Annotated in this window: 54 protein-coding genes and 1 tRNA gene (2 of these 55 cut by a window edge); 31 read left to right on the forward strand and 24 right to left on the reverse strand. The window is 58.8% G+C overall.

Annotated features, from left to right (window positions below; translation table 11 throughout):
• The 3 genes in view from D1820_RS12570 to D1820_RS12580 are tightly spaced (each overlapping or abutting the next) and all read left to right on the forward strand, a layout consistent with a single transcriptional unit that may run on beyond the window.
• Nucleotides 1-459, forward strand: partial view of a Tim44/TimA family putative adaptor protein gene (locus D1820_RS12570; protein ID WP_040175100.1) — the 3' portion only. The gene continues 198 nt to the left of window position 1, outside the view; only the last 459 of its 657 coding nucleotides appear in the window; its start codon lies beyond the left edge, outside the window; its stop codon occupies nt 457-459.
• On the forward strand, nt 456-1,511 hold the full coding sequence (locus D1820_RS12575; protein WP_096790141.1) for a murein transglycosylase A: 1,056 nt from the start codon (nt 456-458) through the stop codon (nt 1,509-1,511). Before D1820_RS12570 ends, D1820_RS12575 begins: the two co-directional genes overlap by 4 nt.
• Nucleotides 1,511-2,113, forward strand: a complete 603-nt coding sequence (locus D1820_RS12580) for a Smr/MutS family protein (protein WP_040175098.1) — start codon at nt 1,511-1,513, stop codon at nt 2,111-2,113. Before D1820_RS12575 ends, D1820_RS12580 begins: the two co-directional genes overlap by 1 nt.
• Before the next feature lie 21 nt (nt 2,114-2,134).
• On the opposite strand, the gene D1820_RS12585 is transcribed toward D1820_RS12580, so the two are convergent.
• The 4 genes from D1820_RS12585 to hslV form a co-directional block, all read right to left on the reverse strand.
• The gene (locus D1820_RS12585) at nt 2,135-3,280 is read right to left on the reverse strand and encodes an alpha/beta hydrolase (protein WP_118069306.1); all 1,146 of its coding nucleotides are present in this window, start codon (nt 3,278-3,280) and stop codon (nt 2,135-2,137) included.
• 85 nt (nt 3,281-3,365) lie between these two features.
• A complete protein-coding gene (gene hslU, locus D1820_RS12590; RefSeq protein WP_118069307.1) occupies nt 3,366-4,676 on the reverse strand; it encodes an ATP-dependent protease ATPase subunit HslU in 1,311 nt (436 codons plus the stop codon).
• A gap of 12 nt (nt 4,677-4,688) precedes the next feature.
• Nucleotides 4,689-5,759: a hypothetical protein gene (locus D1820_RS12595; protein WP_118069308.1), complete on the reverse strand. Its 1,071-nt coding sequence runs from the start codon at nt 5,757-5,759 to the stop codon at nt 4,689-4,691.
• Nucleotide 5,760: 1 nt separating this feature from the next.
• Nucleotides 5,761-6,324 (reverse strand): ATP-dependent protease subunit HslV, encoded by a 564-nt coding sequence (gene hslV / locus D1820_RS12600; protein WP_024098902.1) that lies wholly within the window; start codon nt 6,322-6,324, stop codon nt 5,761-5,763.
• A gap of 336 nt (nt 6,325-6,660) precedes the next feature.
• Here hslV and D1820_RS12605 point away from each other — a divergent pair, with 336 nt between their 5' ends.
• Complete coding sequence (locus tag D1820_RS12605) at nt 6,661-6,855, forward strand: DUF1127 domain-containing protein (protein WP_118069309.1); 195 nt, start codon at nt 6,661-6,663, stop codon at nt 6,853-6,855.
• 82 nt (nt 6,856-6,937) lie between these two features.
• On the opposite strand, the gene D1820_RS12610 is transcribed toward D1820_RS12605, so the two are convergent.
• The 10 genes from D1820_RS12610 to regB all read right to left on the reverse strand — a co-directional run bounded on the left by D1820_RS12610 (nt 6,938) and on the right by regB (nt 19,724).
• The gene (locus D1820_RS12610) at nt 6,938-7,303 is read right to left on the reverse strand and encodes a Lin0512 family protein (protein ID WP_014881548.1); all 366 of its coding nucleotides are present in this window, start codon (nt 7,301-7,303) and stop codon (nt 6,938-6,940) included.
• Entirely contained in the window at nt 7,300-7,647 is a 348-nt protein-coding gene (locus D1820_RS12615; RefSeq protein WP_118069310.1) for a Lin0512 family protein, read from the reverse strand. The genes D1820_RS12610 and D1820_RS12615 overlap by 4 nt, the downstream gene beginning before the upstream one ends.
• A gap of 92 nt (nt 7,648-7,739) precedes the next feature.
• A complete protein-coding gene (trxA, locus tag D1820_RS12620; RefSeq protein ID WP_014876414.1) occupies nt 7,740-8,060 on the reverse strand; it encodes a thioredoxin in 321 nt (106 codons plus the stop codon).
• A gap of 62 nt (nt 8,061-8,122) precedes the next feature.
• Nucleotides 8,123-11,491 (reverse strand): double-strand break repair helicase AddA, encoded by a 3,369-nt coding sequence (gene addA, locus D1820_RS12625; protein ID WP_118069311.1) that lies wholly within the window; start codon nt 11,489-11,491, stop codon nt 8,123-8,125.
• A complete protein-coding gene (gene addB / locus D1820_RS12630; RefSeq protein ID WP_118069312.1) occupies nt 11,488-14,421 on the reverse strand; it encodes a double-strand break repair protein AddB in 2,934 nt (977 codons plus the stop codon). The genes addA and addB overlap by 4 nt, the downstream gene beginning before the upstream one ends.
• A complete protein-coding gene (locus D1820_RS12635) occupies nt 14,411-15,085 on the reverse strand; it encodes a nucleotidyltransferase family protein (protein ID WP_118070188.1) in 675 nt (224 codons plus the stop codon). Before D1820_RS12635 ends, addB begins: the two co-directional genes overlap by 11 nt.
• Nucleotides 15,086-15,108: 23 nt before the next feature.
• Complete coding sequence (locus tag D1820_RS12640; RefSeq protein WP_118069313.1) at nt 15,109-16,107, reverse strand: aminoglycoside phosphotransferase family protein; 999 nt, start codon at nt 16,105-16,107, stop codon at nt 15,109-15,111.
• Nucleotides 16,104-16,583 carry a tRNA (adenosine(37)-N6)-threonylcarbamoyltransferase complex ATPase subunit type 1 TsaE gene (gene tsaE / locus D1820_RS12645; protein ID WP_118069314.1) on the reverse strand — a complete coding sequence of 160 codons (480 nt, stop codon included), beginning with the start codon at nt 16,581-16,583 and terminating at the stop codon, nt 16,104-16,106. The genes D1820_RS12640 and tsaE overlap by 4 nt, the downstream gene beginning before the upstream one ends.
• A 100-nt stretch (nt 16,584-16,683) precedes the next feature.
• Nucleotides 16,684-18,234 (reverse strand): PAS-domain containing protein, encoded by a 1,551-nt coding sequence (locus D1820_RS12650; protein WP_118069315.1) that lies wholly within the window; start codon nt 18,232-18,234, stop codon nt 16,684-16,686.
• Between the two features lie 92 nt (nt 18,235-18,326).
• The gene (gene regB, locus D1820_RS12655) at nt 18,327-19,724 is read right to left on the reverse strand and encodes a sensor histidine kinase RegB (protein WP_118070190.1); all 1,398 of its coding nucleotides are present in this window, start codon (nt 19,722-19,724) and stop codon (nt 18,327-18,329) included.
• A 388-nt stretch (nt 19,725-20,112) separates the two neighbouring features.
• Here regB and D1820_RS12660 point away from each other — a divergent pair, with 388 nt between their 5' ends.
• Entirely contained in the window at nt 20,113-20,733 is a 621-nt protein-coding gene (locus D1820_RS12660; RefSeq protein ID WP_096790147.1) for an SCO family protein, read from the forward strand.
• A gap of 81 nt (nt 20,734-20,814) precedes the next feature.
• Entirely contained in the window at nt 20,815-21,369 is a 555-nt protein-coding gene (locus D1820_RS12665; protein WP_014876423.1) for an ActR/PrrA/RegA family redox response regulator transcription factor, read from the forward strand.
• Nucleotides 21,370-21,411: 42 nt separating this feature from the next.
• Here D1820_RS12665 and D1820_RS12670 read toward each other — a convergent pair whose 3' ends face one another.
• Complete coding sequence (locus tag D1820_RS12670; RefSeq protein WP_118069316.1) at nt 21,412-22,008, reverse strand: HD family hydrolase; 597 nt, start codon at nt 22,006-22,008, stop codon at nt 21,412-21,414.
• Between the two features lie 272 nt (nt 22,009-22,280).
• On the opposite strand from D1820_RS12670, the gene D1820_RS12675 reads away from it, so the two are divergent.
• The 4 genes from D1820_RS12675 (at nt 22,281) to D1820_RS12690 (ending at nt 25,638) form a co-directional block, all read left to right on the forward strand.
• Complete coding sequence (locus D1820_RS12675) at nt 22,281-22,595, forward strand: hypothetical protein (RefSeq protein ID WP_096869706.1); 315 nt, start codon at nt 22,281-22,283, stop codon at nt 22,593-22,595.
• A 145-nt stretch (nt 22,596-22,740) separates the two neighbouring features.
• The gene (ahcY, locus tag D1820_RS12680) at nt 22,741-24,132 is read left to right on the forward strand and encodes an adenosylhomocysteinase (protein ID WP_040179021.1); all 1,392 of its coding nucleotides are present in this window, start codon (nt 22,741-22,743) and stop codon (nt 24,130-24,132) included.
• 254 nt (nt 24,133-24,386) lie between these two features.
• Nucleotides 24,387-25,046 (forward strand): PRC-barrel domain-containing protein, encoded by a 660-nt coding sequence (locus tag D1820_RS12685; protein WP_118069317.1) that lies wholly within the window; start codon nt 24,387-24,389, stop codon nt 25,044-25,046.
• Nucleotides 25,047-25,296: 250 nt separating this feature from the next.
• Entirely contained in the window at nt 25,297-25,638 is a 342-nt protein-coding gene (locus D1820_RS12690; RefSeq protein ID WP_014881561.1) for a DUF2853 family protein, read from the forward strand.
• A 351-nt stretch (nt 25,639-25,989) separates the two neighbouring features.
• Here the strand turns inward: D1820_RS12690 and D1820_RS12695 are convergent, their stop codons facing one another.
• From D1820_RS12695 to tsaD, 5 genes are read right to left on the reverse strand one after another with little or no spacing between them, the layout of a single operon-like run.
• Nucleotides 25,990-26,385 carry a DUF1761 domain-containing protein gene (locus D1820_RS12695; protein ID WP_118069318.1) on the reverse strand — a complete coding sequence of 132 codons (396 nt, stop codon included), beginning with the start codon at nt 26,383-26,385 and terminating at the stop codon, nt 25,990-25,992.
• 44 nt (nt 26,386-26,429) lie between these two features.
• Nucleotides 26,430-26,852, reverse strand: a complete 423-nt coding sequence (locus D1820_RS12700; RefSeq protein WP_096790149.1) for an EVE domain-containing protein — start codon at nt 26,850-26,852, stop codon at nt 26,430-26,432.
• Complete coding sequence (locus tag D1820_RS12705; protein WP_118069319.1) at nt 26,852-27,124, reverse strand: YciI family protein; 273 nt, start codon at nt 27,122-27,124, stop codon at nt 26,852-26,854. Before D1820_RS12705 ends, D1820_RS12700 begins: the two co-directional genes overlap by 1 nt.
• A gap of 1 nt (nt 27,125) precedes the next feature.
• Nucleotides 27,126-28,088: an NAD(P)H-dependent glycerol-3-phosphate dehydrogenase gene (locus D1820_RS12710; RefSeq protein ID WP_118069320.1), complete on the reverse strand. Its 963-nt coding sequence runs from the start codon at nt 28,086-28,088 to the stop codon at nt 27,126-27,128.
• Complete coding sequence (tsaD, locus tag D1820_RS12715) at nt 28,085-29,182, reverse strand: tRNA (adenosine(37)-N6)-threonylcarbamoyltransferase complex transferase subunit TsaD (RefSeq protein ID WP_118069321.1); 1,098 nt, start codon at nt 29,180-29,182, stop codon at nt 28,085-28,087. Before tsaD ends, D1820_RS12710 begins: the two co-directional genes overlap by 4 nt.
• Before the next feature lie 41 nt (nt 29,183-29,223).
• Here tsaD and D1820_RS12720 point away from each other — a divergent pair, with 41 nt between their 5' ends.
• From D1820_RS12720 to D1820_RS12770, 11 genes are all read left to right on the forward strand, one after another.
• On the forward strand, nt 29,224-29,991 hold the full coding sequence (locus tag D1820_RS12720) for a uroporphyrinogen-III synthase (protein ID WP_118069322.1): 768 nt from the start codon (nt 29,224-29,226) through the stop codon (nt 29,989-29,991).
• Between the two features lie 29 nt (nt 29,992-30,020).
• Complete coding sequence (locus tag D1820_RS12725) at nt 30,021-31,403, forward strand: COG4223 family protein (RefSeq protein WP_118069323.1); 1,383 nt, start codon at nt 30,021-30,023, stop codon at nt 31,401-31,403.
• A 10-nt stretch (nt 31,404-31,413) separates the two neighbouring features.
• Nucleotides 31,414-32,937 (forward strand): heme biosynthesis protein HemY, encoded by a 1,524-nt coding sequence (locus D1820_RS12730; protein WP_118069324.1) that lies wholly within the window; start codon nt 31,414-31,416, stop codon nt 32,935-32,937.
• Between the two features lie 71 nt (nt 32,938-33,008).
• Nucleotides 33,009-33,084 (forward strand) — tRNA-Thr (locus tag D1820_RS12735).
• Nucleotides 33,085-33,301: 217 nt separating this feature from the next.
• Nucleotides 33,302-34,918: a GMC family oxidoreductase gene (locus D1820_RS12740; protein WP_118070192.1), complete on the forward strand. Its 1,617-nt coding sequence runs from the start codon at nt 33,302-33,304 to the stop codon at nt 34,916-34,918.
• A gap of 25 nt (nt 34,919-34,943) precedes the next feature.
• Nucleotides 34,944-36,563 (forward strand): long-chain-fatty-acid--CoA ligase, encoded by a 1,620-nt coding sequence (locus tag D1820_RS12745; protein ID WP_118069325.1) that lies wholly within the window; start codon nt 34,944-34,946, stop codon nt 36,561-36,563.
• Between the two features lie 189 nt (nt 36,564-36,752).
• Nucleotides 36,753-37,589, forward strand: coding sequence for a flagellar motor protein MotB (locus D1820_RS12750; protein WP_096872997.1), 837 nt, complete (start codon nt 36,753-36,755; stop codon nt 37,587-37,589).
• A gap of 102 nt (nt 37,590-37,691) precedes the next feature.
• Nucleotides 37,692-39,014, forward strand: coding sequence for a flagellar hook protein FlgE (locus D1820_RS12755; RefSeq protein WP_082035087.1), 1,323 nt, complete (start codon nt 37,692-37,694; stop codon nt 39,012-39,014).
• Nucleotides 39,015-39,062: 48 nt separating this feature from the next.
• Nucleotides 39,063-40,511: a flagellar hook-associated protein FlgK gene (gene flgK, locus D1820_RS12760; RefSeq protein WP_096872998.1), complete on the forward strand. Its 1,449-nt coding sequence runs from the start codon at nt 39,063-39,065 to the stop codon at nt 40,509-40,511.
• 3 nt (nt 40,512-40,514) lie between these two features.
• Nucleotides 40,515-41,522: a flagellin gene (locus D1820_RS12765; protein WP_102898090.1), complete on the forward strand. Its 1,008-nt coding sequence runs from the start codon at nt 40,515-40,517 to the stop codon at nt 41,520-41,522.
• On the forward strand, nt 41,519-42,622 hold the full coding sequence (locus tag D1820_RS12770) for a flagellar basal body P-ring protein FlgI (RefSeq protein WP_096707764.1): 1,104 nt from the start codon (nt 41,519-41,521) through the stop codon (nt 42,620-42,622). The genes D1820_RS12765 and D1820_RS12770 overlap by 4 nt, the downstream gene beginning before the upstream one ends.
• Before the next feature lie 436 nt (nt 42,623-43,058).
• Here the strand turns inward: D1820_RS12770 and fliP are convergent, their stop codons facing one another.
• From fliP to fliF, 4 genes are read right to left on the reverse strand one after another with little or no spacing between them, the layout of a single operon-like run.
• Nucleotides 43,059-43,802: a flagellar type III secretion system pore protein FliP gene (fliP, locus tag D1820_RS12775; RefSeq protein WP_096707765.1), complete on the reverse strand. Its 744-nt coding sequence runs from the start codon at nt 43,800-43,802 to the stop codon at nt 43,059-43,061.
• Nucleotides 43,799-44,095, reverse strand: a complete 297-nt coding sequence (locus tag D1820_RS12780; protein WP_014876445.1) for a FliM/FliN family flagellar motor C-terminal domain-containing protein — start codon at nt 44,093-44,095, stop codon at nt 43,799-43,801. Before D1820_RS12780 ends, fliP begins: the two co-directional genes overlap by 4 nt.
• Nucleotides 44,088-44,684, reverse strand: a complete 597-nt coding sequence (locus tag D1820_RS12785; RefSeq protein WP_118069326.1) for an ABC transporter ATP-binding protein — start codon at nt 44,682-44,684, stop codon at nt 44,088-44,090. The genes D1820_RS12780 and D1820_RS12785 overlap by 8 nt, the downstream gene beginning before the upstream one ends.
• Nucleotides 44,684-46,369 carry a flagellar basal-body MS-ring/collar protein FliF gene (gene fliF, locus D1820_RS12790; RefSeq protein ID WP_102898092.1) on the reverse strand — a complete coding sequence of 562 codons (1,686 nt, stop codon included), beginning with the start codon at nt 46,367-46,369 and terminating at the stop codon, nt 44,684-44,686. Before fliF ends, D1820_RS12785 begins: the two co-directional genes overlap by 1 nt.
• Before the next feature lie 118 nt (nt 46,370-46,487).
• Between fliF and fliL the strand changes: the two genes are divergently transcribed.
• The 10 genes from fliL to D1820_RS12840 form a co-directional block, all read left to right on the forward strand.
• Complete coding sequence (fliL, locus tag D1820_RS12795) at nt 46,488-47,012, forward strand: flagellar basal body-associated protein FliL (RefSeq protein WP_040175042.1); 525 nt, start codon at nt 46,488-46,490, stop codon at nt 47,010-47,012.
• A 9-nt stretch (nt 47,013-47,021) separates the two neighbouring features.
• Nucleotides 47,022-47,486 carry a hypothetical protein gene (locus tag D1820_RS12800; protein WP_118069327.1) on the forward strand — a complete coding sequence of 155 codons (465 nt, stop codon included), beginning with the start codon at nt 47,022-47,024 and terminating at the stop codon, nt 47,484-47,486.
• Nucleotides 47,486-48,133, forward strand: a complete 648-nt coding sequence (locus D1820_RS12805) for a MotE family protein (RefSeq protein ID WP_118069328.1) — start codon at nt 47,486-47,488, stop codon at nt 48,131-48,133. Before D1820_RS12800 ends, D1820_RS12805 begins: the two co-directional genes overlap by 1 nt.
• 77 nt (nt 48,134-48,210) lie before the next feature.
• Entirely contained in the window at nt 48,211-49,080 is an 870-nt protein-coding gene (gene motA, locus D1820_RS12810) for a flagellar motor stator protein MotA (RefSeq protein ID WP_024098942.1), read from the forward strand.
• Nucleotides 49,080-51,536: a hypothetical protein gene (locus D1820_RS12815; RefSeq protein ID WP_118069329.1), complete on the forward strand. Its 2,457-nt coding sequence runs from the start codon at nt 49,080-49,082 to the stop codon at nt 51,534-51,536. The genes motA and D1820_RS12815 overlap by 1 nt, the downstream gene beginning before the upstream one ends.
• A gap of 352 nt (nt 51,537-51,888) precedes the next feature.
• Complete coding sequence (locus D1820_RS12820) at nt 51,889-52,479, forward strand: transglycosylase SLT domain-containing protein (RefSeq protein ID WP_371311704.1); 591 nt, start codon at nt 51,889-51,891, stop codon at nt 52,477-52,479.
• Between the two features lie 27 nt (nt 52,480-52,506).
• Nucleotides 52,507-54,585: a flagellar biosynthesis protein FlhA gene (flhA, locus tag D1820_RS12825; protein ID WP_371311716.1), complete on the forward strand. Its 2,079-nt coding sequence runs from the start codon at nt 52,507-52,509 to the stop codon at nt 54,583-54,585.
• Entirely contained in the window at nt 54,582-55,361 is a 780-nt protein-coding gene (locus tag D1820_RS12830; protein WP_118069331.1) for a flagellar biosynthetic protein FliR, read from the forward strand. Before flhA ends, D1820_RS12830 begins: the two co-directional genes overlap by 4 nt.
• Nucleotides 55,358-56,437, forward strand: a complete 1,080-nt coding sequence (flhB, locus tag D1820_RS12835) for a flagellar type III secretion system protein FlhB (protein WP_118069332.1) — start codon at nt 55,358-55,360, stop codon at nt 56,435-56,437. The genes D1820_RS12830 and flhB overlap by 4 nt, the downstream gene beginning before the upstream one ends.
• Nucleotides 56,437-56,441, forward strand: the 5' portion of a protein-coding gene (locus tag D1820_RS12840) for a hypothetical protein (RefSeq protein ID WP_096873007.1). 397 nt of this gene lie beyond the right edge of the window; 5 of the gene's 402 nt are visible here — the first part of the coding sequence; the start codon lies at nt 56,437-56,439; its stop codon lies off the right edge, out of view. The genes flhB and D1820_RS12840 overlap by 1 nt, the downstream gene beginning before the upstream one ends.

The following is a 56,441-nucleotide window of genomic DNA, read 5'->3' on the forward strand; positions in this document are numbered from 1 at the left end:
GACAGCCCCCAGGCCAGCGACCTTGCTGCGATGAAAAAGGCCGAACCATCCTTCGAGGTGCGCGAGTTCGTGCAGGGCGCTCGTGGCGCATATGAGATGATCCTCATGGCTTTTGAACGCGGCGAGCTGGATGATATTGAAGCTTTCCTCGCGCCCGACGTCTTTGACAGCTTTGTCACTGCGGTGGCTCATCGCGAAGATCAGGGGCTGACGATTGAGGCGGAATTTATCGGTGTCCGCGAGACCACATTGACCGACACCAGCTTTGATCCGGCGACTGGCGATGCACAGATCACGATGCGGTTTGTTGCTGAGTTGACTTCGGTTGTACGTGATCGTGGCGGGGATATTGTTGAGGGTGATCCCAAGGCCGTGAAACGCCAAAAAGATACTTGGGTCTTTGGCCGCACCATGGGCAGCGCGGACCCGAACTGGCATCTGGTCGCTACGGACGCATGATGCGTGGGCTCCGGCGGGCACTCTGTGCGCTGGCTCTTGGAGCTGGCGCATATTTGTTTCCGCAGGGCGGACAGGCGGAAACCAGCTACACCATGCTGTCCTTCGCTCAGCTGGAGGGCTGGGCAGAGGATGATCACAAAGCGGCGCTGGGTGCATTTCTACAGACCTGCCGGGATCTGAATGATCCCGACTGGCGTGCGCTCTGTGCGTTGGCCAACGAACAAGACCCTAAGGCCGCGCGCGGCTTCTTCCAGCTGTTCTTCCGCCCCGTCCTGATTGAAGACGGCGCGCCAGCGCTGTTCACCGGCTATTTTGAACCCGAACTCTCGGGTGCGCGCCGGCCCAGCTCGCGTTACCGGTACCCGGTTTATCGCCAGCCACCGGAGGCGCGCAAGATCAGCCAATGGCTGACACGACGTGAGATGCTGACAAGCGGCGTGATGGAGGGGCGCGGATTGGAAATCGCCTGGGTCGACGATCCGGTAGAGCTGTTTTTTCTGCAAATTCAGGGATCTGGGCGAATTCGCCTGCCCGATGGGTCGTCGATCCGTGTCGGCTACGGTGGTGCAAACGGCCATGAATACCGGTCCATCGGCACGGAATTGGTCCGTCGCGGTATCTACAATATTCATCAGGTCAGCGCCGCAGTGATCAAACGCTGGGTGCGGCGCAACCCTCTCGCCGGCGAGGATCTCCTGATGCATAACCCCTCGTATGTGTTTTTCCGAGAGGTAAGTCGCATCCCCGCCTCTGCCGGCCCGCTGGGGGCAATGAACCGTTCTGTGACCACCCTACGCAGTCTGGCAGTTGATCCACGTTTCACACCGCTGGGTGCGCCGGTCTGGTTGGAAAAAGACGGAGCGAAGCCGATGCGCCGGCTGATGATTGCGCAGGATACCGGATCAGCGATCAAGGGCGCGCAGCGGGCCGATGTGTTTTTTGGTAGCGGTGACGAAGCCGGGATTGAGGCCGGCAAGCTGCGAGATCCCGGCCGCATGGTGGTTCTGTTGCCTATTCAGCGTGCCTATGCGTTGCTACCGGGAGACGATTGATGACCCGCCGCAAACTGACATCCGAGGAAATCGACCTCTGGCACCGCGTCGCCAAACAGGCGGAGCGGCTACATCCAAAAACACGCACCGCTCCTGCCACTGCCCATTTGCCAAAACCAAAGCCGACAAAATCGCCGCTTCCGCCGCAAGAGCGGTTCACGCCAGAGCTGTTCGAGTTGGGGTCCAAGGCGGGATCAAAGCCGGCCAGGCATGATCTGAAGCCCAGTGTCACCAGTGGTCTGATCGCTGCGCCGATGCAGATGGACGGCAAGGCTTACCGTAAGATGAAACGCGGCAAACTGAAGCCTGAGGGTAAGCTGGATCTGCATGGAATGCGGGTTGATTCTGCCCATCCGGCGCTGGTTGGTTTTGTCCTGTCAGCGCATTCTGCCGGCAAGCGGCTGGTGCTGGTGATCACCGGCAAGGGGAAGGATCGCGACGAACCCGGCCCGATGCCGGTTCCCCGTGGCGTGTTGCGGCATCAGGTGCCGCAGTGGTTGTCCCTGCCGCCACTGTCGCAGGTGGTGCTTCAGGTGACGCCGGCCCATGTCAGCCATGGTGGCGGTGGGGCGTATTACGTCTATCTGCGCCGCCACCGCTGAGACCGGTTCAAGGCGCTTGGCTCAGCGATCTTCGCCGCGATAGACATTTGCTTGATAGTTTTCTGACAGTGTAATCTCGACGGCGTTGTCCTCCTTGTCGACGACCAGTCGACCGGGGAACAGGCGCTGGATCGAGAGTGCCTCTTGGTCGAAGGCCGCAGCAGTCTGGCGGGCTGAATTGAGGATGGACAACACCGCCGGTGAGGTTGCAGCCACGAAATGCCCGGATTCCGCGGTATCGGCATAGGCCGTTGTATCGACCACTTCGATGGGCAACTCAGACACGTCATCCAGCGATTTCAGATTGCCAAGCCGGCCCCGGTTGTGGGTTCCACGCAGGCGTTGTGACAGGTTCAGCACATTGTCCTTGCGCGAGACCATTACGACAAATGGCTGCGGTACCGGATCGATCCTGCGCATCTGACTGCGGAAGACTTCGACATCCAGATCCGGTGACATCAGGATCACCGCACCAAGGTTTTTGCTGCTCCAGCCGGGTGTCTTGATCTCCATTTGGCGCATGGTTTCCATCACCAGCTGCGATCCCATGGAATGTGCCACCAGAACCACGCGGTTGGACACACCGGGTTTCAGATTGCGTAGCAATTGTTCCAGGCCATCGCGTGCAAATAGCACGCTGTCGCCGTCGTAGGCATAGCCCAGAGGATTGCCCTGACTGGGCCAGGAATAAATGATCGTGGCGCCGGGGATATCGATGTCATTGGTCAGCTGCGCGGCCCGGAAAGCAGTCTCTGCCTGGGTTGAGTTGAACCCATGTACAAAAACAGTGATGTCACGCTCCCCGACAGGATAGGCTGACAGGTCCTGAGCGATCCGGCGGTTCAGCTCAGCCATCCCATCCAGTCGTTGTCGGCCTGCCATGGTGAACTGGGTTTCGGGGTTAGGTTCGGCATAGGCAAAATCCAACTGTCCCGGCGAATGACTGGGCGGGATCGACACCGTTAGCTCCAGCAGGCGCAGGGTATCAGATCGTTCTGGGCCAAAGGTGCCGTTGGGCAGCGGCTCACGAGTGGTTGCGCCGAATATGGTTTTTGCTTTGCCAACCTCCAACGCGCCGGGAACGGTTGGGGTAAAGGATCTGTCAGTGCAGCCAGCTGCAACAATCAACACGATGCAAAGACGGGAAAGGACTCGTGAAAAACGCATGTTTCGGACCACCAATTGACAATGGCGGCAGGCTACTGGGCGCCCACCGCCATGTCCACTGATTGCGCAGATGCCCTAGCGACGATTAGAGCACATATCGGCTGACATCTGCGGATTTGGTCAGCTCACCCAGGTTCTTGCGGACAAATGCGGCATCCACAGTGACCGTTTCACCTGAACGATCCGGTGCGCTGAAGGACAGTTCCTCGAACACACGTTCAATCACCGTATAAAGACGCCGTGCGCCGATGTTCTCAACGGTCTGATTGACCTCAGCTGCAATCTTTGCCAGCGATGCGATCCCGTCATCGGTGAAGCTGACATTGACCTCCTCAGTACCCAGCAGAGCGGTATATTGCAGTGTCAGCGCATTGTCCGTCTCGGTGAGGATACGTACAAAATCCTCCTCGCTGAGCGCGCGCAGATTGACGCGGATCGGCAGGCGGCCCTGCAGTTCGGGCAGCAGATCTGACGGTTTTGCAATATGAAACGCACCCGAAGCGATAAACAGGATATGGTCGGTTTTGACCGGACCGTGCTTGGTCGACACGGTGGTGCCTTCAATCAGGGGCAGCAGATCGCGCTGCACCCCCTCGCGGCTGACGTCGCCGCCACGCGCGTCTTGACGGGTGCAGACCTTGTCGATTTCATCGAGAAACACGATGCCATTCTGTTCAACTGACTCAAGCGCCGCCTTGGTCACGGTCTCATCGTCCAAGAGCTTGTCTGCCTCTTCGCCGATCAGCACATCATAGCTGTCAGCAACAGTCATCTTCTTGCGCGTGGTGCGTCCGCCCATCGCTTTCCCGAAGAGGTCACCGAGATTCATCATCCCCATGTTACCACCCGGCTGACCGGGGATTTCGAACATGCCCCCCATCGGGTTGGAGCTGTCAGAAACATCCAGTTCGATGATCGTATCATCCAGCTCGCCGGCTTTCAGCTTCTTGCGGAACATATCGCGGGTGGCATCACGTGCGTCGGTGCCGGCGATGGCATCAATCACCCGTTCTTCAGCAGCCTGGCGGGCCTTTGTCTTCACATCGTCGCGCATGTGTTCGCGCGTTTGAACAATGGCGATATCCACCAGATCCCGGATGATCTGCTCCACGTCGCGACCGACATAGCCAACCTCGGTGAATTTGGTGGCTTCCACCTTGATAAAGGGCGCGCGGGCTAGTTTTGCCAGCCGGCGAGAGATCTCTGTCTTGCCGACACCGGTGGGCCCGATCATGAGAATATTCTTGGGGTAGACTTCGTCGCGCAGGTCATCGCCCAGCTGCTTGCGGCGCCAGCGGTTGCGCAGTGCGACAGCAACCGCGCGTTTGGCATCAGTCTGGCCGATAATGAAGCGATCCAGTTCAGAGACGATTTCGCGAGGGGTGAGGTCAGTCATGAGAGGTCCGTTTCAGTGAGCGGGCGGCAGCCGGTCCAGCGGCAACACCCGTGAGAGAGGGGAGATCAGCAAGGCCCGGATCCGTGCCCAGAAGGCACCAAGGATCACCAGGAACAGGCCCAGCACAAGAATGGTTGTCGCGGCGCCGTCGCCGTCGAAGACTGTGGCCGCCAAGGTAACGCTGTAACCGATCGCAGCAATCAGAAATGACCGCCGGTCAATGATGATCGCAACCAGCGCGAAAGCGAAGAGCACAGCCATCAGCGCCAGATTTGCGCTGGACGTGCCGCTGTCCAGCAGGCTGAGAGCGATGGTGTTGACCAAGGCGGGGGCGGCGACCACGTGCAGCCAGAAACCTTGCGCAGAGCGCCGGGTCACCCGATGCGGATCGCTCAGATCAAACAGCATCGCCACCGCGAAGACGCCGACGCCAACCAGCAGGGTTACCCAGGCAAAGGGGCCGGAGGCTGACAGCAGGAACAGATCACTCATGCCGGTCAGGCTACCGGATTGGTTTGCAGCCAGCATCAGCGCCAGCGTGAACACGCCAAGCGCGATCAGGGCCATCGCAAAGGGAACGCGAAACCGCAGCCAGTAGATCGCAATTGAAATGGAGGTCAGCGCAACAGCCAGCGGCAGGCTGGAATAGTCGCCCTGCGCGACCATGAACACCTGCGAATATTCCGCCGAAAGTCCGACGCCGGCATTCAGGGTCCAAAGGATCGAAAGCGCAATCGCCGGCGCGACCATACGGCGGCGGCGGATGAAATACTCACTCAGCACCCATAATACCACGGCCCCAACCAGGGAGGACATGGTCGCCTTTTGAACCAGACCACCCAACCCTTCGACCATGGAAATGCCGGTGACGGCGGCCCATCCGGTGGCCAGGATGATCAAACCGATGACAATGAAGATCTCGTTGAACCCTTTGAACAGCTCAAAAGGTTCATCACCGGGAGCGAGATTTTCACGCGCCCCCCGTCGGCTATGCGCCAAGGCCATGAGAGAGGCCGCCTGTGCCTCGCTCAACAGACCTGAGCCAACCGCTGCGCGAATATCGTTTTGATCGATATGGCTCATGTCAGTCCTTTTGGCTGATGCTTTCAACTGTCAGACGACCGTTGGTATAGACGCAGATATCAGCGGCAATCGCCATGGCATCCCGGGCCACAGCCTCGGCGTTGCGGTCACTGTCCATCATGCCGCGTGCGGCCGCCAGCGCGAAGTTGCCGCCTGATCCGATGGCGGCCACGTCATGTTCGGGTTCCAGCACATCGCCGGCGCCGGTGATCACGAACATATCCGCCCCGTCGGTCACGATCAGCATGGCTTCCAGTTTTTGCAGGTATTTGTCAGTGCGCCAGTCCTTGGCCAGTTCAACACTGGCGCGGGCGAGCTGCCCCGGAGTGGCTTCCAGTTTCGCCTCCAGCCGTTCCAGCAGAGTGAAGGCATCGGCGGTGGAGCCAGCAAACCCTGCCACGACATCAAATCCACCAGGCGACAGGCGGCGCACCTTGCGGGCAGAGCCCTTGATCACGGTTTGGCCCAGGGACACCTGCCCGTCGCCGGCGATGACGACTTCGCCGTCTTTTTTCACGCCAATGATCGTGGTGCCGTGCCAGCCCGGAAATTGATCGTCTGCCATCATGTTCTCCTCGTTTCCAGGCCTATATGGGCACTGGTCATTTATACCTCAACCGGGTGCTATCCGGTGCGGGGGCCGGGGATCAAGTGAATAGCCACCTCCGGCGCCTTACGCCGGCCCATCTGACAAGGTCTTGTGGAGTGGACAACGACCGCGCGCCGACGATGGCTGAGAAGAGCCTTTGTGCCCGGTATGCGGGCAGGCTGCCTAAAAAACATGCTATGCAAAAACTGCAATTCGGGGCTGTCGAACCGGCAATTGTGAGACTCGGCAGCCCACCCTACATGAGGCTCACAACCGACACGGTGTCGGCTGGTTCTCATAAGGAATGCGCAAATGGCTACCACAGCAAACATCCATGCGCCGATCGGTGCAGTGACCGTACTCCGCCTGGTGGACGCAGTCTTCAACGCCAAGTCTTCGATCCTGGCGTGGAAAGAAGCACGCGACACCCGCAACGCCCTGTCCGAGCTGACCGATACCCAGCTGGAAGACATCGGCCTGACACGCGCGGATATCGCAAACATCTGAGGACAGGTTCCTCAGCACCAAGATGATTTGGCCGCTCCTTTCAGGGCGGCTTTTTCTTTTGTTAGAGCCTGTTTTTTTTCGATCAGGTGCGCAATTGATAGCGCCCTGCCTGATCCGGTAACCAGGCTTCTACCGCAGCTGTGGCGACCACATGTTTGCCTCCGTCCGCAGGATCATCCACATTCAACCCGCCGAAAACCGCCCGCACAGTGGCGCGTCCACGTGGCAGATCGGCGGCGACCAGATCGCAGTCTACCTTGTCAGGTTCCTGAACACCGATTGTGACCTCAACCCGCATTTCGGTATGGTCTATACCCAGTTTCGCAAAAAGCGTGATCGAGGAGTGGTGCAGCGCATCCTGCACCGCGCGGCGGGCCGCCTTGGTGTAATCCTGCCCATAAAGATCGTTGCCGGTGCCCATTTCCAGAATAATGCGTTTTTCGGTCATTCTGTCGGCTCCATGTCAAATGAGACGATGATGGCTGCATTGGCGATCACCGTGTGGCCAGTGCCGGGTTTGTCGATATCAAGGCCGCCCTTGGCCACATGAATCTCCGCTGTTCCATAGGGAAAGACAGCGTTGAGCGCGTCGCGGTCGATGGCGTCGGGGTTTTGCACGCCGATTTCAGCACGGATGCGCATGGCGGATTTTGGGAAATCGAACAGTTCTGCAACATTGACCGAGTTGTGCCAGAGCGCGTCCTTGATCGCCCGTTTTGCGGCCTCGGTATAGTCCTGTCGCCGCAGCGATGTCCCCATCCCGAACTCTACCAACACCCGCGTTTCAGCCATGATCCCTCCTCCAATTCTGTCGCTTTGAAAGCCAGTTATGAAAAAGGCGCCCCAATGGGACGCCTTCCGATATTTCTGATCGTCTGTCTGGCTCAGATCGACTCGTCGATCCAGCTTTGCAGCGCAGCCTTGGGTGCGGCACCAGAGCGGTTGGAGACAACCTCGCCGTTCTTGAAAATGAACAGCGCAGGAATGCCGCGTACGCCCATAGCCGAAGCTGCGTTGGGGTTGCTGTCGACATCGACCTTGGCGATCTTGACCTTATCGCCGTATTCAGCCGCCAGCTCTTCCAGAGCGGGGCCAATCTGTTTGCAGGGACCGCACCATTCGGCCCAGAAATCCACCACGACGGGGACTTCGGAATTCTTCACTTCGGCATCGAAAGTGGCATCGGTTACGGCGACGGTGGACATTGGAATGTCTCCCTAAGAGTGTGGCAGTTCGGCTGTGAACCTATGAACGCCTTAACGGATCGTCAAGGTATCTGGCGGCGCTTAAGGGCGGATGACACAATATCGTGTGGCAGGTCCATCAGCGTCGCGGTACGGGTCCAAAGCAACGCCGTGTCAATCCGCCGATCAGGGTAGAGGGCTGCCAGCGCATGGGCATAAGCCCCCATTTGCCGCAACAGCCCCTCAGGACAGGCCTCCACGCTGGTGGGAACGGTGGCGTTCGATTTGAAATCAATCGCCTGAACCCGGTCCGGCGTCACGATCAGCCGGTCAATCACGCCGTGAATGCGACGGCCATCCAGATCTGCGGTTATCGCAACCTCCGCCAAAGTGTCAGGAGCGAAGATCGCACCCAGGTCCGGATTGGTCAGAACACGTGTCGCCTCAACCAGAAGATCTGCGGTGTCTTCATGCCCCGCGAGCAAAGCCTCCGCCAGTTGGGGCCAGCTATCCTGATCTGCGCTGGGTAGATGTTCCAGCAGGCTGTGCAGCCGACTGCCGCGCGCCTTGGCGATATCTTCGTCCTGTCCCAGATCCCCCGGCAAGGCCTTGGCCCCGCCCAATTCCGACGGGCTGAGTGTTGAGGTTGGTGGCTGATAGGGCGGTGGCAACTGTTTGAACACCTCCGGCAGTTGCGGCGTGGACGTGACCACCGGGGGATCTGCGTGAAACGGCAGCCCGTCCCAATTCCCATGCTGCAGCCGCAGGCCCTCGCCATTGCCGGTATCATAGGGGTTGGCACCGGCCTCTTGCAGCGCGCGCTCAACCATCTGGTACCAACTGTCCCCATCCTTGGACAGCTCACCCGCAGCGGCAACAATCAGCCATTTTTCAGCACGTGTCAGCGCCACGTAGAGCAGCCGCAGACGTTCATTCCGTGCCTTCTCCTGCGCGGTCTCGCGGGCGGCTTGCATCACATCGGGCATCTGGGCGCTGGGCAGTTTCCACATCGGCCCAGCCTCGGCGCGCATGATTTCATCATCGCGTGGAGGTCTGCGTTTTGCGGTGTCGGGCAGGATCACAATCGGTGCTTCCAGGCCTTTTGATCCATGCACCGACATCACCCGGATCATATTGCCCGCCGCGCCCATCTGGCGTTTGATTTCCAGATCGTCGGCCTGCATCCAGACAAGAAATCCGGTCAGGCTGGGAATATCCGTGCGCTCATAGGCCAGTGCCTGACTGAGCAGGGCGTTGATGCCATCCTCCGCCTCCGGTCCCAACCGGCCAAGCAGGCGCCGACGTCCGCCGTGACGTGTCAGGATCCGCTCAATCAGGTCATAGGGACGCAGGAAATCGGTCTGACTGCGCAGATCATCTATGATGGCCATCGTGTCAGGGTATTCCGCTGCGCGATCCCGCAGCGCGGTCCAGAGATAACTGCCGCCCTCGCGCCGGTGGGCCAGATCAAACAGGGTCTGTTCGTCCCAGCCAAACAGCGGCGATTTCAGCGCTGCAGCCAGCGACAGGGAATCCTCAGGCGTGGCGAGAAAGGACAGCAGCGCCGCCAGATCCTTCACCGCCAGTTCTGCGCCGATCTTCAACCGGTCCGCGCCGGCGATGGGCAGCCTTGCAGCCTTGCAGGCGCGGATGATTTCCGAGAACAGCTCGGACCGGCGCTGCACGAGAATCAGAAAATCACCGGCCCGTACCGGGCGACGGCGGAAGCTGCCACGCTCGGGCCCATCCTCCGGCAGGGTAACCTTGCTGTCGATCATCTCCTTGATCGTGGTTGCGATCCGGTCCGCCAGAATGACAGTGTGATGGCGCGCGCCGGGGCGATCCACCGGATCGGTCCAGTCACGCTCTTCTTCGGTGTCAACTTTGTCCACGACTGGCCAAAGATCGACCCGTCCCGGCAATTCCGATTTAAAGGCGCGGTGCAGGGCATCGCGGTGAAACCCGGCGCCGGGGCTATCCTTGAACACCAGATCAACCAGCCCAAGGATCGCCGCGGAGGACCGGAACGAGAATTCCAGCGCCGCGTTCTGCAGCGCACTGCCGGTTTCCGCGAGCCGGTCGGCGAATTCCGCCTGCATCCTGTCAAAGGCGTCCGGATCTGCCCCCTGAAAGGAATAGATCGACTGTTTCTTGTCACCGACGACAAAAATCGTACGCTCGACCTCGGATCGCGCGCCCTCCCCTGCGGTAAACTCCTGCGCCAGTTTTTCGACCACATCCCATTGCACTGGGCTGGTATCCTGCGCCTCATCCACCAGTATGTGATCAATGCCGCCGTCCAGTCGGTAGAGAACCCAAGCAGCCACCGCCGGATCATTGAGCAGCTGACGTGCCTTCAGGATCAAGTCGTCAAAGTCGAGCCAGCCACGCAGCTGTTTACGGCGATCATATTCCGGCAGGAATGCAGCGGCGAAGTCATGCAGGATCAGCGATTTCTCAACTGCGGCCAGGGCGAGGCGCTGGGCGCGGGCCGCCTCTACCCGTCGCATCAGTGGTTCCAGCTGATCCATCAGCGCGACATTGCTTTCCCGCAGTTTCTTGGTGGGAAAGGCATTGATTTTGGCGGTAAAGGGCGCCTTTGCGGAGGCGCCAGTCAGAAACACAGACTCAAGAACTGGCAAATCTGCAATCGTCGGCTCGGTGATTTTGCGCAGCTTCGCAGCGGCCTTGGCATCGGTGCTGCCACCCTGTTCCAACATAGTACAGGTGCGTGCCAGCAGGTCCCCCTCGCCGCCCAGATAGATGCTTTGCTCCAACATTTTGGCGTCAAAGTCCGTCGGAAGATCGAACAACCTGCGCAATCCGGCGCGGTCCAGTGGCGCCTCAAAATCGGAGCGGCGCTGACAGATTGCGGCGGTCAGCGTCTCAAAATCGCTATCGGTCACCTGCCGGGCCAGTCTGGCGATCAGACCGGCCTCCTCCGGGTTTTCGCTGTTTGCGATGGCTTCTACCACCTCGCCCCGCAGCAATACCGCGGCGCGGTCGTCCATTTCGGAAAACTGTGGGCTGACGCCGGCCTCTAGCGGGAACCGGCGCAGCAGCGAGGCGCAAAAGGAATGGATGGTCTGGATTTTCAAGCCACCGGGCGTCTCAATCGCACGCGCAAACAGGGTGCGGGCTTGCGCCATACCCTCGGCCGAGATGACATCATGGGCGCCCAGATCTGTCAGTGCAGAAGTGAGCGCATCGTCGCCCAGCATGGCCCATTCGCCGAGCCGTTTGAACAGGCGGTTCTGCATCTCGCTGGCAGCGGCCTTGGTGTAGGTCAGGCACAGGATGTGTTGCGGTTGAACCCCACGCAGCAACAGACGGGCCACGCGATCTGTCAGCACCTTGGTCTTGCCAGAGCCGGCATTTGCGGCCAGCCAGGTTGAGGCATCGGGGCGCGCGGCGCGAAACTGCGCCTCTGAGGCGGCGTCGCGGGCGGTCATGTCAAAATCTCCGATACCGGTTGATCGCTTCGGTCCCATTCTCCGTAGCGTGCCAGATGATCGTAATCGCCCGTCTGGGTGTCCTGAAACACCATGCGACGGCTGCTATACCCTTGATCCGGCTCGAAATAGGCTGAAATCAGCTTGGTCAATTCGTCCCAAACCTTACCCGGTGGCTCATCCATGAGCGGGGCTGCGACCTCTTTCAGCGGACTTTTGAGGCCAAGGAACAGCGCCCGTTCTACCCTGCCCTCGCCATAGCGCTCAAACGCACCGCGTTCGGCCATGGCGGCCTCGATCAGCAGTTGCTTCTCAAAGGTTTTCTGCTGGCTTTCAGTTGGCGGATCGCCGGTTTTGTAGTCAAACAAATGCAGGCCGCCGCGTTCATCCACATCAATTCGATCGGCGGTGCCTGCAATCTCAAAATCAAGCGGCGCAACGCGCACGGCACCGGAGACTTCGAAACCAGTCGGGCGTGCAGTTTGCTGCCGTTGGCGCTCTCCATTGATGAAGTCATCTGCAATGCGTTCAAGCCGGGCCAGCCAGAGGCTGCGCGCTATGGGCCATGGAACCTTTGCCTCCAGATGGGCTGCCGCTGTCGCAAGGAAATCCTGCGCTGTCAGTCTACCGGGGTCAGAAACGGTTGCCTTGATAAAGTCCTCCAGGATCTTGTGGAGCACGATGCCGCGCAGCAAGGCGTCGGGTTCCTGTACAAGCGGATCAAGCGGACGCAGCTTCAACACATGTTTGGCGTAAATCGCATAAGGATCGCGGATCAGACGCGGGATTTCCGTAATCGTCAGGCGTCGGGGGCGCGCGGCGATGGGGGGACGAGGTGTCGGTCGTTTGGCGGGGGGCAGAGAGATAGGTGCCTCCAACACCTCAGCCCAGCCCAACCATTCCTGACCACGGGTCCGCATATCTGTCAGCGCTGCAGGGCCGCCCTGCCCCGGCAAGCCGGACAGAAGGTTGGTCATTCGGTTGAGCCAGCGTGACGGCACAGTATCCGCTTCATCCGACCGTTCGGAGCGGGTCAACCAGACTTCGGGTGCGGCGATGGCTTGTTGGAAATCATGCGCCGAGAGCCCAATGCGACGTTCTGGTAACAACAGCCCGGCCTGATGACGCAGTTGTCGGTTGAGCCAGGGATCGGGTGCAGCAGCTTCCGGCCAGCTGCCTTCGTTCAGGCCGCCAAGGATCACCAGATCGGCCCCCTGCACGCGCGCCTCAAGCGTTCCCCAGATCAGGATGGAGCCATAGGGCGCATCGCGGTCCCGCACCTCCCCCTGCGACAGCAGCGCGCGCAGAAGATCGGCAAAATCGCGGGCGGTCATCTCACCGCCATAGCCAGCCTCCGCCTGAAGGTTATTCATGATTTCCTGCGCTTTGCGACCAGCCTTCTTGTCCCAGAGGCCACCGGCAGCAGCCTCCTGACTGCCACGGCTGATTGCTTCGGCTAGGTTCCTCAGGGCATCTACCCATTGTGACAGAGGTTGAGTTCCACTGATGGGCTTTTCAGCAAAACACTGCGTGAGCCAGGCGGTCCACCCAGGCATCAGCTCCCGTCCGATTTCAAACGCGGCAAAGCTGTCAGGATCCGGAAAGGGCGGGCCATAGCGGCGCAGGCGCAACTCCAATTCGCGGGTGTGGCGCAGGTGATCACCGCGCCCCACCCCATCGTGACAAAGCGGATGTTTCAGCAGGGTCAACAGCGTATCGCAGGCAAGCGGCTTGCAGAATAGCTCCGCGATGTGGCGCAGAAACCGGCCCGGAGGTGACAGCTGCAGCGGCTGGCCCGCGGAATCGTCCGGCAGAATATCCCATCGATCCAGCGCGGCGGCCACCTGTCGGGTCAGCATTCGATCCGGTGTGATCAGCGCCGCTGTCTGCCCATCCTCGGCAGCCTTACGCAACCGCAGAGCGATAGCCAGTGCTTCGGCACGGGGATTGGGGGCCTCCACCAAGGTTATATCGGCGGTGGCCTGATCGATATCGCGCAGCTCGGGGCCTTCGCGCATCCAGGCGTCCGTAACAGGCGCCGGGCGCAGGGCCAGAGAGACCAGCCGATTGCGCGCCGTGGATGCCGGTATCGCATCAACCCATGGACGCACCTGATCCGGGGTTATGTCCAGATCGCGCATGATCTTGAAAAACCGATATTGCGGGTGGTCTTCTGACATCAGCGGATCATCTAGATGTTCCCAGACGTGGTCTGGCTGCTGGTCATCGAAACCGGGTAGGATCACCGCGCCTTGCGGCAGGCGCGCAATTGCCTCCATCAGCATCAGCGTGGTGCCACGCGATCCGGTCGAGCCGGCCAGGATGACCGGGTGTTGCGGTGGGTGGTCCTGCCACTCTTCGATCAGATCAAGCACAACCTGTCGCTGACGGGCCTGTGCATCCATTGCGTGTTCATGGGTCTCGGCAAAATCGTCGGCGATGGCGATGAACTGCTGCGCGCGCGCCCAATGGCCGGACATGTCGGAGACATCCAACGAGCGGATCGTCTCCGGGCTGACGCCTTCGCCCTGCATTTCATCAAACAATGCAGCGAGACTGTCTGAGAGATCATAGAGGGAAGACCGGGCGGCCAGATCTGGTTGTGCTTCCAGTAATTTGGCAATCAGCTGTGAGAGCTCCAGCCGTCGCCGTAACGGCGGCAGGGCTGGCGGCAGCCCCCGTAAGGTGGCGCGCATGTCGAGATCACTCAGCAGCGAGATCCGCGGCAAAAGCAGAGCTGGCCCCTGATCAAACAGATCCCGCACCCGGCGTGCCATGCGGGAGGTGTTGACGATCAATTCGACCTTGGCCAGCGCTTCTGGCGGCGTGTTCCGACTGCGGGCAACCAGCCCGTCGACCAGAGCGCGTGGGAAATCGACGCCGCAGGGAACGGCAAAAAGGCGTGGCGTGTCTTGCGGCTCAAATCTCATCTTGGGCTATCAGGTCCTCAGCCAGGGGGATCCCTTCGGGGGTGCCGACATCGCACCAATGGCCGGGATATTCCAGCGCAAACAGGCGTCCCTCGGCAGCCATCAAATCCCACAGGGTGTTCAACGAAAACACGGTCTCGTTAACTTCGTCCAGCCTGTTGGTCCGCAGCAACTGAACACCGCCATAGACAAGGTCGCCGCCGCGATGCAGTCGCCCGTCTTCGTCTGTGTGGAAATCACCACCGCCGCTGCGTCCGACAGTTCGGCTGATGGGAATACAGGTCAGCAGCGCATCCATGCGCGCAGGGTCCCACGCGTCGCGCAACAGGCAAAGCGGGTTCGGCCCGCGCCAGACCACATCAGGGTTCACAGTATAGACCGGTCCCGAATGTGCTCCGAGCAGCGGCAGCGCATGTCGCAGCCCACCACCGGTGTCGAGGATCTGAGGATCCTCGCGGCTGATCGCCACCTCGCTGTTTGCAAGATGGTCGGCCAGAATGTCACTCTTATAGTGGCTGTTGGCCACGATCACCGGCGGTGTGACCTCTCGCGCCAGATCCAGCGCATGGTCGATCAGGGGGCGACCGGCGACCGGGATCATCGGTTTGGGCTGGTGTTTGGTCAGGTGCCGCATCCGGGTGCCAAATCCGGCAGCGAAGATCATAACGGGATAAGCGATCTCTGCCATCAGCCGCGCAACCGGTCCAGTACATCGGGGGTGGGCGCAGGCATTTCCTGATGCAGGAATTCCGCCAGTGGCGCCATCGCCGGGTGATCCAACCCGCGGTGAAAATGATCCCAGACGCGGGGGATCAGATCAACGTAATGCGGTTTGCCATAGTCACGTCCGAGGCGGGCAAAAACGCCCAAGATACGCATGTTGCGCTGCACGCCCAGCACGGTGTAGGCGGCGCGAAAGCTGCCCTCATCGACACCGGTTGCAGCGATATACCGTTCCATCATCTGCATTTCGATCACCGCAGGAACATCGCGGCGGGCGTCCTGTAGCAGTGACACAAGATCGTAGGCGCGATGACCGGCGCGCGCCGCCTGAAAATCCAGCAGACCGACCTGTGCAACGCCGCTGCGCTCCGGCAACCAGATCAGATTTTCGGCGTGGTAATCGCGCTGAACCAGCACCACGTCGCCTTTGATCGTGCGGCGCAGAATATCCTCGAACTGATCAGTGAACCGGGCGGCATGTTCCGGTGAGGCCTCCTCACGTATCACATCGCGGTATTTGGCAAAGGCGAGGCTGGAGAGTTCGGCCATCAACCGTGGTCCGAGCGGTTCCAGTTCCGGCATCGGGGCCTCATGCAACGCAACCAGCACATCCGTTGCCGCCTCATATAGCGGACGCTCCTGCGCAGGGGTGTCGCGCATCACGCGCGCAAACAACGCGTCTCCCAGATCTTCGATGATCAGGAGGCCATTTTCATGATCCTCGGCCAGAATTTCCGGCGCACTCAGACCCTGCTCCCGCAGGTAGGTCGCAATCGCGACAAATGGGGCGACGTCCTCTCCCTGATCCGGTGGTGCGTCCATCAGCACCACAGTGGCGCCATTTGCATCGCGAAGCCGCTCATAGCGCCGGTTGGAGGCGTCCCCAGCGAGCGGCACGCGGGTCCAGCTGTGCCATGGGGTATCGGTGAGGAAGGTGGCAATGAGGTGTTTTCGGTCAGTCATGCGGCAATCTGCTTCATCAGGGGCTCCCAACGCGCATCACTCCAGCGCAGCGTAGCGGTACGGGCGTCGTCTTCGTTCGGATCCAGAGCCAGAGATATGTGCAAAGCAGCAGCTGGCGTCAGTTCGGCCAGCCGATCCGGCCATTCGATCAGACATATGGCGGTCTCAAAGGCGGAGATCAGGCCAAGCTCCTCAATCTCATCCAGCGACGACAGGCGATAGAGATCGGCATGCCACAATTCGCCAGTTGGCAGATCATAGGTCTGAACAAGGGTGAATGTCGGTGAGGGCACATCCTCAGGCACCGTCATCTGCGACTGGATCAGGCTGCGGGCAAAGTGCGTTTTGCCGGCGCCGATGATGCCCGACAGAAGCAGACAGTCGCCATTGCTCAGTTCTGCGCCCAAACGGGTGGCCAGATCGGCAGTCGCTTCGGGCGAGGGCAGGGGGATTACGAGGGTCTTCTGGATTGTCATGGCGCGACAATGCCGCCCTGCGCGCGGCGCTGCAAGCTGGATCGAAAAAGCCCGGCATCGAACCGGGCAATCTCTTTGATTTCAGACAATGAGGACTGTTCTATTTGCCCTGTTTTGTAATCGCAAACCGCTGTTGATCAACCGGAGCGGGGGCTGGCTCCGGGGAGCGGAAGCTCACCATGGTGGCGCCATTCTGGATCGCGCTGACCTTGCAGACCAGAGGCGTGCCACTGCGCAGCTGTACATCGGCCCACCAGGCTGTGCGATTCTCGCTGCCGGCAACAAAATCCCGGATCTCGCCCCAGGCAGGCGTTGCAGCACACATGTCCTGCCAGACGCGGCTAGAATCCATGATGGTGATCTTGGCGAAGCTGCCGTCGGGATCCATCTGCCAGAGATCATGATAGGCAGCGTTGGAGAAGGTCATGGTGCCGTCATTGGCAAAAACCGCGATGGCTTCGTCCATCTGATCCATGATCGACTGACCCATTTCCAACTCCGAGCGGAACTGCCGGGTCAGGGTGATCTCGGCGGTGATATCCTCAAACAGGAAGGCGATGGCCCCATCAGGGTGCGGGCGACCGGAGACGGAATAGACCGATCCGGATGGCAGCGACCATGTTTCCTGGTAGCGCCCCTCAGCCGCTGCTTCCAGCAGATCAGCCATCTGGTGACGCCAGCTGGAATAGTTCTTCGGTTCCGGCATCATGCGCTGATCGCGCAGCCGATCAAAGAAGGTCAGAAGATTCGGACGTGAGCTGAGGAAGTTGGCGGGCAGGGCAGTCAGGTCGATCAGCACGGGGTTGAACAGAACCAGCTGGCGATTGCGGTCAAAGATCGCAAGGCCAATGGACAGCTGGGCAAAGGTTTTTGCCAATGTCTGCACAAAGTTGCGCTGGGCGATCTCGGCGTCAACAACCGCGTTTACATCGACCGCATGACAGAGCCAGCCAGACTCGGTTTCGGTGGTCGAGATATTGTACCAGAGTTTTTTCTTGCTCTCGGGCAGCGGGATCGAGATCCGCTCAGGCTTGCCGCTGGCCATCGGGTCATCGAGATCAGTGAACAAAGGTTCGGAGAAATCGACATTGCGACCGCGGATCTTCTGGCTGAGATCATCATAGGCGAGGTTGGACCAGGTGACGGCACCGTCATCGGATTGCAACCAAACCGGATAGGGCGCCTGATGCACGGCGGAGCGCAGGGTGGTCAGCTCTTGGTCGATGCTGTGATTATGTTCTTCGGATGTGGTGCTGCGCAGCTGCACGCGGGTCACACCGTCAATCCATTCGCAAAGCGCTTCGCGGCTTTCGGCGTTGGCTGTGCCAGAGAGCACAAGCGGTCCGACATCTTTCAGGAAGCCGGGGGATTGCGGCAAGCCGGGATAACTGCGGGCCAGTTGTTCGCGCAGGTTCGCCCAGTTGAAGGTTTCGGCCTGTTCACCGATGAAACGGCGCGCGCCGGAGGACCAGCCGATCAGCGTCGTATCATCAAAGAGAAACACGGCGTCAGACCGTCCATCCCCCTGAAGCAGGTCCTGCTCAAACCCCTTGGGTTTGGGGTTTGGAGACAGCCACCAAACAGCGGTCGCTGCCGTTGCCGCACAAAGCGTCGCCAATACAAGCCAGTCGGTCGATAGGATCTGCTGCATGATGTCCGTTACCCACAAGTGTTTCGCTCTTGCCCCCGATGTTTCCTGATAATGGTTAAATGAAGTTTAATTGGTTGCCTAAAAGTGAATAGTTAAATTTCTATACGTTTATTTTCCCCGATGGGAACGGCATTTTCGCCCGTCAGAGCGTCAATTTTGCTGCGAGGCCAGCTGACCTGTACCAAAGCTCCGCGCCGCGCCGGATCACGGGTCAGCGTTTGATTTGGATCTGAGCCGTTTGCAAAGGTCAGCTGAGCACCGCTGCGCTCAAGCAGAGTTTTGGCAATGAACAATCCCAGACCCATGCCCTCATACTCCGGTCGCTGGCGCCGGTCGCTGTCGCTGCGACGGCGGCGCACGAAGGGGTCGCCAATTCGGCCCAACAGATGTGACGGGTATCCCCGCCCGTCATCGCTGATGCGCAGTGTGATGGTCTCATCATTCCAACTGGCATCGATCCAAACGGTTGAGCGGGCGAAGTCCACGGCGTTCTGAACCAGATTGCGCAGCCCATGAATGATCTCTGGCTGGCGCAGGATAGTCGGGTGCTGCGGATCGCCATCGCTTTCGGGGGCCTCTTCGAACTGGATGGTCTTGCCGCGGTACATATGGGGCTCAGCCGCCTCGTTGATCACGGTGGAGAGGGGGGCCTGACGCAGATGCAGGTCGTCCTTGCCAGCGCGGCCCATACTGCGCAGGATATCGCGGCAGCGGTCTGCCTGCTCGCGGATCAACGCAGCGTCTTCGCGCAGATCCGGTCGGTCATCCAGCTCATCAATCAGCTCTGCACTGGCCAGTTTGATTGTGGCCAATGGTGTGCCCAGCTCATGCGCTGCGGCAGCAACCACACCGCCAAGATCGGTCAGCTTTTGTTCGCGGGACAGGGCCATCTGGGTTGCGGCCAACGCATCAGACATCGACCGGATCTCGGCGCTGATGCGATAGGAATAGGCGCCGATGAACAGCACCGCGATCACAATGGCGGTCCAGTTGCCGAAGACAAAGATGTCCGGCACCCGCAGCACAAAACCTTGCGGTGTGCGCAATGGCAGATGAAATTCTGCCAACAGTGTCACCAGAATGATCGCGGTTGCCCCAATGATCAGCGTAGAGCGGAGCCGCATCATTGAGGCTGAAATGGTCACAGGGCCCAATACCAGAAGCGCGAAGGGATTGTTCAGCCCGCCGGTCAGATACAGCAGGAAGTTCAGCTGTAAGAGATCAAACAGAACCATTAGAAAGTTCTCGAACTCCGACAAGCGTTTGTTCTGCGGAAACAGGATAATGGCGATCAGGTTGCCGAGCACGGACACACCGATAGCGATATAGCACAGCACCAGTTCCAGCTGCAGATTATACAGCTGCTGGGCCACGGTAATCGCTGAAACCTGACCAACAATCGCCACCCAGCGTAGCAGGATCAAGGTGCGTAGGCGGATCCAGTGGCTGCGTTCCTGACCGCTCAGCAGATCGATATTTGTCGCGCTCATCTCGCACTCCATGGCGAAAAGGGGGGCATTGTTGGTCTTATTGGAATCTGCTTGCATACAGGCCGGTCCCTAGCAAGGTGAAACCGAAAACGACGAAGCAGAACCGTCGCGGTAGTCTCGCACTCCTGGCGCTCACAGACAATTGATCAGCAGATTTATAGGCGCTTCTTTGGCGTGAAACCCTGTGGATCAACCCTGGCTGCGCTGTTTTGTCCGTCTGGTCATTGGGGGGTGGCCTGCGATAGGTCCGACCCCGCGCAGGATCGCCATGGCCCGGTCTGGTTGATGCGCGGCGGTTGCGTCGCTCCGCCCGTTGCATCGCCTGAAATTCTTGGTAGGTCTGGCGCAGCCTGTCGACAAACCTATTCCTTGCGCAAAGTGTGATCTCATGACCCGTCTCTACGCTATCCTTGCTGCCGTTGTTGTTGCCGCCTTGGTGGGCGGCGCCTGGTTTGCCACACGAGGTGGCGGCGCGGGCGATGACTTCGCGCAATGCCGCGCCAGTCAGATCGCTGGCGGCTCGGATACCATTGGCGGCCCGTTTGAATTGGTGAACGCCAAGGGTGAAACCGTGACAGAGAAGGATGTGATCGCCAAACCGTCGCTGGTCTACTTCGGCTATACCTTCTGCCCTGATGTCTGCCCGCTGGATGTTGCACGCAATGCTGAGGCCATCGACCTGCTGGATGAACGCGGGCAGGATGTGACGCCGGTGTTCATCTCCATCGACCCGGATCGCGATACGCCTGAAGTGGTCGGCGATTTCGCCGCCAATCTGCATGAGCGTATGATCGGGCTCACCGGATCGCATGAGCAGGTCAAGGCCGCCAGCCGTGCCTACAAGACCTACTACAAGAAACAGGATGGTGATGAAGACTACTATCTTGTTGATCATTCGACCTTTTCCTATCTGGTCTTGCCAGAGCAGGGGTTTGTCGAATTCTTCCGCCGCGATGAGACGCCAGAGCAGATCGCCGATAAGGTCGGTTGCTTCCTGGAAAATCTGTAACCCGGATGAAGGTTTGACGTTTCCGGGGTGAGACGTAATATCAAGCCTCACGACCTGACGACATTGCGGGGGACCGACAGTATGGGCGAAGCTGCTATGCAGGAGATAGGACCAGACAAGACACTCTTGTTGGTCGATGACGACGAGCCCTTTCTGCGGCGCCTGGCCAAAGCTATGGAAAAACGGGGTTTTGAGGTTGAAACCGCTGGCTCCGTCGCGGCAGGCAGTGCGATTGCCACAGCGCGCCCACCCGCCTTTGCGGTGGTGGATCTCAGGCTTGAGGATGGCAACGGGCTGGATGTGGTTGAGATCCTGCGGGAACGCCGTCCCGATAGCCGTGTGGTTGTACTGACCGGCTACGGGGCGATTGCGACCGCCGTTGCCGCAGTGAAAATCGGTGCAACTGACTACCTGTCAAAACCTGCGGATGCGTCGGACATCATGAATGCGCTGCTCGCCAATGAGGAAGAGCTGCCGCCCCCGCCGGAAAACCCGATGAGCGCGGATCGTGTCCGTTGGGAGCATATTCAGCGGGTCTATGAGCTTTGTGATCGCAACGTTTCCGAGACCGCACGGCGGCTCAATATGCACCGGCGCACGTTGCAGCGTATTCTAGCCAAGCGCAGCCCTAAATAACATCAAGGCCTCTCCTGATCAGGAGAGGCTTTTTTCTTGGGATCAGAGCTGCGCCAGAAGGTTGGCATGACGGGTCACGTAATCCCTGCGCACCTCAACCGGCGGCCGCAGGCGGATCGAAAGCCCCTCAAGCAGGGTTTGGTCCGGTTTGCCAAACAGGCGGTCTGCTTCGCTACGAGAAAATCCGGCGATGTCGACCGCTTCCATCCAGGCGCTGATCCGGTCTGCCTTTTTGATCTGTGCTTTAATTGTTTTGGGCAGGGCCGCAGGCAGGCCAAAGCGGATGTGAATCGCAGCCGTCAGCCTCTGATCGAGTTCGCCATAGCTGGGGCCGACTGCGTTTTTCACGGGTGAGATCATGTCGCCGATGACATATTCCGGGGCATCATGCAGCAGTGCGGCCAAGTGCCAGCGCACCGGAGCCTTGGGATTGAGGCGACCATAGATCGTCTCAACCAACAGCGAATGTTCTGCGACGGAATACGCAAAATCACCGATGGTCTGACCATTCCAGCGCGCCACAAAGGCCAGACCGTGGGCGATGTCCTCAATCTCGACATCAACTGGCGTCGGGTCAAGCAGGTCCAGCCGACGTCCGGAAAGCATCCGTTGCCAAGCGCGCGGAGGTTTGGGGGGCATGGTCTGTCCCTTCTTGTTGACGGTGCCTTCTGACTAGCCGCTGGGGGAAGGTCGCGCAATTGCTTGCGGTGCAGTGGGCGGTGATCAACGGTGCGGTTTCTCAGATAATAGGGTCGGTCGCCTCAGCCCGATCACGTGGATCACCACAAACAGTTGACCGCCTGGCATTTGATAACGCCATGCCAAGACCCCATATTTATAGGTACGACAGGGGCTCTTGCTCCCTTGGCAAGCCTCTTTCGTCGCTGAGACGCACACGAAAGGAGATTGCCATGTTTAAACGTCTAGCCTGTACCTCACTTGTCTTTGGAATGCTCGCGACCGCACCACCTGCGCTGGCGTCGGGGTGTAGTCCGCGCGATCATCTTGTGGATCGCCTGCAATCCTCCTACGCGGAACGTCTGACCGCTGGCGGGCTACAAGCCAGCCAGCCTGTATCCACCGTGATTGAATTCTGGGCTTCTGCGACAACTGGCACCTTCACGGTGCTGGTTTCCCATCCCAACGGGCTCAGCTGTGTTGTGGCCTCCGGTACGGGGTTTTTCCAAGTGACGGATGATCCCGAACCACAAGGCACACCCAGCTGACCTGTCCCCCCGGACCGTTGGGAAGGCCGGGGCGCATGACCGCTGGTCACCGCGCCCCGGCGCTCTTGGGGCATCTTCGTTGCTTATAAACCATTGCGGTGTTACCTGCTGCGGTAGACAAAATGTAACCGGAATGGAGCACGCAATGCCCGGGGATTATATCGTCAAGGACATCGCGCTGGCCGAGTTTGGCCGCAAGGAACTCGATATCGCTGAGACAGAAATGCCGGGGCTGATGGCCCTGCGTGACGAATACGGCGACAGCAAGCCGCTGAAAGGGTCCCGGATCGTCGGGTCTCTTCACATGACCATTCAGACCGCAGTTCTGATTGAAACGCTGGTGGCGCTGGGTGCCGATGTGCGCTGGGCCTCCTGCAACATCTTCTCGACACAGGATCACGCCGCAGCGGCCATCGCCGCTGGTGGCACGCCTGTGTTTGCGATCAAGGGTCAGACCCTTGTAGAACATTGGGATTATCTGGATCGCTCATTCCAGTTCCCCGAAGGTGCCAACCTCATTCTGGACGATGGTGGTGATGCCACCCTCTATGTGCTGCTGGGTGCACGCGTTGAGGCGGGTGAAACGGATCTGATCGAAATCCCAACCTCGGAAGAGGAAGAGGCGATCTTTAACCAGATCAAGAAACGCATGGCCGAAAGCCCGGGCTGGTTTACCAAGACCCGCGACGCGATCAAAGGCGTTTCTGAGGAAACCACAACTGGTGTCCATCGCCTGTATGAGCTGGTGAAAGAGGGGCAGTTGCCCTTCCCTGCGATCAACGTGAACGATTCGGTCACCAAGTCGAAGTTTGATAACAAATACGGCTGCAAGGAATCGCTGGTCGACGGGATCCGCCGCGCCACCGATACGATGATGGCTGGCAAGGTGGCAGTTGTTTGCGGTTATGGCGATGTGGGCAAAGGTTCTGCTGCTTCGCTGCGTGGTGCTGGCGCCCGCGTCAAGGTTACCGAAGTCGACCCGATTTGTGCCCTGCAAGCGGCCATGGATGGTTTTGAGGTGGTACTGCTGGAGGATGTTGTCGACAGCGCCGATATCTTCATCACCACGACTGGCAACAAGGACGTCATCCGGATCGAGCATATGCGCGAGATGAAGGATATGGCGATTGTTGGCAACATCGGCCATTTCGACAATGAGATCCAAGTTGCCAATCTGAAGAACCACAAGTGGACGAACATTAAAGAGCAGGTCGACATGATCGAGATGCCCTCGGGCAACCGTCTGATCCTGCTCTCCGAAGGTCGCCTGTTGAACCTTGGCAACGCAACCGGGCACCCGTCGTTTGTGATGTCGGCCTCTTTCACCAACCAGGTTCTGGCCCAGATTGAGCTGTGGACCCGTGGTGAGACCTACAAAAACGATGTCTACATTCTGCCCAAGCACCTGGACGAGAAAGTCGCCCGTCTGCATCTGGAGCGGATCGGTGTAAAACTGTCGAAACTGGCGCCTGAACAAGCCGCCTATATCGGCGTCACACCGGAAGGCCCGTTCAAGCCTGAGCACTACCGGTATTGATCATCAGTCACCCTGTGCAACTGCGCAGTCGAGTGACCAAAGCAACACCCCGCCATTGGCGGGGTGTTTTCGGTTATGTGACTGTATTTTAATTGCCTTTTGGCTGGATTGATCTAACGCGCGCTGCGGACGCGCAACGCAATCCTGCACGCAGAAGTTCCAAAAATTTAGGGGCGAAATTCCACGGAAATCTTGGAACGTCTGCAAGGTTAGTGACGTTTGGTTGGCGTACTTCAAGCGAAGGAGAAAACGACATGACCGAACTGAAAACCAAAACCCGTATTCTGGCTGGTGTTACTGCTGCTGCGTTGATGGCGGGCGCAGGGATCGCACAGGCGGGCACTTCCGTCCCGCGCGGTGAAAGCAAGTCGGACACCGAGATCGAGACTGTTGGCGGTCAAGACACCACCAGCGGCGCGTCGCTTGACACCACCGAGGGTACGACCGTCCCGCGTGGTGAATATAAAATCGACAGCGGCGTGGAGACCGTGAACGACGAAATGCCTGCGGATGGCGATGTAAACGTCAATGCAAGTTCTGACGCTTCCACCACCATCCCACGCGGCGAATACGACAGCTCGGACGCGGCGGGTGAACCACTGCCGCCCCTGGATGAGATGACCGTCGCCGATCTGGTTGGGAAAAACGTATTTTCCGCCACTGGCAAGGACGTCGGTGAAATCGACTATGTGATTGAGCAGGATGGCAAAATCGCAGGTGTCATTGGTGTTGGCGGCTTTCTTGGTATGAACGAATATACTGTCGCCGTGCCGCTGTCCGATATGGATTTCACCCGCAATGGTCAGCTGAAGCTGAGCACCCGCACCGAAGCGGCGCTGCGTTCCATGCCGGAGATCGACGAAGACATGATCAAACCGCTGCAGGATGATCGCCTGATCGGTAACAGCGTCTAATGACGCTCTGATCTTTTGATCTGGCACCTGATTACGGTGCCGACTGAAGCAACTGGCGCCCCTCTTGTGGGGGCGCCTTTTTGCATTTGGTAGCGGGTAATTCAGGGCGTGTTCGCAGAAATGAGAGGTGGTCGCAGAAATTCCCAGTTGCCCTGTTCCGATCTGCGGCTAAGCTGTTGGAATAAGAACCGATCAGGCGCTAGGCCTGACGATAACAATAGTTCCGTTGAGTAACATGGGAGAGAGAGTTTTGGGAAAACGCGACGATCTGATCGAGCAATATGCAAATGATCTGAAAACCAAATGTGGCATGGATCCGGACATGGATCTGCTCACAAAGGTCACCATCGGCTGTGGTCCGGCTATTTACGATGCTGATGCATCGACCGTGGCCTCCAGTCAGCCGGCGGAATTGGAAACCGTCAAAAACAACTTCCTGATCAAAAAACTGGGACTGTCTGATAGCCCCGAGCTGATGTCTGCGATTGACAGCGTGATTGAAACCTACGGTAAATCAGAGCGGAACAAATATCGTGCCGTTGTCTATTATATGCTGACCAAGCACTTCGGAAAAGAATCCGTCTACGGCTGACCAATCAGCCGAACGATCGACCGAAAAGGCCCGTCGGACGGATCCGGCGGGCTTTTTTGTCGTTGCCATCTTGCCTCTGAAACACTGGAGACACGTCTGTGATCTAGTGGGCTTCGCAGGACGCTGCAACGCCAAGAAGACAGTCTCAGGTTGTACATGTGTTGCATTTTACCTGTATTGCCTTTGCGGAATCACCGGTGACCGGACTATCGTCTAAAGACCGGTCAGGATGGCCAGGATCACAGATTTACGAACACGTGTGGTGGAATTGGAGCACGTGGGGTGAAAGGGAAGATCCTGGCATATGCTCGGATCTTCCCTTTTTTATTGCACGGCTGCTGGCCACGGATCTTAGAATAGCGTCAGGACCAGACCGATGGCGCCACAGGCAAGCGTCGCGTAGCCACCGTCGATCATCGATAAACGCAATGGGCGAACGGCGTAGAGGTTGTTGATCATGATCCACGGCGTAATGAAAAACAATCCGATGCCCAGACCGCTGACCAGACCGCCGCCAACCGTATCGATACCCGAGAGCGCAAAGACATGGCGCATCATACCGGCCACGACAATCTGCAGACCAAACGTCGCGGCTAACACCGCTGGTGTCTGCCCGCCCGTAGGTTTGCCAGCCTCATCACGCGGCACTTTCGCCGCCTGCATCCAGGGTTCAGCAAGCAGGCCATACCAGACTGCGCCTAGAACAAAGCCAGCGATAGCCGCGGCAATAACATTCAGAATTTCCATTTCGCTCTCCCTGAAACCAGCATCAGTGAGAGAATTTTGTCAGATCAATCAGGATCTGTCTTCCCCAACGCGCAGATATGGGCCCATTCCTCTGCGGTGACAGGCTGTACTGACAACCGGGAGTTCTTCACCAGAACCATATTCTCAAGACGGGGGTCCCCCTTGATCTGATCAAGCGTCACTGGCACAGCAAAGCTGCGCACCGCTTTGATATCAACGCATTCCCAGCGGGGATCATCTGTGGTGCTGTCCGGATGAATCTCAGCGCAGATTTCAACAATCCCGACCACGGATTTTTCCTTCATCGAATGATAGAAAAACCCGCGATCGCCGAGCTTCATCTCACGCATGAAATTGCGCGCCTGATAGTTGCGCACGCCGTCCCATTCCTCACCCGTCTCGCCCTTGGCTTGCTGGTCAGCCCAGCTCCAGGTGGAGGGCTCGGATTTGAACAGCCAATACGCCATCAGCCGACGACTTTCTTCCAGGTGATCAGCTCAACCGCCTCAAACAGACCTGCCTTGGCGTAGGGGTCGTTGTCGGCCCAGGCCTGACCGGCGGCCATGTCTTCAACATCAAGGATGATCAGCGAGCCAACCATACCACCATCCTGGTCCAGCAGGGGACCGGCCTGCGCCACGACACCGGTTTCCTCAATATACGCGAGATGCGCCGCCCGGTTGTCCATCCGGGTCGGCAAATGATCGGGTTTATCGCGCGCGATCAGGGCAATCAGCATGTCATTCCTCTTTCAATGGTCTTGCAAGCAGTTGAGCGGTGGCGTCGGCAATCGTCAAGCGCTGATCGAGCAGAGCCACGACAATGGCGGTGATGGGCATGTCCAGATTTCGCGCCTGAGCTTCGGCGTGGACGGCACGCGCCGTAGCGGCGCCTTCAACGGTGATATTGGGGTCAAACGTTTCGTTTCGTCCAATCGCCAGCCCAAGACGATAGTTCCGCGACAGCTCTGAACTGCAGGTCAGAGTGAGATCGCCAAACCCGGAAAGACCTGCCAGCGTATCGGCCTGCGCGCCGGACGCCAGTGCCATGCGCTGCATCTCCGCATAGCCGCGGGTCATCAGCGCGGCGCGGGCGCTGTCGCCAAGTCCAGCGCCAATGACGGCACCGCAGGCAATCGCCATCACGTTTTTCAGCGCGCCGCCAATTTCGGCGCCGCTTGTGTCCGTAGTGCGGTAGAGCCGAAGGTTTTTCGTGGTCAGCTGCTGTTGCAATTGCGCCCCCGTTTCCGGGTCACGACAGGCCAATGTCAGCGCCGTCGGCAGGCCTATTGCGATATCGGCGGCGAAGCTGGGGCCGGTCAACAAGGCGGTTCGAGCCGTCGGAAGGCAGCCGTGGAGAACCACCAAGGGACCCTGACCGGTCTTGAGTTCAATCCCCTTGCAGCAGGCCACAAGAGCCCGGTTGCGCAGCAGATCAGCATGGGTGCTGACAAAACTCCGTAGGGTCTGCATCGGCACGGCGAGCAATATGGTATCAGCCTGCGTAGCGTGCTCCAGATCACTGGTCACCGTCAGTGTTTCGGGCAAATCGGCGCCGGGCAGGCGTCGGGTGTTGCGCCGGGTCGCCTGCATATCGCGCGCCTGAGCGGCATCTCGTGCCCATAGGGTAACCGGGCCATTACCGGCAAGTGAAATTGCCAGCGCCGTGCCGAATGCGCCGGACCCAAGCACCGAAACACTCATGCCTTTGCGCCTTTCTTGCCGCTGCCCAACATGGCGGGGCTGCTCTGATCCAGTGGCCAACGTGGCCGGGCAGTCAGGTCCATGCCGTCCTGCGCGCCACTGCGGAACCGTTCAAGCCCGGCGTAGGCAATCATCGCCGCATTGTCCGTGCACAGCGCCAGAGGCGGGGCGACGAACTGTGCGTCCACCTCAGAGCAAACAGTCTCTAACATGGCGCGAATAGCAGTATTCGCTGCGACGCCACCTGCGACGGCAACGGTGCGGGTCGCTGGGTCTTCTTCAAGATAGTGCCGGATTGCGCGGCGTGTCTTCTCCGCCAGGACGTCGGCAATAGCTGCTTGGAAACCGGCGCAGAGATCGGCGCGGTCCTGACGTGTCAAACCGCCCTTTTCAGCCATCACCTGATCCCGCATGCGCATCAGTGCGGTTTTCAGGCCGGAGAATGAGAGGTTGCAATCGGGACGGTCCAATAGCGGGCGGGGAAAGCGGAAGCGGCGGGGATCCCCGCTTTCGGCTTCTTTCTGCACCGAGGGGCCGCCGGGTTGCGGCAGGCCGAGCAGGCGGGCGGTCTTGTCAAAGGCCTCGCCGGGCGCATCGTCGATTGTCCCGCCCAGTCGTTTGAACTCATCCGGCCCCCGCACGATCAGGTACTGACAATGCCCGCCTGAGACCAGCAGCATCAGATAGGGATAGGGGACCGCATCCGTCAGTCGGGGTGTGAGCGCATGGCCGGCCAGATGGTTGACGCCAACCAGCGGTAGCCCGGTTGCGGCCGCCAGCCCCTTGGCGCACATCACGCCGGAAATCACGCCGCCAATCAGTCCCGGACCTGCGGTGACGGCGATGGCATCCATATCCTGCAAGCGCAGGTTGGCTGCGGTCAGCGCATCGCGGACGCAGTGATCGAGCTTCTCCGCATGGGCGCGGGCTGCGATTTCCGGCACCACACCGCCGAAGGCACTGTGGAGTTCGGTTTGCCCAAACACGACGGAGGAGAGCACCTCTGCCGGGCCTTGCCCGGACTGGCGTACCACGGCAGCCGCCGTATCGTCGCAGCTGCTTTCCAATCCCAGAAGGGTGAGGCTTTGTTCCATGGCGTTACCGTTGCATCCTGTCCCTGCCGGGGCTACCACCTATGACAGTGGCGAACAATCCCGAGGGGCGTGTGATGGTCGGCCTATTGATGACGCGCCCCCGTGTGGTGGCAGAGCGATTTGTCGAAGATCTGCCCGCCTCGACCCGAGCGACTGTGCAGGTGATCTACGCGCCGTTGATCAGGACAACTCCGCTGAACCCGCGACCTGATGCCTCTGAACAGGGGCTTTCTTCAGGGGATGTGATCTTCTCATCTGCCAATGGGGTGCGGTATGCGACTGCGCGGTTTGCCGGGCAGAGCGCCTATTGTGTCGGGCAACGCACAACGCAGGCCGCAGCGGCGAAAGGGTGGCGCGCGATTTGCTGTGGTCAGGATGCGGACGCGTTGGTGCAGACCTTATCCGAGGTTCCACCTGCAGGTCCGCTGATCCATTTGCACGGCGTCCATAGCCGCGGCGACATAGCCGAGCGGCTTCGCCTGGCCGGGGTCAATTGCCGGGAACAGGTGATTTATGATCAGATCTTGCTTCCCTATGAAGGCGAGGCGCGGATTGCGATGGATGCGCAAGCGTCGCTGATCGTGCCGCTTTTTTCACCGCGGACCGCTCAGCAATTTGTCAAATTGGCGCCATATCGCGCAGGCCTGCATCTGATCGCATTCAGCAAGGCGGTTGCAGAGCCTCTGAAAGGCTTGAAATGCAAGGGCTTACAGATATGTAAGTCTCCAACCGCGGCAGCAATGCGTACATTGGTGCGTGATGCCGCAGCTGGTCTGGCGCGGGTTGAGGGTGGGCCATCGGCACAGTAAGTTTATTGCTGAGTTGCTGTTAAGAGATTTTGAGAATCGAGGGGGACGTCGGCGTGGCTGACAAGAAAACATCCGATGAGACGCAGGCAGAAGAGAGCCAGACGTCTGTCTCCAAACCGGATATCGACGACACAACTGCTGGTGATGCGGTCTCTGACAGCTTGAGTGTTGAAGATGATGAGACATCCGATACGGCTGCTGTGACGGACTTGACCGATCCGGACAACACGGATCCCGCGCCTGCCGAAGAGGATGCAGTCTCCGATGTGTCGGATGACGACCCGGCGCTCGGGGACGCGGATCTCGATCCCATTGAGGCAGCTGAGGGCAAGACTGCTGAAAATGCGTCGGGGGACCAAACAGTTGATACCCCGCCTGTTGCTGCGGCACCTGTCCATGAGGTCGAACGTGTTGTCGAAAAACGTGGTGGTTTTGGAGCCGCTCTCCTAGGGGGGGTCGTTGCCGCCGGGCTTGGCTTTGTGGCGGGACAGTCGAATGTGCTGAATGATTTTATGCCGCCCTCTTGGCGCAGTTCAGCGCCCGTCGATGCAGCCGCGCTTGAGCAGTTGAAGGAAAGCCTTAGCGCTCAGATTGCGGAGCTGGAGGAGCGGGTTGCCGCTGACGATGCCCCGGATATCGCGCCGCTCATGCAGCAGATCGATGCGTTGACAGAAGAGGTTGCCTCCCTGCGGTCCAGTGAGACGGCGACTGGATCTGATGAATTGGCGGCGAAGATTGAGACGTTGGCGGTCCGTGTGGATGCTTTGGAGAGCCGCCCCATCACGGATGCTGCCAGCCCGGCCGCCGTTGCCGCATTTGAGTCTGAGCTGAGCAAGCTTCAGGACAGCCTCGCCGAACAGCGCGCCGAAGTGGAAAAGATGGTTGAGGAGGCGCGGGCGATGGACGCGGCCAGCGCCGAAGCCGCCCGTGTTGCAAGCGCCCAGACAATCGTCGCCCGGCTGCGGTCGTCGATTGATGCGGGTACCAGCTTTGGCGGATTGATCGAAGAGTTGCAGGCCGTTGGCGTGACCGCGCCGGAGGCATTGACCGGGTCCGCAGAGGCGGGCGTCAGCACGCGTGCCAGCCTGCGTGATGGTTTTGCCCCGGCTGCGCGTGAGGCTCTGGCTTCAGCCCGTCAGGAAACCAAGGGAACAGGTGGCATTACCGCCTATGTGCGGCGTCAGCTTGGCGCGCGTTCGGTCGCCCCGCGTGACGGAGATGACCCGGATGCGGTGCTTTCGCGCGCCGAAGCCGCCGTGCAGAGCGGCGATCTGCAAGGCGCCCTGACTGAGTTGCAAGCTCTGCCGGAAACCGCCCGTGGACCGTTGGCCGATTGGGAGGCCGCTGCGCGCGCCCGTCTGGCCGCTGTTGCTGCCGTGAATGAACTGGCCCAAAGCCTGAACGCCAAATAAGGAAGCTGCCATGCTCTGGTCGTTGTTGAAGATCCTCGTATTTGTCGCCATCGTGGCGGTGCTGGCCTTTGGTGCTGCCTTGCTGACGGAGACGGCAGGGGGCGTGCAGATCACTGTCGCCGGTACCGAATATACCCTGAGTGCGCTGCAGTCGGTAATCGCACTGGCCATTCTGGTGTTTGCAGTCTGGGTCCTGTTCAAACTGTTGTCATTGTTGCTGGCGACGCTGCGGTTCCTCAATGGAGATGAGACCGCAATTTCGCGCTATTTTGACAAGGGTCGCGAGCGGAAGGGCTATCAGGCGCTGTCCGACGGCCTGATGGCGCTGGCCTCCGGTGAGGGGCGTCTGGCGATGGCCAAGGCTGCGCGGGCGGAGAAATATCTGGAGAAGCCGGAACTGACGGATTTGTTGACGGCACAAGCAGCAGAGCTGGCCGGGGACACGAAGAAGGCGGCTGAGGCCTACAAACGCTTGGTAAGCAACCAGTCGACCCGCTTTGTTGGTGTCCGAGGCATCATGAAGCAAAAGCTGTCTGAAGGGGATACCGACACCGCGCGCCAACTGGCGGAAAAGGCGCTTAGCCTGCGGCCCAAGCACGAGGAAGTGCAGGATACCCTGCTGACGCTTCAGGCACGGGCGCAGGACTGGGCTGGGGCCCGCAAGACGCTGACCACCAAGCTGAAGACCGGCACCCTGCCACGTGATGTCTACAAACGTCGCGATGCTGTGCTGGCGCTGTCGGCCTCCAAGTCGATCGTTGAAGAGGGCGCGACGGTTGAGCAGCAGGAACAGGCGATTGAAGCAAACCGGCTTTCGCCGGATTTGGTTCCGGCGGCAGCCATGGCGGCGCGAGCTTATCTGGCCCGGGACAAGAAACGGTATGCAATCCGGGTGTTGAAGAAAGCCTGGGAGGCGCAGCCGCACCCGGATCTGGCCCACGCGTTTGCAGAGGTTGAGCCGACTGAAACTGCACAGGAGCGGGTGAAACGGTTTGCCCAGCTGTCACGTCTTGCGCCGCAACATGATGAGACCCGTTTGGTGATGGCCGAACTGCATATCGTGGCTGAGGATTTCCCAGAGGCGCGCCGCGCGCTGGGCGATCTGATTGAACGCCAGCCGGACGCACGTGCGTTGACCCTGATGGCGGCGATCGAAAAGGGCGAGGGCGCCAGCGATGCGGTGATCCAGGGCTGGCTGGCACGGGCGCTGAATGCGCCACGCGGGCCGCAGTGGGTCTGTGGAAACTGCAACCACATCCATGCAGAATGGGCGCCGGTCTGCGAGAACTGCGCCAGCTTTGATACCCTCAGCTGGCGCCGTCCGGAGGCACCGGAGGTTGTTGGTGCCACAGGGGCGCAGGTTCTGCCATTGATCACCGGCACGCCGGAAGGCGCAGCTGGCCCGGATGCCTCCGATATTCCAGAGGTGGAGCTGTTGGAGGGGGACGATACTTCTGCGTCCGACATGGGCGAAACACTGCCTGAGGCCTCGGACACGGATGATGGGAAACCCAAAACCCAAAGCGTGAAATAGATCTTTTCCAAGCGGTGCGCCGATGCTAAAGCGCGCCGCACAGACCGTTGCGGGGCTCACCTGCACCAGTCGCCGCTGTAGCTCAGATGGTAGAGCACGTCATTCGTAATGATGGGGTCGGGGGTTCGAGTCCCTTCAGCGGCACCATTTTTAATTGGCCTACCGCCTTCGGCTACTTGAGGCCGGTTTGGTTCGAGGTTTATCCTCTCACCCGCACCAGTTTCTCTTTTTCAAGACCGACTTTTGTCCACCCACTCCGCCCGCGCGATGACGTACCGTCAGAGTGGACAGTTCTCACAAAAGCGGCGCTGATCTGCTGGCAGCCTGGGAGAGCTGTTGATGTAGGATGTGCGGGGAGGTCGTGATGGAGGCGGACTATGTGATCGTTGGCGGTGGCTCAGCGGGGTCGACGCTGGCGTCCCGACTGAGTGAAGATCCCGATGTGACGGTTTTCCTGCTGGAGGCCGGCGGGCGCGGTGACGGTCTGTTGGTCCGGGCCCCGGCTGCGGTTGTTGCCATGCTGCCGGGTCGCCCAAAGATCAACAACTGGGCCTATGAGACGGTGCCGCAGCCGGGTCTGAACGGGCGGCGGGGTTATCAGCCACGTGGCAAGGGGTTGGGTGGATCCAGCGCAATCAACGCCATGCTTTATATTCGTGGTCATGCCAAAGACTATGACGAGTGGGCGGCCTTGGGGTGTGAGGGGTGGGACTGGCAATCGGTGCTGCCCTATTTCCGAAAGTCTGAGAACAACGAACGTGGTGATGATGCGCTACATGGCGCGGCTGGTCCGCTTCAGGTCAGCAATCAGAAATCGCCTCGCCCGATTACAGACGCCTTTGTGAAGGCCGGGCAGTCGCTCCAAATCCGGCACCGTGAGGATTTCAACTCAGGCGATAACGAAGGGATCGGCCACTATCAGGTGACGCAGTTTCACCGGGATGATCGCAATGGCGAGCGGTGCTCAGCTGCGGCGGCCTATCTGCATCCGGTCATGGATCGCCCAAATTTGACGGTGATCACCCGCGCGCAGGCGTCCTCCGTTGCGTTTGAGGGCAAGCGGGCAGTTGGGGTGCACTATAGTCAGGGTGGTCGCGCGCATATGGTGCGTGCCCGCCGCGAAGTGATCCTAAGCGGTGGGGCGTTCAATTCCCCCCAGCTGCTGGAACTGTCTGGTGTTGGCCGTCCCGAAGACATACGCCCGCATGGGATCGATATGGTGCACGAACTGCCGGGAGTTGGCCAGAATCTGCAGGACCACCTCGATTTCACGCTGGCTTATAAGTCGCGGGATCGGGATAATTTTGGTATCTCCTTGCCTGGCAGTGTTTCGCTGCTGCGCCATATCTGGAATTGGCGCAAGACCGGGCGCGGTATGATCGCCACGCCGTTTGCCGAAGGGGCCGCGTTTCTGAAGACCGACCCCAACGACGAGCGGGCGGATATACAGCTGCATTTCGTCATCTCAATTGTCGATGATCACGCGCGCAAGCTGCACATGGGACATGGGTTCAGCTGTCATATCTGTGTGCTGAGACCGAAGTCTCGCGGCTCTGTTGGCCTCAACAGTGCTGATCCCAAAGCCGCCCCTCGAATTGATCCGCAGTTCCTTGCCGATCCAGAGGATCTGGCCGTGTTGATCAAGGGCGTCCGCAAGACGCGGCAGATCATGGCGGCAGAGCCACTGGCGGGCTACGCAGACAAGGAATTGTTCATAAACGATGAGCCGGATGATGCTGCCTTGGAGCAGCACATTCGTGCGCGGGCGGATACGATTTATCATCCGGTTGGCACCTGTAAGATGGGTACCGATCCGCTGTCGGTGGTTGATCCCTCGCTTCGGGTGCACGGGCTGCAGGGGCTGCGTGTGGTTGATGCGTCGATCATGCCCCGCCTGGTTGGCGGGAATACCAATGCCCCCACCATTATGATCGCGGAAAAAGCCGCAGATATTATACGCGGCGCTTCGGCCCGCGACTGACATTTCAATTTCGGAGAAGACGACGATGCTTGGCAAGATGATGCACAAACAGCTGACCATAGGCTCGCTGATAGAACATGCGGGGCGTTTCCACAGCTCAACGACGGTCACCTCGGTTGAGACGTCGGGTGAAACCGAGCATGTGACCTGGGGTGACATCGATGCCAACGCCCGCAAACTGGCGGCGGCTCTGGGGCGCCTCGGTATCGTCCAAAGCGCCCGTTGCGGCACCATCGCCTGGAACAACCGCCGTCATCTTGAGATCTACTTTGGCGTGTCAGGTGGCGGGTACGTCTGCCATACGATTAACCCGCGTCTGAAGCCGGAGCAGCTGATCTACATCATCAACCATGCCGAGGATCAGGTGCTGTTCATTGACACCACCTTTGTTCCGGCCGTAGCGCAGCTGCGCGCGCAGTTCACCACTGTGCAACATATCGTGGTGATGGGGCCGAAAGATGCCGATATCGCAGCGCAGATTGAGGGCGTGCTGTTCTACGATGATTTGCTGGATGCGGAGACCGCCGATTATGACTGGCCCGATCTGGATGAAAACCTGCCTTCTAGCCTGTGCTACACTTCAGGCACCACCGGCAACCCCAAGGGTGTTGAATACACCCACCGCACCAGCGTGCTGCACACGATTGGTGGCAATCAACCCGATGGTCTGGCCCTGCGGGCGCGGGATACGGTGTTGGCGGTGGTGCCGATGTTTCACGTGAACGCCTGGGGCACGCCGTATATGACCGCAGCTGTTGGGGCAAAGCTGGTGCTGCCGGGTCCGCACCTTGATGGGGCGAGCCTGGCCAAGTTGATTGATGCGGAAAAGGTGACTGTGGCGCTGGGCGTGCCGACGATCTGGATGGGCTTGTTGCAGGGGCTGGAGGAAACCGGTTGTACCGCCGAAAGCCTTGAACGCACGATTGTGGGCGGGTCTGCCCTGCCGACAGTTATGATCCCGACCTTCCGAGACAAATATGGCGTCGATTTGGTGCATGCCTGGGGTATGACGGAAACCAGCCCCATTGGAACGCTGAACCAGCTGCTGCAGAAACACAATGAGTTGGATGCCGAAGCCCAGGCCAAGCTGCGCGAAGGGCAGGGGCGACCAATGTATGGCATCGATCTGCGGATCGTCGACGATGGCGGCGCGATCTTGCCGCATGATGGCGAGACCCAAGGTAACCTGCAGATCTGCGGACATTGGGTGATCGACAGCTATTTCCGCGCCGGAGAAACCGCCCTGACAGAGGATGGATGGTTTGATACCGGCGATGTCGCCACAATTGATGGTGACGGCTATATGATCATTCGCGACCGCTCCAAGGATATCATCAAGTCCGGGGGGGAATGGATTTCCACTGTGGAGTTGGAAGATATCGCCATGTCGCACCCTGATGTTGCTCAGGCGGCGGCGATTGCGGCGAAACACCCCAAATGGGACGAACGCCCGGTGGTGATCGCTGTGAAGCGGTCTGCCGATGTCACTGAGGCTGATCTGTTGGCGCATTATCAGGGCAAGGTTGCCAGCTGGCAGATCCCCGACCGTGTGGTTTTTGTTGAATCCTTGCCATTGGGCGGCACCGGCAAGGTTCAGAAGAATACACTTCGGGAGAGATACGAAGGCATCCTGCTGGACTCCTGATATCCTGTACCGCCACCGAGTATCTTGCCCGGTGGCGGCGCCTGTCCCTTATAATGGGGCACATATTTTGCAGGTGATAAGCCCGGCTGAGGCGCGCCTGACAGCATAACTGCCGGCAAATTTATCTGTTAAGGGCCGCTTAAGACCCCGCCTGATATCCCAGTAGTGGGTGAAAATAGGTGGTGGATTATGAGCGCACAAGGAAATGTGGCGCCCATTATCATCAAGAAGAAAAAGTCAGGTGGTGGCGATGGCCACCACGGTGGAGCCTGGAAGGTCGCCTATGCGGACTTCGTGACGGCTATGATGGCGTTCTTCATGTTGATGTGGCTGCTCAACGCAACGACTGAGAAACAAAGAAAAGGGCTGGCGGATTACTTCTCGCCATCCATTCCGCTGAGCCGGGTTTCTGGCGGCGGCAACGGGGCTTTCAACGGGGACAGTATGTTCACGGAGGAAATCAAACCCCAGAACGGGACCGGCGCGTCCGATGTCAGCCCAGCTGATGCACAGCAGGCCAAGGGCGACTCCGGTGTCGAACAGGACAAAGATCGCGAGGCGGCCGACGAACAGTTCCGTGCCCTGGAAGAACAGCTGAAGGGGCGTGGCGGCGAAAGCATGGTCTCAATCGAGATGGCTCAGCACATCATCACGCGCGTCACGGACGAGGGTTTGGTTGTCGAGCTCTTTGATACCGAGGAGTCACCGCTGTTCAAAGAGGGAACTGCGGAACCAACGTTGCTGTTCCGGGATATTGTGAAGATGGTGTCACGTGTCACAGGGGTTGTTGAAAACAACATCGCCATTGGCGGGCATATCAGATCTCATGCGGTTGTTGTGGCCAATAATCCGGTTTGGGAACTGTCCCACGCGCGGGCAGATGCCACCCGTGTGATGCTCGAATCAGGTGGAACCAAGTCCAAGCGGATGCACCGTGTGACCGGCCATGCAGACCGCAAACTGACGGATAACAACCCGATGTCAGCGCGAAACAACCGGGTGGAAATCATCCTTCTGCGGAAATAACCGCGGGAACGCTGGAAATGGGCGGCCAACAGATCAGACAATTTTATCTGTTAGCCGCCCGTTAATGGGCAATCGGCTAGCTGTTGCATCAAGAAAGATTCGATGCAGCAGAAAGGCGTATCCATGACGATTTCTTCCTCGCTTAATGCCGGCGTTGCCGGGCTTACCGCGAATGCCAGCCGACTGGCCTCCATTTCCGACAATATCGCGAACTCCTCAACTGCCGGCTATAAGCGGGTTCAGACGGATTTCCATTCGATGGTTATGAGTTCCTCTGGCGGCACCTATTCGGCCGGCGGTGTGCGGACGACCAATGTGCGTCTGATCGACGAGCGGGGACCGCTGGTGTCAACCAGCAACGCAACCGATCTTGCGGTACGGGGCCGTGGCATGCTGCCTGTCACCTCGATGAACGAGGTTGAGACGGGCGCCACCAACCCGCAGATGATGCTGACAACCACGGCGTCGTTCAGAACCAACGCCGATGGCCTGCTGGCAACTGAGTCCGGTCTGGTCCTGATGGGCTGGCCAGCGCAATCTGATGGTACCATTCCACCCTATGCGCGCGACACATCTGATGCGCTGGAGCCGGTACGGTTCAATGTGAACAAATTGTCCGGGGAGCCGACGACCGAGATGTCTCTGGGTGTGAACCTGCCCGCGACAGCGACAGAATCCACAGCGGCGGGCACCAGCGAGAATCTTTCGATCGAATACTACGACAATCTGGGTAAATCCGAGAGCCTGCAGATCGAATTCGTGCCCACCGTTCCGGCAACGGGTGAGTCGAACGAATGGACCATGATCATCACCGATACCGCGACCGGTGCGACCCCGATCGGGGAATACACATTGACCTTCGATGACAACCGAACGTCTGGCGGTGCCCTGAATGCAGTCACGGATACCACCGGTGGTCCCTATGACCCGGCGACGGGCTCCATCATTGTAAACGTTGCTGGTGGCCCGATGGAGATCAATATCGGCACGCTGGGTGACGACAACGGGTTGACGCAATTGTCGGACACCTTTGCCCCCGCCTCGATCTCCAAGGACGGGGCTCCGGTCGGCAACTTCACCGGCGTAGAGATTGATGAGGCCGGCTATGTACATGCCAACTACGATACCGGTGTCAGCCGCGTGGTTTATCAGGTTCCGCTGGTTGATCTGCCGAACCCAAATGGCATGATCGCCATGGACCGACAGACCTATATGCCGTCCAGTGAGAGTGGCTCCTACTTCCTGTGGAATGCTGGTGAAGGCCCGACAGGCGACATCCTCGGCTATGCCCGCGAGGAATCCGCAACAGATGTGGCCGGTGAGCTGACCAATATGATTCAGACCCAGCGGGCCTATTCGTCTAACGCAAAAGTCATTCAGACAGTGGATGAGATGTTGCAGGAAACTACCAACATCAAGCGCTGATAGGCGTTCTTCCTTCTGATTTACATTCGCGCAAAGGCTGGATGACCCATGTCCATTACAAGTGCTCTCAACTCCGCAATGACCGGGCTGACGGCGGCTGGTCGCTCGACGTCGGTCGTCTCCGAAAATCTGTCGAACGTCCTGACCCCGGGGTATTCACGCCGAAGCCTTGCGCTTACCAGCGCCGGCGACGGGTTCAGCGGGGTCAAAGTCGGTCACGTGCAGCGGATCAACGATCCGGCGCTGCAATCCAGCGTGCGCTCTGCCAATTCAGAGGTCGGCGTTGCCGAGGTGAAATCCGCCTTTTTTGGTCGCATGACCGAATTGGTTGGCAGCGCCGACGACCCCTATTCAATCACGCAGCGACTAACGGATTTCGATTCCGGCCTGATCGAGGTGATTTCGCGGCCCGATTCCGGACCGCGGCTAAATGATCTGGCAATCCAAGCGGAAGAGTTGGTGCGGTCGATTGCGGATGCGGCAGAGGGTCTACGCAATCAACGCACGGCTGCCGACAGAGCAATTGACGTACAAGTCGACACGGTCAATCAGTCACTGGAAAAGCTTCAAAAACTGAATGCCAAAATTGCGGTCAGCCAATCAACAGGGTCTGACTCGGCATCGCTGCTGGATCAACGAGACCTGCTGATTGACGAGGTGAACAAGATCATTCCGGTCAAGGTCGTCAATCGTGACAGGGGTCAAGTTGCACTGTTCTCCGAAGGGGGCGCCGTGCTGCTGGACGGCCAGGCAGCTGAGCTGAGTTTCGATGGCAAGGCCGATACCCTGCCTTACATGACGCTGGGCAACGGTTTGCTTTCTGGGTTGCAGATCAATGGTATTGATGTCGCGACAGGACCCGGCGGACCTGTCCGTGGCGGAACACTTGCTGCCCAATTCGAGGTGCGAGATGTCCTGACCGTTGAGGCGCAGGAAGATCTGGACGCCATGGCAAAGGACCTTATTGAACGTTTTCAAGATCCTGCACTGGATCCCACCTTGGCGGCGACGGATCCTGGTATCTTCACCGATCAGGGAGCATTTTTTGATCCGGTCAATACAGTCGGTATCGCCAACCGGATCGAGCTGAATGACAAAATCGCCATGCAGGGGCAGGCCGAAACCTGGCGGCTGCGTGATGGTTTGAATGCAGCCTCGCCCGGCAATGCCGGGGATGCGACGCTGCTACGTGGATATGCGGATGCACTGGACGCCAAACGCACGGTGTCCTCCGTCGGCCTGGGGACCGCAAATTTGGATGCCAGCACGCTGAGTGCGAACCTGTTGTCTCGATTTGCGCAGAGCGAAAACTCTGCCGAACAGGACGTTGCCTTTGCAGCGGCAACCTATACCGAAATGTACCAGCGTGAGTTGGCGCAGGGCGTCGACAGCGATGCCGAACTGCAGAACCTTATTGTGATTGAAAAAGTCTATCAGGCCAACGCCAGGATGATCTCCGTGGTCGATGAGCTGATGGAAACGCTTCTGAGGATTTAACGCATGATTATGAATTCCTATGGGGACATGGCTCAACACCTGTTCCTGCGCAATCGCTCGGTTGGTCTGAAGAACGATATCTCGACCCTGACGCAGGAGCTAAGCACAGGGAAAACCTCGCAGTTAACGCAAAAACTGGGAGGGGATTTAACTTATCTCTCCGATGTGGAGCGGAACTTGGATCGTCTCAAATCCTATCAGGTTGCGAACACCGAGGCGGCGCTGTTTGCGTCCTCCATGCAGAACAATATCGAGTTGATCTCTGACAATGTGGTCAGTCTCACCGGTGATATTTTCGCTGTAACGACGTCCCCAAATGATGAAACATCGCAGCAATTGTCGAACCAGGCCGAAGTGTACCTGACTGAAGCTATCCGCTCTCTGAATGGCGAAGCCGCAGGTCGCAGCCTGTTTTCTGGCAAAGATACCGAAGCTCAGCCTCTTGCCGATCTCAACACATTGATGTCATCGCTGGTGACAGAGGTTACCCCCTTCACCACCGCACCTGATATCGTACAGGCCGTCAAAGACTGGTTCGCTGATCCGCTTGGGTTTGATGCGGTGATGTATCAGGGCTCATCGGACCTGATGGATCCGGTGAAAATTGGCCCGACAGAAGAGGTCACCGTCTCTCTGAAGGCCAATGACGATGCGTTTAAACAGACTCTGCAAAGCCTGGCCATCGCAACTTTGGTCAATGATCCAGGGCTCAGCCTCACCTCAGATGTGAAGTTCGAGATGTTGCGCAGCACAGGAATTGAGTTGCGCGAAAGCCAGGTCCAATTGACCCAGATGCAGTCGGATCTGGGTTTTGTGGAGGGCCGCATTGAAGAGACCGCGACCCGCAATGGTGCCGCCCAGACCAGCCTCAGCCTGGTCTTCAACGAGCTTGTTCAGGCTGATCCCTATGAAACATCCACCCGTCTGGATGAGGCGCAGTTCCAACTGGAAAGCCTGTTCACAGTCACCGCGCGCACATCGCAGCTGTCGCTGATGAGGTTCCTGTCATGATGCGGTTCATCCGGGTTCTTCTTGCTGTACTGCTGCTGCCGACGATGGCTCAGGCCAATGCGATCAGACTAAAAGATCTGGTTGAGTTCGATGGTGTGCGCGGTAACGATCTGGTTGGCTACGGTTTGGTCGTAGGGTTGAACGGGACAGGCGATGGTCTGCGGAACTCTCCCTTCACCGAAGAGATCATGTCGAATATTCTGGAGCGGCTGGGCGTCAATGTGACCGGCGAACAGTTTCGGCCCAAGAATGTTGCTGCGGTATTCGTCACCGCCACGCTGCCGCCGTTTGCTCGCGTAGGCGGCACTGTTGATGTGACAGTGTCCGCGATCGGCGATTCAAAGAGCCTGCTGGGTGGGACGCTGGTCATGACACCGTTGAATGCCGCAGATGGCCAGATCTATGCGGTCGCCCAAGGTACCATTCTGGCAGGCGGTGCCGTCGCTGAGGGGGAGGGTGCCTCTGTCACACAAGGGGTTCCCACTGCTGGTGTCATCCCTTCCGGTGCGCGAGTTGAGCGTGAGATCGACTTCGATCTGTCCTCGCTCTCGTCCATGCGTCTTGCGTTGCGAGAGCCTGATTTCACCACCGCTGGCCGGATCGAACGCGCGATCAACGCGGAATTTGGGCGTAATGTGGCTTTGATGCGGGACTCAGGGACGGTTGAGATCGATGTGCAGCGCACGAACACCCGCTCCACTGCCCATGCTGTCGGGAGGATCGAGAATATTCTGGTTGAACCTCAGCGCAAGGCACGTGTGGTTGTCGATCAACGCTCTGGTACCATCGTGATGGGCAGCGATGTGCGTATCTCGCGGGTTGCCGTCGCGCAGGGGAATCTGACCTTGCGGATTGAGGAAACACCGTTGGTTGTGCAGCCTAATCCATTCGCCGATGGCGAAACGGTGATTGTGCCGCGCACCGGCGCTGCGATCGAAGAGGAAGAGGGCATTCAGCTGGCAGAGGTCCCGGAAACCACCTCTTTGTCTGAGGTGGTGGCGGGTCTCAATGCGCTGGGAGTGTCACCGCGGGATATGATTGATATCCTCAAGAGCCTGAAGGCGGCTGGTGCGCTACATGCCGAATTCGTGGTGCGGTAGCGCGTCGACATAAAGCTACCGTCAAGCAGATATACCCCCGGACCTTAGCGTTCCGGGGTTTTTTGCTTGGGCAATGGGCCGCCACGTTCATCCGTTGCCTGGCTATTTTTCGACCCTGACCGGCTTCATGACACAAGGTGAATCTAATGCCCGGCCAGGAGCTATCTCAGCTTGGCCTGATCCTCTTGTCTGACATGAACAGTGGGCATCAGCGTGCTGGATTTAGAGTATTTGTTTCGACAGCTAGTCCGGCACGCATGTAGCCCCTTTGGTGGCCGCATGATTGATCGTCCGATAGAGACGCCGCTGAGGGAGAGGTGCATGACCTTAGGTCGAGGACCTGTCGAGATCAGGTTTGTCGCGCCAATGCAAAACGCCCCGGCCACTGTTGTGACCGGGGCGTTTTGCAGGGGGGCTTCCTGCAAACGGGTGAGTTTCAGGGGAAGTAACTGCGGACCAAGGCGCTTGCGATAAGGCTCCAGCCGTCGGCAACAACAAAAAACGCCAGTTTGAAGGGCATCGATACAACAGCCGGCGGAACCATCATCATCCCCATCGACATCAGAACTGCCGCAACCACCAGATCGATGACCAGAAACGGCAGGAAGACCAGAAAGCCAACCTGAAAGGCTCTGGCAATTTCCGACAGCATAAAGCTCGAGACCAGGGTCGACAAAGGGGCGTCAGCGGTAGGGTCTATTCCCGCAGTGGCGGGTCGCAGATCCGCAATCGCGTAGAATGTATCGGGATCAAGACGCGCGGCCATGAACACCCGAAACGGCTGCAACGCACGCTCAAGCCCGGTTTCCACATCCAGTTGCTCCTCAATCAGCGGATTGATTCCGGTGGTCCAGGCTTCGGTGAAAACCGGTTCCATGACGAAATAGGTGAGAAACAGCGCAAGGCTGATCATCAACATGTTCGGTGGTGCCTGCTGCAAACCAATGGCCTGCCGGAGAATCGACAATACGGTGACAAGAAACGGGAAGCATGTGATCATAATCAACAGCCCCGGAGCGAGGCTGAGGACGGTGATCAGCAAGATCAGCTGAATCGAGCGAGCCGAGATCGACTGGCCATCGCCCAAGGAGAGGTTGAGATCCTGCGCGCTCACAGCATCTGGCAGACCGATGGCCAGCATGGCCGCCAGAACGGCGGCAAAAAAGGCGGTTCGTGTCATCCCAGGCCGCTTTGCAAATCCGCGATTTCGGTCAGTCGGACAGCCAGTTGCCCGGCCTGCTCGCCTTCCATCTCCTCCAGCTGTCCTCTGGCGACAAGGCGGTCACCAACATAGAGATCCACGGGATCTTCGACCCGTTTGTCGAGGGTCAGAATTGCGTTCTCTCCAAGGTTTACAAGATCGCGAATCAACGGTCGCGCCTTACCGACAGAGACGACGACCTCAACCGGTACGGACACAAACGGATTGCCTGCATCGCCAGATTTTCTGTTCATTTCAGCAGACTTATCCATATTTGCTGTCCTCTGTAATGTGGAAAGAGAAGGCCTCGATAGAGTCCTGAATAGAATCGATCAGGGCGGAGCTGTTGATTTCCCGCTCAATGCCGCCAACCTTGAGATAGGCCTGACCGGGCGACAGCACGACGTCCTCGCGGACCTGTACCGGCACAGTGAAACTTTTGGTCAGTAGCGCGCGCACGGTTGCCCCTTCGCCGGGGGACACAACAATATTGATCGCCTGATCAGCCTGACTCTTGGCCATGTCCGTCAGCTGATCGACGATATGATGGCCGAAACTGGCAGCCATGGCATCGGGGAGGACCGCGCTGGTCAGAACCTTGAACATCGGGTCCAGCGATTCGAGCAGTTGTGTCTGCGCTTCATGGAAGGTGAAGCTGAGATCTTCGAGCGAGTTGGCCAGTTCTGAAGAGACATGCGTGCTCTCCTTATCCTTGGCCGTCACCGCATCATCCCAACCTGCGCTGTATCCTTTCTCGTAGGATTCCAGCCGCGTTTCTTCCATCATTTCTTCACTGACTTCGGCAATCGGCACCGTCGGCGTGTCCATGGCAAAATTTTCAAGAAGATGGGCAATTGTCATCAGGCTCTCTCCTCATTTTCTTCCAGCCAGCCGCGCAGAATCTGCACGGTTTCTTCCTGGCGTTCGCCAATCATCGAGCGGAGACGATCAACGGGGTTGTCCCCACCGCCGCCAAGGGCAGGCAAGCCACCCATATCGCCCATTCCACCCATGTCACCCATGCCCATACCGGTGCCCATGCCCATGCCACCCATGGGTTCAAACTGACCAGTATCATTGTTCTCAATCTCACCATCCAGTGCGAGATCCGCGCCAAGGTTGGGATTGGCCATGAACCCACCCCCACCCAAGGCTGGCAGTTCATCCATGGCGCCGCCCTCAGGTGCACCAAGTGCGGGCACGCTGGCCTGGTTCGACAGGATGGGACGAATAACAAAGAGGCCCAGGATCAGAGTAACAAGCGCCAGGGCAGCCATTTGGATCAACGACATCGCATCCAGATAGATGTTGTCGAAGACGGAGGCGCTGACCACGGTTCCTTGAGGCTCTACTGTGGGCATTTCCATCGATTTCAGGGTGATCACGTCACCGCGCTCTTCGCTGAAACCTACCGCAGCGGAGATCAGTTCCCGCAGGGCGCCGAGCTCTTCTTCGGCGCGCGGCTCCATCACCGTTTCACCTGTCGGGGTTGTCGTTGGCACACCATTCACCAGAACCGCAACGGTCAGACGTTTGATCGCACCGGGCCCGCGCAGGATCTCTTTTTCGGTCTCGGAAATTTCATAGTTCACCCGTTCGCGGGTTGCGCTGGTACTGGCTTTGGAGCCATCGCCCGAGGCCGCATCGCCATCCGGAATATTGGAGGCAACGGTCACCTCACCCGATTGGTTTTGTGACGAATCGGCGCGTTCTTCCACATCGGTGCTTATGGCGACGCGGCTTTCTGGATCAATGCGTTTCTCGCGAATGGACTCGGTATCGGTCACGGTTTCAACGCTCACCTCAACCACAGCATTGCCGTGGCCAACGCGCGCTTCGACCAACCGCATGACCCGTTCACGAATCGACTGCGAGCGATCATCGGTTCCGGCGCCGACAGCGGCAGCGGCCTCGGGTGAGCCGATCAGCGCGCCATTGGCATCAATCACCGCTACGTTTTCCACCGCCAGACCTGTCACAGCTGAGGAAATCAGAAAGCGAATCGCATTGGCCTGCGCCGGCGTGATGGGCGAGCCCATTGGCACAACCGACACAGAGGCAGTCGGTTCAGCCGTGCGTTGAAACGGATTTGATCCGGTATTTGCAATATGGACCCGGGCCTGAGTCACATGCGGGCTGGCCACGATGGTACGGGCCAACTCCCCTTCCTTTGCGCGCCAGTAGGCGGCATCGAACATTTGCGATGTCGTCCCGAACCCGCTGAGCGAATCAAGCAGTTCGTAACCGCGCCCGCCGTTTGCAGGCAGGCCTTCGCTCGCCAGCGTCATGCGGAGTTCGTCGCGTGCCGAAGCCGGAACATAAATTGATCCGCCGCGCACTTCATATTCGGTGCCGCGCTGTTCCAGCGCGCGCACTACATCCCCAGCCGAGCCGCTTTCCAGCCCGGCATATAGTAATTGCATCGTGGGCGTATTCGCCACACGGGACATCGCCAGGACGCTGAGAATCACGATCACCGTGGCTCCCACGGCAATCAGGCGCTTTCGCGTGTCCAAACCTGCCCAGACATTCTTGATCTGCTGCACATTAACCTCCGTAGCATCGGCGTTCTGTCCGATGTGCAACCCTTTTGCCGGATTGCCCTTAACATTCGGTTAGTGTCCGCCAGCTAAGAAGATGAGGCACGACGTATTAGGGATAGTCATGACAGACGCTGTAGTAGACACAGAACAGGACGCCCCGGCCAAGAAGAGCAAGTTGCCCCTTATTATCGGGGTTGTCCTTGCACTTGTTGGAGCCGGTGGGGGATTCTTCGCTGTCCAGTCAGGCCTTCTTCCCTTTGGTCAGAGCGCAGCCCCAGAAGGGGTGGATGCGACCGAAGTGGCGCCAGAAGGCGTGGACAATGGTGAGTCGGCGGAAGATATCGCCAATCTCGCTTTTATCGAAATGGAACCGATTGTGATCAGTTTGCGCAAGGCAAGTGGTCTAAAGCACCTTCGATTCCGCTCTCAGCTGGAGGTTGACCTCGCCCACCGGGCCGAGGTTGAGAAAATCCTCCCGCGGATTGTCGATGTTCTCAACAGTTATCTCAGGGCACTGGAGCTGGAGGATCTGACCGATCCGATGGCCCTGCCCAAACTGCGCGCACAGATGCTGCGGCGGATCAATATTGCAGCTGGCCAGGGCCGGGTGCGTGATCTGCTGATTATGGACTTCGTATTGAACTAGGAGAACGGGATGGAACTGATTGCGGATATCCTGCTTGCGGCCGGGGCCATGGGGGCAGGCTTTTACTGCCTGGTGCTCTCGCGTCGGCTGAAGCGTTTTAATGATCTGGAAAAAGGTGTTGGCGGCGCTGTTGCGGTGCTTTCGGCGCAGGTCGACGATCTCAATAAATCACTGTTGGCCGCGCGCCATGTATCCGATGGCTCCAGCAAGGCGCTGGACCAGCTGACCGGGCGCGCCGAATCGGTTGCGCAGCGGCTGGAGTTGATGATGGCCTCCATGCACGACATGCCGGAGGCCTCTGTACCTGAGCCAAAACCCGAGACCGCTGCACCTGCGGCGGCGGAAGAAAGCGATGCATTGGCTGCGGCATATGAGGCTGACGCAGAGCCCGAAGTGGCGGCAGAGCCAGAACCTGCAAAACCCGCAGGTCTGATGTTTGTCCGCCATAACCGGGCGCAGGGTCGGGTTGCATAATGGCTAAGACAACAAAGACAAAAGCCGCCCCTGCGAAGCCAAAGAAGGCAAAGCGCATGAAGCGGACGCGCAGTGGTGCTCTCATGATGCTGGCGTTGTTGTTGATGGGGTCGGCAATTGTGCGCCTCGGTCTGGAGGCTGGTCCGGCTATCGCGCGTGAGGTTGCGAACCTGCAGGACGAATCGACCCTGAAAGATGAGCCGAAAGGCACGTTGAATGGTCAGTCGATGCCCTCGTCCGCCGAATTGCAGAACATGCTGGCTGCATTTCAGGAACGCGAAGCTGCCCTATCTGCCCGAGAGGCTGAGATCGAAGACCGCATGAAGGCGCTGGAGATCGCAGATGATGCGATTGAGCAAAAACTGGTGGCACTTGAGCAGGCAGAGGAAGAGTTGAAATCGACACTCGCCCTTGCGGATGGTGCTACTGAGGCAGATCTGACGCGGTTGACATCGGTCTATGAACAGATGAAGCCAAAAGAATCGTCTGCCCTTTTTGAGGAGATGGATCCTGCTTTTGCAGCGGGCTTCCTCGCACGCATGCGCCCCGAGGCAGCGGCCGGCATCATGGCAGGGCTCAGCCCGCAGGCGGCCTATACAATCAGCGTGGTCCTGGCGGGTCGCAACGGGTCTGTTCCAAAGGAGTAAGCAGGTGCTGCTCCTCAGGCTTTTTTAACGTGAATCGCCTAAACTTGTAGAAACAAACGAAATTCGGAGTGGACCTAATGCTCGGTATTGTAGGCATCGTGGTTATCTTTGTCATGGTGTTCGGGGGATATCTCCTCGCAGGTGGCAAGTTTGCGATCATCATCAAAGCTCTGCCATTCGAATTCATGATGATCGGTGGCGCCGGTGTTGGCGCCTTTCTGATCAGCAATGATATGGGCGGCGTTAAACATACGCTGAAAGACGTCGGCAAGGTGTTCAAGGGTCCCAAATGGAAGCCCGATGACTACCGTGATCTTCTGTGCCTGCTCTTTTCGTTGATCAGGATCGCAAGGGCGAACCCGGTTGAGGTTGAACAGCATATCGAAGATCCGGAAAATTCTTCGGTGTTCAACCGCTATCCCAAAATCCTCGCGGATAAAGAGGCGGTAAATCTGATCAGCGACACCATGCGGTCAGCCTCGATGAACTATGATGACCCGCATCAGGTTGAGGAAGTTCTGGAAAAGCGGATTGAGGCGAACCTGCACCACGCCCTGCACTCCAGCCATGCGTTGCAATCGCTTGCCGACGGTCTTCCGGCGCTGGGCATTGTTGCGGCTGTTCTCGGCATCATCAAAACCATGGGATCAATTGACCAGCCGCCAGAAGTTCTGGGTAAACTGATCGGTGGTGCGCTTGTTGGGACATTCCTTGGTGTTTTCCTGGCCTATGGTCTGGTTGGCCCCTTCGCAGGCAAGGTGAAGTCAGTTGTCGAAGAGGACGCGCATTTCTATTCGCTCATCCGCGAAGTTCTGGTGGCCAACCTGCACAATCACGCAGCGGCGATCTGTATCGAAGTGGGGCGTCAGAACACCCCATCCCACATTCGCCCCGGATTTTCTGAACTGGAAGATGCCTTGAAATCGGTGAAACAGGACGCAGCATGATGTGGCGCGCGCTGACCTTTGCAGCATTGACCCTGGCTGCGGCATCCGCAGATGCCCAGACAGTGGTAGCCCGTTCGGGAGAGCATGCCGGGTTTTCCCGATTGGTCATGCGGCTTCCCGCTGGTGCGCCTTGGTCCCTGCGTCAGTCTGGGCAATCAGCCCAGGTGGTGATCGATACGCCCACAGTTGTGTTCGACACCTCGCGAGTCTTTGACCTGATCCCGCGTACGCGGCTGCAGTCGGTCTCGCAGGCTGGGCCCGGGCAACCGTTGCAGCTGCAGCTTGGGTGTAACTGTGATGTCAGCTCCTTCGTTCAGAAGGACGGGTATCTGGTGGTTGATATCGCCGATGGCACGCCCGGTGCCGATCAGCCTTTGACGGCCGGATCGCCGTTGCCGCTCTTGCCCGGAAATATCAATAGTACCGGATATCGGTTTAATCTTGCGGCGCGGGCAGCTGCGGACGCGCGTGCCGCACTTGATCTTGCTGGTGTGACGTCCCGCAGCACTACCGGTGCTGATCAGGCGCAGCGTCTTCCTGTGGCTGTGGCGGATACACCGTCAGCGATCCAACTGCCCCTAGACCTGACCCGAACCCCACGCACTGAGGTGCCTGCCGCGCCGGTTGAAGAGGCCCGCGCTGCGGTGGAGACCGCCACTGAGCCGAAACCGGTTCCGGTCCAAGTGGACACGGATATGCTGCTTGATTTGTCGGAAACCGAAAGAGCGGCAACCGTCAACGAATCCGAACAGCGGCTGTTGCAACAGATCAGCCGTGCCACCAATCAAGGGTTGCTGGAATTGGTCGGTGTGGAGGTGCATGACGGCCCGAATGGGCATGTGCTTGATCCTCTGAGCAGCCGGGATCGCCCTCTTAATCCGCTGGATCAGATTTCCGTCACCTCCTCTGTGGATCGGGAAACCGGTCTTATTGTACGCAGGTCCGACACGTCGGGCCAGCCAACGCATTGCCTGCCAAGCCGACAATTGGCGGTGCATGCATGGGGCACGGACGAGCCGTTTGCGGATCAGATTTCGCCATTGCGCGCGGATTTGGTGCGTGAATTTGATGACGTCGATCCGGAAGCGGTTCTGACCCTTGCAAGGGCTTATCTTTTCTTTGGATTTGGTGCTGAGGCGCAGGCGATTCTGCGGATGATGCCATCTGGTGCTGCAGAGCACGACGATGCCGTGGCGCTGACGGCCATGGGGGCTGTGCTGGATGGCCAGCCGATGGAGGTCAATCACACGTTCGCGGGGCAGCAGGTTTGCGATAGCGAAGTGGCGCTTTGGGCGGCCTTGGCAGATGGAACGATCAAGAAAAATGCCAAAACGGATGCGATTCAACAGGCTTTTGCCAAGCTGCCACCCCATCTGCGGGTACAAGTTGGTCCGCGCATCAGTACCTTGTTTGCAAAGGCGGGTGATCCCCATCTGGCGGGCGCGGCGTTGCGGTCTGTAGATCGTACAGGTGTCGAACATGTCCCTGAAATCAATTTGGCCGAGGCGGAGATCGCCAGACTGGAAGGCGACGTTGAAACCGTCGCCCAGGAGTTGACGGATGAGGTGGCTGAACGGACGGAAAACGCACCGCGGGCCCTGATCGAACTGATCGACCTCAGCTTTGCTGAGCGCAGCGCGCTGTCGCCGGATGTGCCGGATCTGGCCGCCTCCTATGAGGTCGAGAATCGCGACAGCCCGCTGGGCGCGGACCTCAGGCGCGCAGTGGTTGCCGCCCTGGCGTTGACTGGTGAGTTTCATGACAGTTTCAATGAACTGGAAGTGTTGAGCCGCCGGGATGGTCCAGCCGCGCGTACTGCGGCGCTGGAACCGTTGCTAACCTTGCTGACAGAGCGGGCAGATGATGTCACCTTCCTGCAATATGCGCTGGTTATCGCGGCCAATGGCACCACCGCAGAGGTCGCACCAGTCGCGGATATCGTGGCCGAACGCCTGCTGGATCTGGGGTTTGCACAGCAGGCTCAATCAATCCTGAAAAAGCTGGCAATGGAGCCTGGAAACACGAAACGTCGGCTGATCCTGGCCAAAGCAGCGTTGGCGATGGACAAGCCGCATTCCGCTTTGGTTGAGTTGATGGGACTGTCAGGTTCTGCAGCAAACAAGCTGCGCGCAGAGGCACTTTGGCGCAATGGAGAATACGCCAGAGCTGGTGAGTATCTGCTTGAAGAAGAAGAAAAAGATGCTGCCACGCGCGGATTCTGGCATTCTGAGGACCGCGATACGCTTGCCACGATGGATGCGGATGACACGGAACAGTTCGGTGGCGTCGCGCGTGTGACAACACAAATCGAAGAGACGGCGAAAGAACCCACGGGTCTGCCGCCCTTGGCCCATGCGAGGGCGCTTGTCGAAAGCAGCGAGGGGACGCGTGGCGGTATCGCAGATCTGTTGCAGAAGGTGACGCCGCAAGCGGATCCTTCCGACGATGGATCGTAGCATCCAAATAACCACGCATCTGAGCTGAGCATTTGCAAAGACCGCCTGATCGGGGCGGTCTTTGCGCGTTTGGTGATAACGGTTTGTCAACGCTCTCAGCTTACGCTCGAACCTAGGGTGAATCCTCATTTGGACAGGCAGAATGCCGAAATCGAGCTATTATTTCCGACAACAGCAGGGGTGTGTCCGCTGCGCAGGCAGTTTGCCGAAGTGGTCCGTGCTGCTTGTCGCAGTATTTGGCCTCTTGGGTCTGCTTATCCCTCAGACAATATACGCGGCTTCACCGCAGGTATCGGCCCTATGTGATCTTGCCGCGCGACGGGCAGCGCGTGATCAGGGCGTTCCGCTGGACGTGTTGCGCGCCATCACCAGGACGGAGACCGGCCGCGGTGGAAAACAAGGGCTGCAGCCCTGGCCCTGGACCGTCAATATGGAAGGTGCCGGCAAGTGGTTTCAGACGGAAGATGAGGCCCGCGCCTATGTCTTCTCCCACTTCAAACGCGGTGCACGGAGCTTTGACGTCGGGTGTTTCCAGATCAATTTCAAATGGCATGGTCAAGCCTTTGAGTCGATCGACCAGATGTTCGACCCGCTTGCGAATGCGCAATATGCGGCGCGGTTCTTGCGTGAGCTGCATGACGAATTTGGTGACTGGTCACAGGCTGCCGGCGCCTACCACTCGCGCACACCCACCTATGCAAACCGCTATACTGCGCGTTTTGACAGGGTGCGTGCCGACCTAAAGCCGGTAGAGACGGTCGCAGCACTGCCGGTAGAACGCAGCCGAGCCACGTTTACCGCCCCACAACCCCTCGCCATGCTTCACAATCCTTCGCCGCTGATCACTCAGGGTGGGGCACCGTCTGGTGCTGCCCGCCTGGGATCTCTGGTTCCATTGACCGGCGGCGGTACTTCGGCGCAAGCGCTCATCATACTGAAATAAGGGCTGATTTTCGTGCCAAACATTGATATGCAAAAACTGTTCAGCCCAACCGTACTGCTGGCAATTGCGCTGATGGCGATCATCGTGATGATGATCCTGCCGATGCCCGCCTGGGTGCTGGACATCGGGCTGGCGGCCTCCTTTGGGTTGGCGATTCTGATCTTCACCATCACGCTGTTTATTGAACGCCCGCTGGATTTTTCGTCTTTTCCGACGGTTCTCCTGGCCTCCCTGATGCTGCGTCTGTCGCTCAATGTGTCGTCGACAAAACTGATCATCGGTCAGGGGCACACCGGTACCGATGCGGCAGGGGGCGTGATCGAAGGATTTGCCCAATTTGTGATGGGCGGCAGTGTTTTCCTGGGTCTCGTTGTGTTTGGCGTGCTGCTGATCGTGAACTTCATGGTCATCACCAAAGGTGCCGCACGGATGGCCGAGGTTGGCGCCCGCTTCGCTCTGGATGGTATGCCGGGTAAGCAGCTGGCCATCGACAGCGACATGTCCGCTGGTGCCATTGATCACGCAACTGCGCGCGACCGCCGCGAGACGGAACAGCGCGAGACGACGTTCTTTGGCTCTCTGGATGGTGCGTCCAAATTTGTGAAAGGTGACGCGATTGCTGGTCTGCTGATCACTTTGCTGAATCTGATCATGGGCCTGATCATGGGCGTTCTGATCCACGGAATGCCGGTGGTCTCCGCGTTTGAAACCTATGCGATCCTGACGGTTGGCGATGGTCTGGTATCGCAAATTCCGTCCGTGATTATTTCCATCGCCGCGGCGCTGCTGCTGGCCCGCGGTGGTGCCACCGGGTCCACCGATATCGCGCTGGCTGACCAGCTGGGCAAACACCCGGCGGCATTGGCCACTGTGGCCATCCTCATGGCGCTGTTTGCTTTGGTCCCGGGCCTGCCTTTCCTTCCTTTCATGGCTGGTGCGGCTGTGCTGGGCTACACCGCCTACCGGATGAGCAAAAACCTGAAGGACCGCGAAGAAGCGGAGATGGAAGAGCAGATCGAAGAGGTCATGGAGCCCAAGGAAAACCGGGCTCTTGGCGATATTCTTGATCTGGACGACCTGCACCTGGAATTTGCGCCCGATCTGGTGAGCATGGTGCTGGACGCAGGGACCGGCCTTGATGCCCGTATCGCCAACATGCGAACGCATGTGGCCACGACCTTCGGGCTGATCCTGCCTGAAATCCGCCTGACGGATGAGCCGGAACTGATGACAGGCACTTATGTGATCAAGATTCAGGGCGTCGAACAGGTGCGTGGCATCCTGCATCCGGAAATGGTTCTGGCCCTGATGCCGGACAATCATGATGCCCTGCCGCCGGGCACGGATGTCACCGAACCTGTCTATGGTGCTCCGGCGCGCTGGATTTCCTCAAAGGCGCAGGAAGATGCAGCGCTGTCAGGGGCGACAATTGTGACGGCGCCAGAAATTTTGGCAACGCATCTGTTGGAAGTGATCAAACAAAACTTCCCCCGCTTGCTGACACTGAAATCGCTTCGCCGTCTATTGAATGAGATGACCGAACTGACGGATGAGTTCCGCGCCGAAGCCAATCGAAAGCTGCTGGATGAACTGGTGCCGGACAAGGTTCCGATCGACACGTTGCACACAGTCCTGCGGCTGCTGCTGGAGGAACGCGTCTCTATCCGAAATATGCCGCTGATTCTGGAGACCATCGCCGAGGCCCGCCTGCACACGCCACAGCCTGAGATCATCTGCGAACATGTGCGCCAGCGGCTGGGGTTCCAGCTGGTTGGTGAGATGAAACGCGAAGATGGGACCATTCCGCTGATCCAGCTGGCGCCTGAGTGGGAGGAGACATTCTCCACCTACCAGATCGACGCCCAGGGCGGTGCCGTCGATATTGCGCTGCCGCCGGAACAGTTCAACCGGCTGGCCGAAGGGCTGAGTGAGCGGCTGAACACCACCACGGAACAGGGCGTATTTGCAGCGGTTGTGACCTCAACCCGGCGCCGTAGATATTTGCGGACAATCCTCAAATCGCGTGGCATCCTCAACCCGGTCCTGTCATTCGAGGAGATTGGACTAGAAGCCAGGCCGGCGCTCGTTGGAATGGTTCCCGCATGAATCTCGACTTTCTGCCACCTGAGCTGGTCGCCCTTCTGGGCGCCGGCTTTTGGCATGGGGCCATCGTCTTTCTGCGGATTGGGGCAATGGTTTCCGTGTTGCCTGCCTTTGGCGAAAAATATGTACCGGCACGGATCAAACTGGCGATTTCCCTGGCGTTCACATTTATCGTGGCGCCGGCCTTGCCGATACTTCCGCCACCGGCCAGCCCATTGCATTATGGCAGCCTCGCACTCAGCGAAGCGGTTGTCGGTCTGGCACTGGGAATGGCAATCCGCATGTTTGTTCATGCCATTCAGATTGCCGGGACCATTGCCGCGCAGTCGACCTCGCTTGCGCAGGTGCTGGGAGGCATCGGCGCCGAACCCATGCCCGCCATCGGTGCGGTCTTGCTGATCTCTGGTCTGGCACTGGCGGTGATGTTGGGTCTGCACATCCGGGTCGCTGAGTTCATGATCTACAGCTATATGATGTTTCCGGTGGGTGAGTTTCCCGGCGCATCCGGGCTGTCGGACTGGGGGGTGCACCGGGTATCGCGCAGTTTTGCCATGGGCTTCTCGCTGGCCGCACCATTCCTGATCGGCTCGATGGTTTATAACCTGACACTGGGTGTCATCAACCGCGCAATGCCTGCGCTGATGGTGGCCTTTGTCGGTGCCCCGGTTGTGACCTTCGGAGGTCTGGCAATTCTGATGGTGGCCAGCCCGATGATCTTGGATATCTGGAGCACGGCGCTCATGGGCTTTTTCGCCAATCCGGGTGAGGGGATGCCATGAGCGACGACGATTCAGACAAGTCATATGAGCCAACACCGCAGAAGCTTGAGAAAGCTCGTAAGAAGGGGGAGGTCCCAAAGTCTACAGACCTCAATGTTGCGGCATCCTATCTTGGCTTGATTGTCGCGATCTATGTGTCAGGCGCGGATGTGGTCGAAGAGTTGGGGACGATATTGATGTCGTTCCTGGACCAGCCGGACCGCTTGGCCGATTTGTTCTTCGGCGGCGCGGGGACCGTGCCGGTTGGTGGGATATTCATGGCGGTCGGCACGTCCAGCCTGCCAATATTTATTGTCCCGATGGCTGCTGTCCTGCTGTCGATCATTGCACAGCGCGCGCTGGTCTTTGCCCCGAGTAAGCTGGAACCAAAACTCTCAAAAATTTCGATCATTTCGAACGCCAAGAACAAGTTCGGACGTTCGGGTCTGTTTGAGTTTTTTAAAAGCACGGTCAAGCTGGTGCTTTATTCGGTCTGCATGGGCATCTACCTCAATTACCGGCTGCCGGACATGATTGCCTCCTCGGCCACCGGGGCGTTTGTTGTTGTGATGATGATGGCGCAGCTGGCGTTGGAATTCCTGATTCTGGCGCTGATCATTGCGCTTGGTATCGGTGTGATTGATGCGGCCTTTCAGCAGGCGGAGCACAATCGCAAGAACATGATGTCTCGCAAGGAGATCATGGACGAAGCCAAGGACTCGGAAGGGGACCCGCATCTGAAGGGCGCTCGCCGTCAAAAGGCACATGAAATCGCCATGGGCCAAGGGGTTGCAGATGTGCCCGAGGCCGATGTTGTGATCGTCAACCCGACCCACTACGCGGTGGCGCTAAAGTGGGATCGCGCGCCAGGGCAGGCCCCTATATGTGTGGCCAAGGGTGTGGATGAGGTTGCCGCCGTTATTCGCGAAGTTGCCAATGAGAACGGTGTTCCGATCCACAGCGACCCGCCCACCGCGCGCGCGTTGCATGCGGCGGTCGATATCGGCCAGGAAATTCACGAAGAGCATTATGCGCCTGTTGCTGCTGCCATCCGCTTTGCGGAGAAAATGCGTCAACGGGCGAAGGGGATGGTGTGATGAA

This window comes from Phaeobacter sp. LSS9, from assembly GCF_003443595.1.
Classification (GTDB): Bacteria; Pseudomonadota; Alphaproteobacteria; order Rhodobacterales; family Rhodobacteraceae; genus Phaeobacter; species Phaeobacter piscinae.

What these genes read in the sequence shown, in the direction of transcription:
- D1820_RS12605 (WP_118069309.1), top strand. Translation starts at nt 6,661, where the DNA reads ATGGCTACCACAGCAAACATCCATGCGCCGATCGGTGCAGTGACCGTA.
- D1820_RS12670 (WP_118069316.1), bottom strand. Translation starts at nt 22,008, where the DNA reads ATGCCCCCCAAACCTCCGCGCGCTTGGCAACGGATGCTTTCCGGACGT.
- motA (WP_024098942.1), top strand. Translation starts at nt 48,211, where the DNA reads ATGCTCGGTATTGTAGGCATCGTGGTTATCTTTGTCATGGTGTTCGGG.
- D1820_RS12700 (WP_096790149.1), bottom strand. Translation starts at nt 26,852, where the DNA reads ATGGCGTATTGGCTGTTCAAATCCGAGCCCTCCACCTGGAGCTGGGCT.
- D1820_RS12705 (WP_118069319.1), bottom strand. Translation starts at nt 27,124, where the DNA reads ATGCTGATTGCCCTGATCGCGCGCGATAAACCCGATCATTTGCCGACC.
- D1820_RS12750 (WP_096872997.1), top strand. Translation starts at nt 36,753, where the DNA reads ATGAGCGCACAAGGAAATGTGGCGCCCATTATCATCAAGAAGAAAAAG.
- D1820_RS12640 (WP_118069313.1), bottom strand. Translation starts at nt 16,107, where the DNA reads ATGACTGACCGAAAACACCTCATTGCCACCTTCCTCACCGATACCCCA.
- D1820_RS12580 (WP_040175098.1), top strand. Translation starts at nt 1,511, where the DNA reads ATGACCCGCCGCAAACTGACATCCGAGGAAATCGACCTCTGGCACCGC.
- D1820_RS12770 (WP_096707764.1), top strand. Translation starts at nt 41,519, where the DNA reads ATGATGCGGTTCATCCGGGTTCTTCTTGCTGTACTGCTGCTGCCGACG.
- D1820_RS12745 (WP_118069325.1), top strand. Translation starts at nt 34,944, where the DNA reads ATGCTTGGCAAGATGATGCACAAACAGCTGACCATAGGCTCGCTGATA.
- D1820_RS12805 (WP_118069328.1), top strand. Translation starts at nt 47,486, where the DNA reads ATGGCTAAGACAACAAAGACAAAAGCCGCCCCTGCGAAGCCAAAGAAG.
- flhA (WP_371311716.1), top strand. Translation starts at nt 52,507, where the DNA reads ATGCAAAAACTGTTCAGCCCAACCGTACTGCTGGCAATTGCGCTGATG.
- D1820_RS12765 (WP_102898090.1), top strand. Translation starts at nt 40,515, where the DNA reads ATGATTATGAATTCCTATGGGGACATGGCTCAACACCTGTTCCTGCGC.
- addA (WP_118069311.1), bottom strand. Translation starts at nt 11,491, where the DNA reads ATGACCGCCCGCGACGCCGCCTCAGAGGCGCAGTTTCGCGCCGCGCGC.
- ahcY (WP_040179021.1), top strand. Translation starts at nt 22,741, where the DNA reads ATGCCCGGGGATTATATCGTCAAGGACATCGCGCTGGCCGAGTTTGGC.
- regB (WP_118070190.1), bottom strand. Translation starts at nt 19,724, where the DNA reads ATGAGCGCGACAAATATCGATCTGCTGAGCGGTCAGGAACGCAGCCAC.
- D1820_RS12720 (WP_118069322.1), top strand. Translation starts at nt 29,224, where the DNA reads ATGACAGTGGCGAACAATCCCGAGGGGCGTGTGATGGTCGGCCTATTG.
- hslV (WP_024098902.1), bottom strand. Translation starts at nt 6,324, where the DNA reads ATGGCAGACGATCAATTTCCGGGCTGGCACGGCACCACGATCATTGGC.
- D1820_RS12585 (WP_118069306.1), bottom strand. Translation starts at nt 3,280, where the DNA reads ATGCGTTTTTCACGAGTCCTTTCCCGTCTTTGCATCGTGTTGATTGTT.
- D1820_RS12740 (WP_118070192.1), top strand. Translation starts at nt 33,302, where the DNA reads ATGGAGGCGGACTATGTGATCGTTGGCGGTGGCTCAGCGGGGTCGACG.
- D1820_RS12710 (WP_118069320.1), bottom strand. Translation starts at nt 28,088, where the DNA reads ATGAGTGTTTCGGTGCTTGGGTCCGGCGCATTCGGCACGGCGCTGGCA.
- tsaE (WP_118069314.1), bottom strand. Translation starts at nt 16,583, where the DNA reads ATGACAATCCAGAAGACCCTCGTAATCCCCCTGCCCTCGCCCGAAGCG.
- trxA (WP_014876414.1), bottom strand. Translation starts at nt 8,060, where the DNA reads ATGTCCACCGTCGCCGTAACCGATGCCACTTTCGATGCCGAAGTGAAG.
- D1820_RS12635 (WP_118070188.1), bottom strand. Translation starts at nt 15,085, where the DNA reads ATGATCTTCGCTGCCGGATTTGGCACCCGGATGCGGCACCTGACCAAA.
- flhB (WP_118069332.1), top strand. Translation starts at nt 55,358, where the DNA reads ATGAGCGACGACGATTCAGACAAGTCATATGAGCCAACACCGCAGAAG.
- D1820_RS12615 (WP_118069310.1), bottom strand. Translation starts at nt 7,647, where the DNA reads ATGGCTGAAACGCGGGTGTTGGTAGAGTTCGGGATGGGGACATCGCTG.
- hslU (WP_118069307.1), bottom strand. Translation starts at nt 4,676, where the DNA reads ATGACTGACCTCACCCCTCGCGAAATCGTCTCTGAACTGGATCGCTTC.
- D1820_RS12675 (WP_096869706.1), top strand. Translation starts at nt 22,281, where the DNA reads ATGTTTAAACGTCTAGCCTGTACCTCACTTGTCTTTGGAATGCTCGCG.
- D1820_RS12730 (WP_118069324.1), top strand. Translation starts at nt 31,414, where the DNA reads ATGCTCTGGTCGTTGTTGAAGATCCTCGTATTTGTCGCCATCGTGGCG.
- D1820_RS12610 (WP_014881548.1), bottom strand. Translation starts at nt 7,303, where the DNA reads ATGACCGAAAAACGCATTATTCTGGAAATGGGCACCGGCAACGATCTT.
- D1820_RS12780 (WP_014876445.1), bottom strand. Translation starts at nt 44,095, where the DNA reads ATGGATAAGTCTGCTGAAATGAACAGAAAATCTGGCGATGCAGGCAAT.
- D1820_RS12575 (WP_096790141.1), top strand. Translation starts at nt 456, where the DNA reads ATGATGCGTGGGCTCCGGCGGGCACTCTGTGCGCTGGCTCTTGGAGCT.
- D1820_RS12660 (WP_096790147.1), top strand. Translation starts at nt 20,113, where the DNA reads ATGACCCGTCTCTACGCTATCCTTGCTGCCGTTGTTGTTGCCGCCTTG.
- fliL (WP_040175042.1), top strand. Translation starts at nt 46,488, where the DNA reads ATGACAGACGCTGTAGTAGACACAGAACAGGACGCCCCGGCCAAGAAG.
- D1820_RS12830 (WP_118069331.1), top strand. Translation starts at nt 54,582, where the DNA reads ATGAATCTCGACTTTCTGCCACCTGAGCTGGTCGCCCTTCTGGGCGCC.
- D1820_RS12650 (WP_118069315.1), bottom strand. Translation starts at nt 18,234, where the DNA reads ATGCAGCAGATCCTATCGACCGACTGGCTTGTATTGGCGACGCTTTGT.
- D1820_RS12665 (WP_014876423.1), top strand. Translation starts at nt 20,815, where the DNA reads ATGGGCGAAGCTGCTATGCAGGAGATAGGACCAGACAAGACACTCTTG.
- D1820_RS12685 (WP_118069317.1), top strand. Translation starts at nt 24,387, where the DNA reads ATGACCGAACTGAAAACCAAAACCCGTATTCTGGCTGGTGTTACTGCT.
- fliP (WP_096707765.1), bottom strand. Translation starts at nt 43,802, where the DNA reads ATGACACGAACCGCCTTTTTTGCCGCCGTTCTGGCGGCCATGCTGGCC.
- D1820_RS12785 (WP_118069326.1), bottom strand. Translation starts at nt 44,684, where the DNA reads ATGACAATTGCCCATCTTCTTGAAAATTTTGCCATGGACACGCCGACG.
- tsaD (WP_118069321.1), bottom strand. Translation starts at nt 29,182, where the DNA reads ATGGAACAAAGCCTCACCCTTCTGGGATTGGAAAGCAGCTGCGACGAT.
- flgK (WP_096872998.1), top strand. Translation starts at nt 39,063, where the DNA reads ATGTCCATTACAAGTGCTCTCAACTCCGCAATGACCGGGCTGACGGCG.
- D1820_RS12815 (WP_118069329.1), top strand. Translation starts at nt 49,080, where the DNA reads ATGTGGCGCGCGCTGACCTTTGCAGCATTGACCCTGGCTGCGGCATCC.
- D1820_RS12755 (WP_082035087.1), top strand. Translation starts at nt 37,692, where the DNA reads ATGCAGCAGAAAGGCGTATCCATGACGATTTCTTCCTCGCTTAATGCC.
- D1820_RS12695 (WP_118069318.1), bottom strand. Translation starts at nt 26,385, where the DNA reads ATGGAAATTCTGAATGTTATTGCCGCGGCTATCGCTGGCTTTGTTCTA.
- addB (WP_118069312.1), bottom strand. Translation starts at nt 14,421, where the DNA reads ATGAGATTTGAGCCGCAAGACACGCCACGCCTTTTTGCCGTTCCCTGC.
- D1820_RS12800 (WP_118069327.1), top strand. Translation starts at nt 47,022, where the DNA reads ATGGAACTGATTGCGGATATCCTGCTTGCGGCCGGGGCCATGGGGGCA.
- D1820_RS12595 (WP_118069308.1), bottom strand. Translation starts at nt 5,759, where the DNA reads ATGAGCCATATCGATCAAAACGATATTCGCGCAGCGGTTGGCTCAGGT.